This is a genomic window from Variovorax brevis, assembly GCF_030317105.1.
Classification (GTDB): Bacteria; Pseudomonadota; Gammaproteobacteria; order Burkholderiales; family Burkholderiaceae_C; genus Variovorax; species Variovorax brevis.
Genome location: NZ_JASZYG010000029.1, coordinates 1 through 56566, shown reverse-complemented (window position 1 = coordinate 56566; position 56566 = coordinate 1). Strand labels below are relative to the sequence as shown.

The following is a 56566-nucleotide window of genomic DNA, read 5'->3' as shown; positions in this document are numbered from 1 at the left end:
TGCTTATGTGTTCTACGTGCCGCCCAGGACCAAGCGCGTGCGCCAGTGCGACACGGTTCGCACGGAGACGCCCGTTGCTGCTCTCCATGCAGGCCCGTGCAACTGGTCCCCTCAATACACCGAAAACTGGCCCTACCCAAATAAAGCTCAGTTGCCAACAATGGGTCTCTGACAAGAAGCCAATGGGAACTACGGACATGAAATTGCTTGGTAGCTGCCCGAAATGCGGCGAGGCGCTCGCGTCCCCAACGCTGGCCGACGCCGTGCTCGGGCATCAGGAGTGCGACCGCTGCAGCGCCACGTTCGACATGCCAGCCTTCGAGCGACGACTGTGGCTGGTGAACCTGGAGCAGATGCTCAAGCAACACGAGGGACAAATCAAACAACTGAAGAAACCTTCTATGGAGCTTTCCATAGATCATGAAATCACCACAGCGTAGCTGGCATCCAGCAGGCGGCGGTGATCGAGGGTTGCGCCCGTTCTGTGCTGCTCGCCGAGGTCATTGGGGCACGAATTGGCCAGGGCATGGCGCTTGAGCCAGGCCCAAATCATATGAAGGAATCGAATCTTCGCCCATTGCTTTTTGGCGCAGCGAATGAGGAGCCCTGTACGTTCGACCGTCCAGTACTCGTCCACTATGGACAGCTCTATCTCGGTGCGGTGGTGCCCCGTTCATCAGACAAGGACCCGACCGTCGCACACATCCAGAATTTCTCGGTCTCAACGGATGGGCAGGTCCAGCGTCTTCGCGATCTTGGGCTCGGCAGAGTGGTATTGCTCGAATTGGTCAGGCAGATTTGCGGCCTCATCGGAACAGTAACGGCGATCAGCATCTCGTTGACGCACGATCTCGAGGGTAGCGCTGATGGCATGCCATTCATCCCGACACTGGCGGGAATTTCGTTGCTCGAAAGTGTCGGTGCCGAATGTGTTCTCTTGAAGTCGGCGCACGGCGCCAAGGGAGCCGTGCATTTCTCAGTCAACGCGTTCTGGCAATACAACCCGCGCAACATTGCCGCACTCGAGGCGGCCTTGAACACGGAATGGTCCGCTTTTGGCCACCGGGAGGCAGCTGCCGCGGGTTCCGCGCCGTCGCGCAAGGGCATCCTGGCTGGACTTTTCGGTGAGTGGTTCAAATGATCAAGCCTGGCAACATTGCAAAGTACTGGAGTTGAGCCATCGAGCGAAGTCCATGTGGCGTTCGAAGCAGTTGCCGAAAAGCCGCTGCAGCATTCAGGCGCGCGCCACAACTGCTGCGGTGAACGAGCCTTCAGCGGCGGTGGCGAGTCCGCATCGACGGCTGACGCATTAGGAGCCCTAAGCGCGCCTGAACCTGTACTGGGCCAGCTTCGGCGGCGACGTGGTGAGCTTCATCGGGCCGGCAGGATCGCTCGCCATCGAAAGCGGAAGCAGCAACGGCGCGGTCGAAGTGGCGGCAGGCACCACCCTGGGGCTGACGCGCACGAGCAGCCTCTATGGTGAAGTCGGCCACCTCTGGAGCATCGGGGGCGACGCGATCGTCAGGTTCCCAGTGCAAGCCTCCCTTGGCATCAAAGTGCGCTGGTAGCGCGGAGCAACTTCGTGATGGTTCATGACTGGTGATGAGACCTGGGACGCACCTACAGAGGGCGCCGCTATGACGTGTCAATGAGGCCTCAAAGTAAACGGGTCGGAAAAAGTCACTGGGAAGCCAATTTCGACTTCAGACTGACTGCAGCTCTTCGAGGTTTCGAGCCGAAAGGACGGCGGCAGACTCTGATTGCGGCTGTTCTAGTTTTCACAGTGAACGGCGACAGCGACTGAAAGCTGACTTCGACACCATTGCACGGCTGCGACTGGAGTACTTCCGAACTTGACCTTCGGCGGCAGGTTCGATCCGGTGGACAGGCGCCAGCCACGACCACATTGCAGGCTTTGACATACGAGAGCAGCACGTCGTTTCCGAAAGCAACCAACAGCTCGCAGAGCTCCTGAAAGCGCTGCTCTAGCGACGGGACAAGGCCATCGCCAAGCTTTGCCAAGATCGGAACGTCATTGATGAGAGAGATGAGAGCAACGATCCCGCAGAGTGTCCAACGCCGCCGGCAAAGTGAACCGGCATGAGGCTCATGCTTGCCACTCGCGTCAAGCGGTCGCCTCTCTTCCGTCGGCGCACCACGGGAGGCACGGCTCCGCGTTGAGCACCATCAGCCCGGCGCGGTACGCGGTTTGTGCTGCGGTGCGCAGATCGCGGGTCAGCTGGCGCAAGCGCTCAGCCCGCTCTTTGGGCGAGAGATGGACCGACGCGCTCATGAGGCGCTGGGCCACTCCGACAAGCATGATCGATGAGGTCAGGGAGAAGTGGATCGCTGCGCGCTCACGCGCCGACTCGTTGGCTTCGTCGACCTTGCGTCTTGCCACCTCCCTGGCCGCCGCCGGAAGTTCGCCGAGTTCCGTGGGGCCCGCCCATGGCGTGTATTCGTGGTCGCCATAGCGGCAATCGAGGATCAGTTGGAGCTTTTGCAGAGCCCGTTCGAGTTCCAGCATTTCGGTGGTCTTCATCTGGCGCTCGTGAAGGACGGCTGCCCTGTCGGTCTGATGAGCTTCGGTCATGGCCTTATTGTTGGCAATCGCGCACTCACCGAACAGCGTCAGTTGGGAGCCACCGAGACCGGGCCAGATGTGGCAGCGCGCATCGGATCGCAGGCCGAAGCTGCATCGAATGCATTACTCCCCTTCAAACATGGCGTGAGGGCAACATCGGCCTGCACCGTGCGGGCGTCCAGCCGGAAGGTCCGCGGCGTGAAGCCCGTGTAGCGGCGCAACACGCCGCAGAAATGGCCCCGCGTGACAGATTGAAGGGAAACCGACACGATCAAGGCGTCAGGCACGGACTCCTGGAGTTCACGGAGAGTTCGAGACCACGTCTGCCCTGCGCAGTGGCATCGGGGAACCGACCGCCCCCGCGCTTGGCGGCGGGACCAGGGCCTTGGAGCGCGCGGCAGCCGCAACGGCCGCGGCCGCGCCTGACGATTCCCCCGCAGGCGGTCCTGTCAGGCTGCCTGCATTTCGTGCTTCGAGCAGACCTTTCATGGAATCCTGTGCGCGCGACGCCGGAATTTCAAAGGCGGAGCACGGGAGGTCCGAATAGCTGATGCTGCCACGGCCTTCGCAGCGGTAGATCACATGCGCCGAAGCAGTGCCGGCAACGAAACTGAGCATCAGGGTGAGCGCGTATCGCTTCATGTTCTCTGTCCCTCGAAGTCCGGTCGGATGGAAGCTTCAGATGCCCACGTCGGTTCGCGCGACGTCATCTGCGCACCGGGCAGATCGCGGATGCGCCGGCCACACGCTTTCAAACAATCTCGCCACGGTGCGACGTCCGAAGCCCGGTGTATCTGCAGGCCGGACGGACGTCCGCCCACCGCCATCGACGTAGCTGCCCTGCAGCCATCTCGAAGCCGCCCGCAGGGCGATTCGCAGGTCGTCCTCGGCGTCGATGCCGTCAATCACGGTGAAGGGCGTGATCGCATCGCAAAGCCTGAGCGCCCGGCGAAGATCCTCGAATCCCGCTTCGGACTGACGGGCGCATGCGATGAAGCGGCGGTCGAGTTTCACGATGTCGGCAAGAAAATCCTTTGCCCCGAGCATCTCGCAACTGTCCATGTCCGGGCAGCAGATGGCGATGCGGCAACCGCGCTGCTGGAGCGCCTCGCAGAAGTCCCGCACAGCGGCCTGATCCAAGGTGGCCAGCCCTGAGAGTGCCAGGACCAGACGGCGCGCCACGGACGCATCGGATTCCATCATCCACAGCAGGGAGCTCCACCAGTGATCGAGCCTGGCGCTCTGTGCGGACAGCGTGACCGCTGCGCTGGCGGACGGGTGTTGGTTCAGGAATTCGACAGCTTTGCGCACGACCAGGCGATCGAAGACCCGGGTCAAACCAAGGCGCTCGAGGCAAGGAAGGATGGTGGCCGAATCTGAAGCACATCGCTCACCAGGTGCAGCCTGGCTGCGCAGGCTGCCCTCGAAGTAGAAAGCCGTCTCGGGGTCACGCGCGTCGAGAACCGACTCCCAATTGAGCGCCATGCCTTCGTCTGCCAGGGCCGCGCAGGCGTTGACGGCCAAGCGCATGTCGCGGCGGTAGCGCCTGCGCCAGAAATGGTCCACGCGAGTGTGCTGCGCGTGCCAATCACACGGGGCGAGGTCGGCCTCGGCATGGTCCGAGCTCGCTCGACCCGATTGCGGCAACCAGTCCGCGTGCAGTCGCACGAGCACCGACGTGCCTTGCACGCAAACCGGCGCGCCACCCAGGACCGTCAGAAAGGCTTCGATCTGCGCGCTCGGATGACCAGCGTCCTCGATTTTGCGCGCAGCAGTCAACTCCCGGCGCATGCAGAGCAAAAAGCCGTGATGACCCAGACTGATGAGTTCGCTCGCCTCAGCCGACAGGAAGGCATCGCAGATCCGACTCTTGATCTCGTCGCTCACGCTGCGGGCAAACCAGACGCCGTACGCATCGGACAACTGGCCGAAATTGAGGATGGAGATCAATGCGACAGCCCCGGTCGTTTCGAAGCCGCACATCCTTGCGCTTGCGTCGACGCCATTCCATTGATCGGCAAGTGATGATGACATGAGAAAAAATCCTTCCCCATCGCAAATGAACATGCAGACACTTCGAACTGCGCCCCGGAATGGCGTTTACGCCGATTCCCGAGGAGTTCTTGAATGGTGCACCCTGGGTTGCTTCTTGCGAGCACGAGGTCTCGACACGATACGTTGGGGATGTGAGCTGGATTACACCTGCACTCAGTGCATGGGCGAGGCCCCGACGGTCGCGGCCGACGTTGCGACCGAGGGCTGCTTGATGGTGTTCATGTGACGCAGCCCGTCGTCGCAGGGCGTGATGTTGTGCGTCGCGATCGGGAAAGCGATCGCCTCGCGTCCACTGGTCTTCTCCATGATTCGCAGGAGATCCCTGGCAACCGGCAGGATGTATCCCTCCTTCACCGAAGGCCGGAAGGCATGCGACCGATGGTGTTGGATCGGCCCGGTCCGGGCTTCGCAAAGCTCGGGACACGTGTGCGAGCTGCGGCGTCAGAGGAAGATGCTCTCTATCCACACCTTTCCCTGCTCGTTGAGGGCGAATGTCATGGCTTTTTCGAGCGTCAGCTCTTTCTTGCAGATCGCATCCACCATGGGATTGCCAGGGACTTCCTGATTGCCCTGGTTGTAGATCCTTTCTTCGCCGCCCTTGTCCTCGTAGATATACGACACGCAGACGCCGTCGAGATCGGCCAACGGCCGCAGGAACTCGATGAACTGTGACGCGGTGATCTTGTCCGCCTTGATGCGACTCCAGTGCCGATAGAGCCTCGACTTCTCCAGGACCTTTTCGCGTTGCGCGATTTGCTGCTGCACCTCGGAGGACTGCGGCGCAGGCGCCCGATTGCGCAGCACGTCGTCGTTCGCGCTTGCGTTGGGGTCCGACAGGATCAGGGCTGCCCGGTAAGCCGCGCGGCCCGCGATCTTCGAGTCTTCGGCCAGGTCCTTCCAGATGCGTTCTCGCTGCGCGCACGATAGCGGCGAGGTATCGTCGAGCAGCGAATGTGCGATCGCAAGAAGAGATGCCGCCGATGTCAGGCAGAACTTGACTGCCGACTCCGCAGGTTGAGCCTGATAACTCATCTTCTCGGCGCGAACGACCAGATCTTGTTCGTTCGGACTCAGAAGCATGAGATCGGTCTGCGCGGTGAACGGCAATTCATGCTCGGGCTCGAAGATTTCGTGCACGGCCTGTTCAATGGCATGGGCTGCGCGTTCCAGATGATGCTTCGGTACGGATGTCTGTGTCACGGTTGTACTCAGTGTTGTGGAAATCCATGGCCAACGGATCGATCCCCCGTCATCCACACGGGACGCTCATTCGTTGGCTTCGTCCGGGCGCGAATTGCTGCGTAGCCCGGAATCGCCTGCGCAATTCCGGGCTTGAAGGCCCGGCGAGGTTGGTGGAGCTCCGGGATCAGGGGAATGTCTTCAGCGGGCAGCAATCGTGTTGACAGCGGAGTTGCCCACCGCCGTGGCGCTGACCTGGTTGCCCGTCACGCGCAGCGCGCTGCGCGTGACAGCGCTGGTGACGCCGATGCCGTAGCTCACGCTTGTCGCCGTGGCGGTGACGTTGCCTGCATTGACCTGGTAGTTGCTGACCGCCGCGGTAGGGCTGCCGGTGTTCGGCGCAGCCACCGTCACGCCGTTGGTCACGCTGTTGCCATAGGCCGACGCCGCCACGGTGTTGGAGGTCACGCCGATCGAGCCGCCGGTCGAAGCGGCTGCCCCACCGGTCCCGTTGAGCGCGACCGAGTAGCTGGCAGTGCTTGTCGCCGACACATCACCCAGGTTGCTCTGCCAGTTCTGGATTGCTGCCGTCGCCTGCGTGTCGCCGGGTTGGGAAGAACCCGCCGTGCTCGCTGACGACACGCCGTAGCCCCTGCCTGCAGAGACTGCGAGCAGGTTGCTCGCGACATTGCCGCGCGCGAGCGCCGTGGTGCTGTTGCCGTCAATCGTCGCACTGCCCTGGTTCAGCGCCGGGTACGCCACCGGCGGCGCACCCGTGCCGTTCAATGCGAAAGTCGCCGCGGTGGTCGCGCTGGCTGTCGCCGCGCCGATGCTGAATTGTGCGTTGGCGAGTCCGGCGTTGGCGCCCTCCGCGGCCGTGGCGTTCAGCGCGACCGCGTTGTCCGCCCGGTTCAACGATGCCTCGGCGACCGTGCTGTTGCCGGAGATCGTCAAACTGCTGTGGTTCAGTCCCGCAGTGGCCGCCGCCGCGCCGTCCTCGTTGTAGAGCTTGGTAGTTGCGGTGCTATTCACGCTCGAGAACGCGCCCTGCGTGTTGTTCAGCACATGATCTCCCACTGACCCCGCTATCGTCAGGAGCTGGGCATTGGTCACGGGGCCCACGGGGGTCACGTTGGTGCCGGACACGCTGAGCGCATTGCTCGCGTCGTTGGCGACGCCGAGCGCGGTGTTGGCATTGCCGGACAGCGCGACCGACGACCCCGATACGGCGCCCGGCGCATAGAGCTCCATGTCGGAAGCCGCGCTGACCTGAGCGCCGCTCCACTGCTGCGAAACGAGTGCCGACGTTGTCTGCACGTTGCCGCCACTCACGGCAAGGCTGTTCGCCGCGGTATTGGCAACGGCCATGCCCCGCTGCGCGTTGTTCGACACGCTCAGGCTCGAACCCGTGATCGCGGATCCCGGCCGCGCGTCGATCGCGTACCTGCCATAGACGCTCGAGGACAACGGAACCGCGTCGTTGACACCCTGGCTGTTGACCAACGTGTGGTCGGCTTGGGCGCCTCCGCCCAACCCCAGCCCTCCTGCCGATACCGAGGCCACGGTCTGCCCGCTTCCGGCCGCGATCGAGGTGCCCGCGATCGAAACGCTGTTGGAAGCGCTGTTGCCGGTGACCGAAGCGCTGGCGGTATTGCCATTGACCGACAGGGTCGAGCCTGTCACGGCGCCACCCACGGCGAGGGTCACGCCACCCTGATCGGGCACGCGCGCCGTCGCGGGCGCACCGGGGATGGTCGCCGGGAACGGGACCGGTCTGCCTTCAGCGAAGTCGACATAGACGGCGAACGGTATCGTGCCGAGGACCGGCGCCGCCGCCGTCGTGAGGTTGTTGCCGATGAGGCTCCAGCCATTGTTTTCGAGGTAGGTGATCTCGGCTGGCGTCAGGCTGGAGGTCGGGACCGACAGCGTGCCACCGGTCACCGTCTCCCAAAGACCCACACTCGTTCCGATCAGGTCGCTGGCGGTCGCATTGATCCAGAACGGCACGGGCAGCGTCCCCGGGCTGCCCGGCACGGCCGGCAGGCCGATCAGGGCCGTCACGGCGGCGGTGGTCATCTGCGTGTTCTGCAGTGCGCTGCTCGTGGCCACCAGGTTGGCGCTCATGCTCAGCGCGTTGGTGGCGCTGTTGCTGGTGGCAGACGCAACGGACGAGTTGCCATTGGCTTCGAGGCCAGAGTTGGCGACCACGCCGCTGACCTGCGTAGCGATGCTCGCCGCCGCCGGAATCCCGCCGGAGGTGAGTTGCGTCGCCGTCACCGTGCCGGCGCCTGTCTGGACGTTCTGCACGCTGAAGGCGGCATCCGTGATCGACGTGCCCAGGAACGCACCGCCGGCGCCCCCCCGCGGTACCGCCGATGCCACGTTGATCGCATTGCCGGTCACGCTGAGGGTGTTGCCGCTCGCCTGGTTGCCAATGGCCAGGGCCTGGATCTCGTTGCGCGAGTTCGCCACGCTCGAGGCCGTGACAGCACCGTCGATGGCCGCGAGCACAAGCCGACCACCACTGGCGGCAGCCGTGATGTCGGCATCGACCTGTTGCGCATTCGTGACGTTGGCCACCGGCGCGTAGCCCTCGCTGCTCACGCCCGCGCCGAGGCCGAGAGCGATGCCGCTGGCCGCCGCGTTGCCGTAGGCGGCCGCGACAATGGTGTTTTGCTGGATGCCCACCGTGCTGCCCGTCACGTCTGCGCCGAATTGCATGAACTGGCCGACGCTCGCCTGCGGCAGGGTCGGGTCCACCGAGACCGTCGCGCCGACGGCGGCCATCGCTGATTGGCTGCTCAGCACGCCATAGGCGGCCGACACCGTGCCGCCCAGCGTGTTCGAGTCCACCACCGAAGCCACGCCGGAGGAAGCGCCGGTCATGTCCAGGCTGTTGGCCGACACGTTCAGCGTACTGGAGGCCGAGTTGCCGTAGCCGATCGCACGGTGCAGATCACCCGTGAGAGACAGCGTGCTGCCCTGGATCGGGCTGTCGATGACGGCGCCCGAGGACGGGTTGTTCAGCGCCGCGGCGACCGTCGAGGCCGCATCGACGTTCTGCACGCTCGCGATGCCGGCGCCCGCGCCGACCGAGGTGCCCGACAGGCTCAGCGCGTTGACGCCGCTGTTGCTCACGCCGATCGCCTGCTGCGTGTTGCCGGCGACCGAGATGGTACTGCCCGCGATGGCGACGCTTGCGGAAGCAGAAACGCCGATGCCGCCATCGGCAAGCGGGTCCATGGTCGCCGTAACCGGGCTCGCGTAGCTGCTCTGCAGGTTGGCGATCGTGGCGCCGCCGACGGCGGAGACACTGCCGCTCGGCTGATCACCGTTGGTGAGCACGGCATTGCCGCTGCCCATGCCCAGCGTGGCGGCAGCCAAAGAAAGGCTCTGGCCGCTCTCGTTGCCGTAGGCCGTGGCTCCCAGCAGGTTGTTCGCCGTGGTGATCGTGCTCGCGCTGGTCGTGCCGGGATTGTCGACGCCGTTGCCCGTGAAGGCGCCGATCACGTCGTGGCTGTTGGTGGCCGTGACGCCGGAGCCGTAGTTGGCCTGCTGGCTATTCAGTGCCGCAGTGCCCGAGAACGTGGCGGCATCCTTGCCGCTGGCGATCGCGCCGCTGGCCGCGTTGCCGCTGGCCGCGGCCGTCATGCTGTTGCCGGAGACCGTGACCGCCGCACCCGCAGGCGACTGCGCGACCGCAGCGATGCTGCCACCCGAGACCGACGAAGTGAGCGACACATCGACATTGGCCTGGGTGTTGAGGATGGCCAGGTCGGCGTTGACGGCGGCCGCATTGGCGCCGTTCACGGTGCTGGTCGATCCGTTGACGCTCGCGCTGGCCGGACCGGCGAACGACATGCCATCGCCCAGCTGGATGCTGTTGCCAGCGGCCCCGAGCGCGCCCAGCGCCTGGTTGCCGGTGATGGCGCTGGTGATGCTGTTGTTCTGCACCGCCAACGCGCCTTGCAGTGTATTGGCGTTGCCCGCGCTGTCCGTGCCGATGGTCGCCTCGATGGTCGAGCCCGAATTGGTCGCCGTGTGCGTGGTCGGGCCCTGGCCCTGGACCACCTGGAGGTTGGTCACCACCGCCGAGCCGGCGAAGGCCGGCGCGCCGCCGGACTGGATGCCGACGCCGTTGACGGCGCTGTTGCCCTGAAGGGTGGCGGTGATCGCGTTTCCGCTGAGCACCGGCGCGGCGCTCACGGTGTTGGCGCCATCGGAGCTCAGGGTCAGGCCGATGGTGTTGTCCCTGGCCGTGGCATTCGAGCTGGCGCCTGCGGCGCCCTGCTGCGACGTCGCCACGATGCTGCCCTGCTCCAGGCTGGTGAGCGTGGCCCCGCCGTAGCTCAGCGCCGCAGATGCAGGTGTCGCGGAGATGTAGCCATTGGGAACGATCCCGGCGATCGTGGAGCTGGCGCTGTTGAAGGTCGCATCCGCGGAGATGGTGTTGTTCGTCGTGCCCGCGCCACCCGAGCTAAAGCCGTTGAGCATCAGCCCCACGCTGTTCGTACTGGCCGTGCTGAACACGACGCCGACGTTGTTCTGCAGGTTCAGCAAAGCTTCGCCGTCCACGGGCATCGCACCCGTCAAGCCCAGGTCGATCGAGTTCGTACCTGTATTGCCGGTGGCGACGCTCGACAACGAATTCGACGTGACCGAATGGGTCGAGCCGGTCTGCGGGCCATTCACGCTGAGGCCGACATTGCTACCAGAGGCGGTCGCGGCATGGTCCTCGCTGGAGATCTGCGAGTTCTGCACGGACTGATAGCCGGTGGTGGTCACCGACATCACGTTGCCGTCCGAGTCGATGCTGGACTGGGTCGTGGCAATCGACGACGGTGGCATCGGGCTCGCATGCGCGTTGGCAGCCATCAGGGTGCCCAGGACGGTGACAGCGACGCTTACGCCGTTGCGCATGGTTTGCGGGCCCTTGCGGGGCGCGGGTTTGTTGTTGGTCTTCTTCATGGGGGATCTCACCGGGTGAACAAAAGTGGATTGGTGCCGGATTGGCACATTGACAAGGTGAAGCTGGAATGCTGGCTATTGCCTCGCGACTCCCTCCTTCAAGATCTCTTTGGCGGCTGCGCTGCTGCCGCCCTCGACCCGCAGCCTGGCGATCTCCAGGAGACCAGCACCATCGCGATGGATCGAGTTGTCGGTCTTGTCCGGCCTCCAGGTCACGCTGACGGCGCCTGCGGCGATGCCGCGGTCCGCCAGGGCCGAACGCACCAGCCCGATGCGTTGGTCGAGCAGCGCATCCCTCTTGCCGGAGTCCCAGTTCTCGGTGTCACGCGCCAGCAGCACCACCTCGATGGCGGTCTTCGCCGGGGCAGCCGCGATCTGGTCGACCAAGGTCAGCGCGCCGCCGCTCAGGGTCGCGGCACCGAATCCGAACGGAATCGACACGCTGGATCCTCCGGACGCGGGCATGCCCACCGGGTGCAGCGCGTTGACCGCCTCTACGCCCGGCACGGGGACCGTCGCAGCAGCGGCCACCGGATTGGGAACCTTGCGCATTTGCCCGGCGGGCGTCATCGGCAGGCCGTCCGTCGAGCGCATGGCGAGGCATGGCTGCGGATTGACCTTGGTGACGGCACCGACCAGGCGCACCACACCCTCCTCCAGCGCCGCGCGAATGCCCAGCTGCAACGGCTCCTGACCCTTGGTGCCAATGTCGATGTCGAACAGGTTGCTGTTGAAGAAGCGGAAGACGTTGAGGTCGACCTCGTAACCGTTGAATACCTTGGTCAGGCTGACCGTCTTCACCACCATGAGCGTCCTGGTGTCCACGATGCGCAGATCCACCCCGACGGACTGGCTGAAGGTCCGCGCCGACGCGCCGACCTGGTTGACGGCGAGGTGCGCGCCGCCCGAACTGAGGTTGTAGTTGAGCTCCGTGATGCCGCCGACGATGAAGTAATCGGACTTGTTGATCGAGCCGCCGAAGTAAGGCAGCCATGGCACGGTCTGCCCCCCGTTGGGTCCGCCCAGGCGGTGTGCCTGGCCATCGCCGAGCTGGCGCCGATCGGCATAGTTGAGCTCACGCTCGGCCACTACGGGGTCGTAGCGCTCCGCCACCTGGACCACGCCTCCGAGTTTCCCGAGAGCAGAATAGACCATCAACGCACCACCCTGGGTGATGGCATTGCCCTCGTTGATGTTGTACTTGCCGGTGTAGTCCTTGACGTCGCCCACGCCGATCACGAGTGGCGCCTGCTTGCTTGCCGCGATGTGATCGCCGAAGCAGGCGAGCACCGGCTCCATCGGCGTCACGTTCTCACGCACCGCCGGCCCCATGGTGATCATGGGTTCCAACGGCGCCATCTTCTGCTGCGGCAGCATCACGCAACCGCTCATCGCCGCCACCGCCGTCGCCGCGCTCAATGCACGCAGCCGGGCGTTCCGACGTCCCACCCTATCGATTGAAAAAAAACCGAACATCTGCTGCGCCTTCACTTAGTTGAGTACGCCGAAAGCGCAGGCAGAACTGCCCCCCACCTGGGCAGTCTGGTTGCCGGTATTGCTCTGGTTGGAATTCAACGCCTGGGTCGCCGTGCCTTGGACGTTCGAGGTGGTCGAGCCATTGACCGACGACCCCACGCTGCCGGTGTTGGCCTGGCCGGTGCTGGTCGATCCGCTCGTTCCGAAGCCCTGGCTGCTGCTGCCATTGCCCGTCGAACTGGCCCCCGCGCCGCTGATACTGGGCGCATTGGCCAGCGTGCTGTTGGTGCCTTGATTGCCCTGCGCGGTCGCGGTCAGGTTGCAGTTGTACTGGTGCCCGATGTTGGTCGTGTAATTCGGCGCGGCATAGCCGCCGCTTCTCTTTTGCTGGATCATGGCCTGCACCGCCGCTTGAGCCGCCCGGTGCGCCGGAGTCTGGAATTGCCAGGCACCGTTCTCTCCTGCGTTGTTTGCCGACGCGACCAACGCGGCCGTCATCAAAATCGCGCTGATGCCGCCTCGCGCCAGGGTGCGACTTGGATCAAAGCGCGGTCGCCCTGTCTTCGACGGAGCACCCGCTTCGATTTGGCGCTGGGTTGAGTGAATGATCATGGGGCCGCTTCAGGTTGAAGGTGATTGGAAGGAGACGCTTCGAGTGCTTGTCACGAGTTGTGTCAATGGTCCTACGAAGACTCTCTGCAAAGTGCATTGCAACGCCCGCCTCTTCTGCCCGGATGTGGGCCCGCTCACATCTCGATACATCGGACGCACGGGGCCCAGGCGAGTGCACAAGGACCTGGTCGCAAAGCGCGTCTCGCCACGCGAACTGCTTCGAGCCCGACGATCAGGGCACAGCCACCCAGGATGTGGAAGTCACGCTTCAACCCGATGCGCCGGATCAAGGTCTTCGACCGCGCTGCGGTGACGATCGCCGGCGTCGAACTGCTGCACCGAGTTCGCAAGGGTCAGTTCGATCCCGGCCGGCTGCAGATTCGGGGCCAAACTGCGCCCACGATCTGCAATGCCGTACTTTGGGCATCACCTTTCGCGGCCCTCCGGAGACGTCTCTCGGCCACATCGAAACTTTGCACCGGAGCCGCTTGCAGGCCGGTTGTCGTTCACGGTTCATAGGTGATGGTCATCGTCATCGAATCACTGAAGCTGCCGGCTTTCAGCGTGGTCTGTCCGGCTGGCACTCGGCCGTAGACCGTGTGCGTCTGGCTGCTGTTGCCGGAAGGGATGCTGCCGGTCAGGACCCCCCCGCGGATGCCGTCGCCCCAGACCGACCCGTAGGTAGCCTCCGTGAAAACGTTGAAGGCCATCGGTTCGCCGCCATGGGTAGCGTTGTTCAAGTAGCGCACGCCAATGCGGTCGCCCGGCCCGTACGTGCCCGGTCCGAGACTGACCGTATAGCTGCCATTGGTACCAATTGCGGTGCAGACGACGGACACGGTGGCTGTGCTGGTTGCGGCCACCGAATTGAGCTTGCCCGCGCTTGTCACCGGCTGGTAGCCGCCGAAGGCGAGCCCGCTGGAGCTGACCGAGCACGCCCCCGCGGCCAGCGCGTTGCCTGAGGCAGCAGCCAGGCCCAGGGCGAGCAATGTCAAGAAGGCACCGCGTCCGGTGGGCTGAAAGCGCAGTTCTTTCATTGGTTCCCTTCGTCGCAGATCAATGGCCCGATCCTGCCTGGCACGCCGTCCACGCTGATGGGCACCGCCAGTTCGAGCGCGCAGCCCCCGCCAGACCAGCTCACCTGCACGCGTTGTCGTGTCTCCGCCAGATCGGTCAGCCAGACTTCGCCGCGACGCCCGGCGCTGAACTCGAGGCCCACCGGTAGCAAGCGCAGCCGTGTACCCACTGGCACTGGCGTGCCATCGCGCTGACGCAGCACCAGCAGTGCTTGCCGGGTGCGCTTGACCATGAAGTCGACCGCCATGCCGCTTCGGGCAAAAGGCAACACCTCCTGGCTCGTGCTCGCCACCTCGACGTCGAGCGGCAGGTCCACAGGGTCGATCTCGATCAGGTTCTTCTGCCACGGCAGGAGTCCAGGCACGAAGGCCAGGCCCCTGGCGTCGGTGACGGCAATGACCTGATGACTGCGCATGACGGGCACACCCTCGACGCCATCCATCTTTACCACCGCAACGCTGCCCTGCCCGACCGGCCGCGACGCAAACGCCATGCCCTCCAGCCAACCGACGGTGCCGCGTCCGCCGACGCGAGTCGCCACCTGGCCGCGCGAGTCGGCGACAGCGTCGAGCGCCCACTCGGCCTGGCTGGTGTTGTACTGCATGCCAGCCTGCGCGCGCGGGCTTTCTTCGGTGGCGGCCTCCACACGCCAGCCCAGCCCGGGACCTGCCGGCGGATTGCGCGTCGCGGCGAGCGTGCCATTCAGGTCCCCGCTGATGTCGCGCTCGATGCGCGCGGCTGTGTGCACGCCACCCTCCAGCGGCAGACTTACCAACATCGAGGCGCTCCAGTCCTGGCCGTCAAGGCGCTTGTTGACAGACATGCTCAGGCTTGCGCGCTGCCACAAGGGCATGTTGAGGGACAGGCCGAGCAGTTGCATCCGCTCGCCGTCCCAGCGGTTCTGGCTCACATAACTCAAGCCGCCGCTCACCACGCCCCACAGCGGCCCGCCCAGGGTCGCCAGCCAGCGGTCGCGCACACGCTGCAGCCTCACGGCGGGGGCGATCGATTCGCCGAAGGGCGCGAAGTCCCGGCTCGCATGTTCGTACTGCAGCGCACCACCACCAGAGGGCGAGCTGCGCTCGATGCCCGCCTGCATCATCAGGCCGCTTTCCCGCAGGCCCTGCGGGTCGCCGCTTGAGGCTGCCGCTGCCACTCTCCCCACACCCAAGTTGCCCAGCAGGCTGCTCAGCTCAGCGCCCGCTGCGCCTCGATCGCGCTGCAGCTCCAGCCGCATCTCGCCCGTCAACGTGTTCGTCAAGCCTTCGCGCCACGTGCCGGCGCCAAACGGATGGGCATACGCACTGTCGCCGCCATAGCCGGTGCGCAGCCAGCCCGCCTCGAACGAAAAGTCACTCAGCTGCGGCGCCAGCAATCGCGGCGAGGCGTAGTAGCTCTGACTGACCACGGTCTCGCGCCCAAGCAGATCGCGCACGACAAGGCCGACCTCGCCAGCGCCAGTCACGATCGGGACGTTGGGCAGGTCAAATGGGCCGGGCTGCAGCGGCTGGCTTGATCGACGCGCATTGTTCACCAGCACCTCGACGGTCGAAGGCAGCGCGGCCTCACCGGCCAGGGAGATTTGCGGCAGCGTCACGAACCCCGGCTGAGTGCCGAAGTCGCGACCCCAGCGTACGCCACCATAGCGCACGGGCCGGCTCCAGCCGCCCGCGACGCCGATGGTGTCGCCCACCACCACCGTTTCCATCCGGTCGGGCAGGTCGTAGCGCCAGTACGTGTCCAGCCGGGTGGCGGTGGTGCCGACCCGGGCCCCGCTACCGCTCTTGCTGAGCAGCGCAGATGCAACGATGTTGCCGAAGCCGCTGAAGGCCACCGCCTCCAGCATCGCGCCGCCCGAGTTGTCGCCACGGGCATGGTTCATCGAGACGTCGTAGTTGAGCATCGCACCGGGCCGTGGCCGTGGTGGGGGCGTCGTCGCGCTGTCCTGCAGCTCAAGCGTGGAGCCGATGAACGCGCTGGCCGGTGCGCTGATCTCCAGGTTCAGGGTCCGGCGGTCGATGCGATAAGTGGCCCCGGCCAGGCTGCCCAGTGCATAGCCCGGCGTGCCATCGCTGAGCGTGGAGGTCTGATCGAGCTTGGCCAAGCGCGCATCGGCCCACACGTTCGCCGGCAGCAGCAGTGTGCCGTCAGGCCGTAGCTCCGCCCGCGCCACGTCGTTCAAGCGCCTTGCGTTGACGGTCACATCCAGTAGCAGCCATTGCGCCCTTGGCGTGCCGCTCGCCGCAGCACCGGCACGGGACCCGCGACGCGCGCGTGGCACGACTGGCGAGGCGGCGGCTGGCTCGCCCGGCGTCAGGGCGGCGGCGACCGCTGGCGTTGGCGGCTTCAGTATCGGCTCGAGCTGCAGTACCCATGAGTCGGCGACACGACGCAGGCGCGGCTCCACCGCCTCGCTGATTTCGAGTTCGAGCCGTGACCCCGTCGCCGTGCTGTGCAATGCCAGCGCTTTCAACGGACCGATGCCCTCAGGCGGGAGTGGGGGCAGCGCCTTGGTGAGCGTGACAGGAATATCGGGCCACTCGAGCGCGACCCGGTATGGCCCAGGACCCACGGCGCCCGACCGGGTGACGACCGGCTCCATCTGCAAAGGATCTTGCACGCGCAGCTGGACCGCCGGGCCGCGGGCCTCCAACAGACTGACGGCCATTTGCACCGCTTCAGCGGGCGTGGCCCACGCGAGCGAGAGCGCGCCAACCCCTGCGATCCAAAGGGCAACAGTGGAAGCAGCAGACGCATCTTTCAAGAGCCCCGGTTCCCGTCACCGGCCTGCAGCGTCTCGCCATTGCCAATTTCCACCTGCACGGCGCGTAGCGCACCCGTCTGTCCGCTTGCCAGCGGCACGCGCCACTCATGCTCAGCGCCGGCCAGCACATTTGCACCGTCTTTGAGGGCGAGGGCCTGCTGCCAGCCGTCGCCCGTCACCGTCAGTGTCTTGACTTTCAGCCGGCGGTTGCCGGCATTGAGCAAGCGCACGCAGGCTTCACCGGACCGTACCGCCGCTTGAAGCGCACACGGTTTCCAGAGGACTGCATGGAATGGCTTGCCGGAAGGCGCAATCATGATCGGCAGGTTGTGGCTGACCTTGAATGCGATCGAAGCGCGCCCTGTCGCTGCGGCCTGTTCCTCGGTGATATTTTCCAACGCCAGCCGATAGGTCCGCTCAAGGGGCGAAGGCGCGGGCGACCGCAACATCACGCGAATGACCTGGCTTGCATGCGCGGGCACATCGACGATCGCAGGCACCACCAGCAGCGCCTCGGTCGGTTCATAGCGATCGATCCCATCGATCTGCTGCCAGACCAGGGTCTCGGTCTGAAAAGTCATCGCACGATCGCTGCCATTCGTGACGGTGACGGCAATGGCCTTGCGTGGAGAATCGATCTCGAGGACGACCGGCGAAATCATGACGCCGGCCGCCTCCGCCTCCGCCTTCGCCACTGCGGCGCAGCCGACGCCGCAAGCCAGCAAGATTGCCGCCACGAGATAGCGCCGTACTGGCCGCAGGGTGATCACGGCGTATACGTGATCGTCATCGCGACCGTGTCGGCGTAGGTACCCTTCTTCGCGGCCGCCAATTGCGCGCCCGTGATGCGGCCATAGATTGCCTTGTTGGTGGTTGCGGCGCCGGTCCCCGTGTATGCAATCACGCCCGAAGCCCCGTCAAGCACCGTGGTATAGGCGGAACTCGTGTACAACTCGTAGGCGAGCAGGTCCGACCCGGAGATCATCTGGCGAACGCTGCCCGCGGGCTGTGCGCCGAGGCCAGCGCCGATCGTGGCTGAGGCACCATTGGTGCAGGCAATCGAAATGCTGGTGCCCGAGTCGGCGTCGTGGTTACCTTGCGTCACGGTGCCGAGACCGGCATTCACATGCAACGTCAGCGTGCCGAAATCCAGCGTACCGGCACCGATTGCGCAGGCGTTTTCGACCGTGGCGCCGACTGTCAAATTGGCGCTGTCAGTATCCGCCCATGCCCCGTCCGCCATTGCCATCGCACCTGCGGCACCGATGACCAGCGCCAGCTTCTTCAGATTCGTATTCATGTCATTTTCCAATCGCTACCCAGAGCAAGATCGCTCAGTCCCATATCGCTGATGCGGACCATGCCGCTATCACGAACGGACGGATTCTGCGGCTGCACATTTCCCCGCTGAATACGTGCGGCCACGTACGCAACGGCACTTGTTCACGCAACGCGACGCTTCGCGAGCACAGGGCAAAGAGAATCGGAATGCGGGTGGAGCAGACCCTCACCGCGAATGTCGACGCTCGCCTCATTGAACCGATGGTTCTCATTTTTCTTGAGCTTGAAAGCCATCCCGCGCGGCTTCATTGGCCTTCGGCGGCGATCAAGCTGCGACGGATCAGGCCTGCCACGTTGGATGCACCCATCTTCTCCAACACCCGACTTCGATGGATCTCGACGGTGCGAAAGCTGCCGCCCAATTCCTTGGCAATCTCCTTGCTGGACATGCCCAATACCATCCGGTCGTACACCTCGCGCTCGCGCACGGTCAGCGCCGCCAGTCGCCCGGCGTGCGCGATGGCAGCGGATTTTTCCGGCCCGGCGGGAGTGGATACATGGACAGCGAATGCGCGGCGCAAGCGCGCTACGAGATCTGCGGCGTCGAAGGGCTTCTCGACGAAGTCGACGGCGCCGTTGCGCATCGCCGTCACCGCCACTGCAATGTCCGAACTGCCCGCGAGAAACATGATCGGCAGCAACACGCCGCGCTCGCGCAGCAAGGTCTGCAGCTTCAATCCCGACACCTCGGGCATGCGAACATCGAGAAGCAGCACGGCCGGCGACTGCAGGTCGGCATGGGCAAGCAGGTCCTGTGCCGAGGCGAAGGTCTTGAAGCCGAGCTTGGCGGTCGTGAACGTGCGCTGCAGCAGCGCTCGCATGAACTCGTCATCGTCGACGGCCAGAACCATCGCAGGCGGCGCAAGCACGGACAGGCTAGCTTGCGGCATCGGGCTGGCGAGCGTCCAGGAAGTGTTGAAGGAGGTTCATCTCGTGGTCGAAGCGCTTCATCAGCGTGTCGAGGCCGGCCACCTGCTGCGTCTCGGCTTGCTGCTCGAGCTCCGAGCACAGCTTGCCCAGGCGCATCGCACCGATGGCGCGCGCGGAAGACTTCAGCTTGTGGGCACTGTCGGCGACCGAGCGCAGGTCACCGCTTTGCCATCCGCGCCACATGGCCTCGCGGGCCTGCGCCCCGGACGCACGAAAGGCGTCGAGCACCTCTGCCACGCCGAGCGGGTCGTCGCCGATCAAGTCCGTGAGGACGTGCAAGTCCGCCGGTGCTTCGGGGGCCGGGAGGGCGATTGCCGCATCGAGGGCGGCCTTGAGCTCCTCCAGACGCACCGGCTTGCTCAGGTGGGCGTCCATGCCGGCCGAGAGGCAGCGCTGTTTCTCGTCGCCCACGGCGTTGGCGGTCAGCGCGATGATCGGAGTGTGGACACCGGCAGGTTCTTCGCGGCGGATTGCTGCAGTGAGCGCATAGCCGTCCATCACGGGCATGTGCAAGTCGGTGAGCACGAGCGAATAGGAGCCGCTGCGCCAAAGCGCAAGGGCCTGCCGGCCATCGGCAGCGATGTCTGCGGAGAAGCCGATCAATGCCAGTTGCCGCAGGATCACCTTGCGGTTGGTGTCGTTGTCCTCGGCGATCAGCACGCGGCTTGGGGTCGACTCCGATGGCTCGCCTGCGCCCGAGTGATGAGGAGTCTTCGGGGACGGCTCGTCGGCCTGGGCGCTTGCCCGCAGTCGTCCGCAGGCCAGGCCGAGTGCCTTGAACAGGCTGCGACGCGGTAGGGCATTGGCATCGATGCGCAGCAGGTCGGCCGCTTCGATGCGCGGTCGACGGCGTTCACCCCAACCGAACACCATGAAGCGGACCTTGCTGTTGTGATGCGGCGGCACCAGTGCACGCAGCAGGGCCGGATCGTCTGCCGGCTGGTCGGGCAGGATCAACAGCAACTGCTCGCCGGGCGCCCACGCAGCCCCCGCGAGGCTGTCCAGGTCATGAAAGGAGTCGACCACCGCGCCCGCATGGCGAAGCGTCTGGGTGATGTCGCATGCGAGCGGTTGCACGTGGCCGACGATGCGGCAGCGCAGGCCCCTGGCCACCGACCAGAAGTCGTCGGTCTCTGGTGGCTCGTTGGCTGGCGTGGGCAGGCTAAGCCGCACCGTAAAGCGGGATCCCAGGCCCAGCGAGCTGGCCACCGAGATCCTTCCGCCCATCGCTTCGACCAGCATGCTGGAGATGGCCAGGCCCAGCCCAGTGCCCCCGAAGCGGCGCGTGGTTGAAACATCGGCCTGCGAGAACGGCGTGAACAGTTTGGCGAGGGTCGCTTCGTCCATGCCGATACCGTTGTCGGTCACGACGAGGTCGACCGTCACGCCGGCCTTCCCTTTCGACACGAGCACGGCGCGCACCGACACCTGCCCCGCGTCGGCGCGGCCGCTGGTGAACTTGATCGCGTTCTCGACCAGATTGACAAGCACCTGCCGCAACCGCGTCTCGTCGCCCACGACCTGGGAGGGAATGTCGGGATCGACATGCACCGTGAACTGAACGCCGCCCTTGGTCGCCTTGTGGTCGAGCATGCCGCAGACGTTCTCCACCAAGTCGCCCAGAGGCAGGGGCTGCGCCTCCAGCGTCAGCTTGCCGGCCTCGATCTTGGAGAAGTCGAGGATGTTCTCGATGATGCCGAGCAGCGAGAAGCCGGAGTCGCGGATCAGGTCCACGATCTCGATCTGCTCGCCCATCAGGCTGCTGCGGTGAAGCAGGTCGATCATTCCGATGACCCCGTTCATCGGCGTGCGTATCTCATGGCTCATGGCGGCGAGGAAGGCAGACTTGGCGCGGCTGGCCTGTTCGGCACCGTCGCGCGCGAGTTCAAGCTCCGCGGTGCGCGAGCGCACGCGCGCCTCCAGTTCCAGGTTCATTTCGCTGAGCCGGTCCTGGTCCCGCTTGCGTTCGGTGATGTCCTGGGACATCACCACGATGCCGATGACCTCTTTGGCTGCGTTGCTGTACGGAACCTTGTCGGTCTGGACCCAGATGACTTCGCCATCGGGCCTGTGGCTTTTCATGAGCACACCAAGCTTGGGCTGGCCGGAGCGGATGACCTCCAGGTCGTCGGCGCGCATCAGCGCGGCGTCGGGATAGATCTCCTCCGCGGGGCGGCCTTCGATCGCGTCTACGGTCAGGCCGACGGCCTCGGCGGCGCGACGGTTCAGGCGCACGATGACGTCCTGCGTGTCCTTGAACCAGATCATCGCGGGCATCAGGTCGAACAGGATGCGCAACTCCATGCGCTGGCGCTGCAGCTCCCTGTGGCTGCTGGCGATTTCGAGTTCGGTCCTCTTGCGCTCGCTGATGTCGCGCATGACCCCCGACACCGAGGCGACTTGGCCATCGCCCCCCTTGTGTGCGATGAGGACCTGCGACACGGGGATTTCCTTGCCGTTGCGGGTCGTCAGGACGGTCTCGCCGCTCCAGGTGCCCTCCCGCATGGCGGTGAGCACGCCCTCAGCAAGCTCGCCGCTGGGACGCGACACGAAGTCCCAGGCGGAGATATCTGCCAGGTCTTCCGACGGATCCAGCTCGAGCGCCTTGCGGCCGGCCAGGTTGAGGTACTGCAGGCGCCCGTCGGCGCCGCTGATGCATACCAGGTCAGTGGTCGACTCGAGGATCGCCGCCAGGCGCGCGCGTTCCGACTCGGCGCGCTTTTGCAGCGTGACGTCCTGCAGCGCGCCGTGCACGCGCGTGGTCCGGCCGGCAAGGTTGCGTTGCGCTTCTCCGGTGCAACGCGCCCAGATGACGCGTCCGGTGGCCGTGCGCATTTCGAGCTCGACGTCGAACGGCACGCCGTCCTGCGCGCAGGCGTCGAACGCCGCCTTGATCACCCCCTCAGACTGCGGTGCCCATCGCGCAAAGGCCTCTTCAAGGCTGGGCACGGTGTTGGCGGGCACCTCCAGGATCTCGCAGACGCCATCGGACCAGGCGACCCGCCCGCTGGGCAGCTCCACCGCCCAGCCTCCGAGGTGGGCCGTGTGGCCTGCGATGCGCAACAGCGATTCGCTCTCTCGCAGCCGTTGCTCGGCGCTGAGTCTGTCGACGGCGGCCCACGAGCGCTCGGCGGCCTCCTGCAAAGTGAGGAGCTCGCCCTTGGTCCAGTCGCGGGGCCGCGCCTGATGCACGGCGATCATTGCCAGCAAGCGGCCCTGCTTGGTCAGCGGACAGCAGATGATCGCCTCGATCCCTATCGAAGCAAACATCTCCCCACCCTGACCCGATGGCAGTTCGAGGGCGGTGTTGCGAAGCACCAGCGAACGGGCACCATGCAATTGGGCAGCCGTTTGTGCGCCGAAGCTTGACAGGAGGTGGTCGGCTTGCGCGCCTGCACAGCTTGTCACGTGGTCATGAACGACCTCGAAGCGGTCGCCGTCTTCGTGCATTTCTGCGTACGCACAGTGTGCACCGAGCTGTTTGCCAAGCATCCGGCAGGTCGTGGCCAGGATGTGCGTCGGGTCGGTCAGCCCGCGTGTCGCCTGGGTAAGGTCGTCGAGGAAGCGCACGCGCTCCTTGGTCTCGGCCAGCACCTCGTCCGCGCGCATGGATTTGCTGATGTCGCTGTGGATGATCATCACACCATCGACACCGTGCGGCCCGCCGGTGCCGAGTGCAGCCACCGTCATCTGGAACCAGCGCCGCTCGGTGGGAGAATGGCATGGATATTCGAGCGCAAAGTTCCGGGCGTTACCGCTGAGCACGGATCGCACGCCCGCCGCGGCCTCGTGCGCGCAATGGGCGTCGTCGCCCCGCGCCTTATCACAGACTTCCAGGTAGTTGAGGCCGATCCCGTCAGACCCGCTCGCCAGCCCTTCGCTGAACGCGAATTCGCGCCAGCGGCGGTTGACCGACACGATGTTCGCCTCCCGATCAAGGACCGCGACGTTCGCCGGAAGTGCGTCGATCACGTCGGCGAGCAGCGTTGCAAACTGCGGGTCGATTGCCAGCATCTGGTGGGTGAGTGCCACACGGTTCGAGACTGGCTCTTCGGCGCACGCCGATGCCGAGTCCATCAGGCCCGTGCCTGCGTATGGTGCGCCTCCGGGGCCATAGGCTCGCGGACGGCATCGAGGGCATGCTTCAGACGCCTTTCGCTGTCTGCCAGGAGGCTTTCGCTGCGGTAGCGCTCGAGTGCCATCTGAATGGTCGCGTGCAGGCCGCGCTCGGAAAAAGGCTTGAGCAGGTAGCCGTATGCGCCGCTTCCGCGCGCGCGTCCGAGGACTGCGTCCTCGGAATAGGCGGTCAGGAAGACTACAGGGGTGCGCCTCTGACGCACGATGGTTTCCGCGGCCTGGATTCCATCGCCTCCAGGGCCAAGATTGATGTCCATGAGTACCAGGTCGGGCTGCGCGCGTTGCGCCATCTCTACGGCCTGGTCCCGCGTCGAGGCGACTCCGGCCACTTCGTAACCAAGCCGGGCCAGCGTTCGCTGCAACAGCAGCGCGATGACGCTGTCATCGTCGACCACGAGGATGCGGACCTTTTCTCCCGTGCCGCTACCTGTCCCCAAGGGCGGGGTGGCCTGCACGGCGTTCGCAGGCGGGGTGGCGATGGATTCGCCTCGCACGGTACCGGCGCTCGGGTCGAGAAGAATGAGCGAGGCCCGATAGGCCGCGCGGCCCGCAAGCTTGGTGTGGACAGCAAGTTGTTTCCAGGCCCGCTCCTGATCGGACGGCGACATTTCATGCGACGGTTCGGTCAGGGAATGCGCCACGGCAAGCAAGGAGATCGCAGAGCGCAGGCAGAAATTGACCGCTGAATCTGCCGGACGGGCCTGGAAGCTCAAGTCTTCGATGCGTCGGATCTCATCCTGTTCGTCCGGGCTCAGCGCCATCAGGTCCGTCGGAGATCGAAAACTCACCGGTGCCTGTTCACTGAAAATATGGTGCGACGCCAGTTCGATCACGTCGATGGCCCGGGCGAGCAAGTCGCCCGGGTAAGGTGTTGCGGGAATATTGCTCATGAGATGCTCATCGGTCTCGGCTTCAGTGGCGGATTGGCAAGTTGAGGATCTCTGTCGGCAGATCCAGAAAGGCTTTGTGGCATTTGCCTGGATCCCCGTATGCGAGAGCGCACAGAAGAAGAATTCCCTCGTGTATTGATATGACTGTTCGGTCCGTTGTCATCCCACATCGACCCAAGCAGCCGAGACGATTGGCCGCCATCCTCATCAACGATTCAGTGGACCAGAGGAAAAAGGCGAACCGACTGCGCCCGGCCAATTTCGCCTCGTCAAGGGCAGCGTCTTCACGAGCCAGCAGTTGCGGGCTGTGACAGGGATGTTCCTCGCGTGCGGCAATGCGATACCGATCAAACTCAGGCAAATTCTCGGCTGGCGAGGATCAACTGAACAGGTTCAGTTCCGTGGCAATCGAACGGGCCAGATCGCGCAGGCGGATCGATGGCGCAGAGGCTGCAAAGCCCCGAAACTTTACTGAGATGGAACCGGCGCCACCCCAATACGACACTAAGCGGCTCATCAACCGCTTTTCATTGGAGGTCTGCGATGGACATCGACATTCCGGGCATCGACTTGGCCAAGCGCGTGTTTCAGCTTCATGGTGCGGATCGCAGTGGTCGCGCCCTGCATCGCTCCAAGGTCACGCGCGACGGCTTCGTGGAGGCGGTGCGCTCTTTGCGTCCACGGCTGGTGGGCATGGAGGCATGCAGCTCGGCGCACCACTGGGGCCGATGCTTTCGGGCCATGGGCATCGAGGTGAGGCTCATCAGCCCCCAGTACGTCTCGCCGTTCGTAAAGACCAACAAGAACGATCGCAACGATGCACAGGCCATCGTCGAGGCCGCGAGCCGTCCGACGATGGACTTCGTGACTGTGAAGTCGGTGGAGCAGCAAGACATGCAAGCTGTCCATCGCGTTCGCCAACTGTTGGTTCATCAGCGCACCGCACTGATCAACCAGGCCAGGGGCCTGCTGGGTGAACGAGGCGTGACGATGGCAAAGTCACCCGAAGCATTCAAGCGCGCGGCGCCGAAGGTACTGAGCTCTTGCGAAGCGAGGTCACCAGCATCTGCCAGGCAATGGTCCTGGAGCTCACCGAGCAGATCCAGGCGCTGGAAGATCGGATCAAGCACGTCGAGGCCTGGATCAATTCGTTCAGGAAGCGCTCGGCGCTGTGCAAGAGGATCGCCGTCGTCAGCGGCGTCGGGCCGATCACGGCGACTGCGATGGTCGCGGCGGTTGGCGAGGCCAATGAGTTTCGCAACGCCCGACATCTGTCGGCCTGGATTGGCCTGGTGCCACGTCAGTATTCGTCGGGCGGCAAATCGCAGCTCAAGGGCATCAGCAAGCGGGGCGACACCTACCTTCGAACGCTGCTGATTCACGGGGCACGCACCGTGCTGCGCTACGCAGTGGGCAAGACCGATGCCCAGAGCCGGTGGCTGCAGGATCTGATCGCCCGTCGCGGCTACAACCGAGCGGGCGTTGCGCTGGCCAACAAAAGAACGCGCGGGCGCGCGGGTGATCCAGGCGCTGCTGAGCAGCGACGCACCCTACCGCCCGAGCGCCGCGGCGCACTGAGCGAACTCTCGACCTTCGGCAAGCACCTCATTCAGGGAGGGAATCACCCAGCACTGGTTTGCGAAGCTTTCGGAAGTGATGACAAAACTGGTTGGATCAACACCCTCAAGCCTGTCTCTGGTGCCGGCTGTTCCTTCGGGCTCGAGGTCGAGCAACTGCGTCGCTGCACGGAGGGTCCAGTCGTCGACCACCTCAAGCGGCCGACTTGAACGCACCAGGGCCCAATGTCCAGGGCGACCTGAACAAGAACGCCCGAGTACAAAGCCTCCAGGCCTCCAGGCCTCCAGGGCTCATCGAGGGCTGCATCACTGGATATCGGTCGACTATTCTTTTTCCATCATGGGAAGGTCAAGTCCAAACCGAGCAGGCTGCCGAGGCCGAAGGTGAGGAGCGAGAGGACCAGGAGCGCCAGCACGAAGATTGCGGCTACCTTGCCGCCCGCGCGCAGCACCGAGCCCGGCTTCTCGTTCTCCCTCCCCTTCTTGCCTTGGTCGTAATGCCACTTGATGGCAAAGAACATGCCCGTGCCGATCACGAGAACCTTGAACGTCATCAAGACGATGGGGACCCAATCCATGATTTTCAGTATTTCCAGAAGAACTTCAGGTTGAGCGACGCAATGAGGTCAGGGTCTGCCATGGGGGAGTATCCCAGATACCGCTCCTGCGCTACTTCGTTCGCGACGAAGACCCGCAAAAGCGCCGTCCGGGCGGCTAGCGCCCGAGCTCCTTCGCGCTGACCCCCGCGATGCCCCAGTTTTCCTTGGGCACATCGTGCAGCCAGACCCGCACGTTCTCCCTGGGCGTGCCGACCGCTTCGACGATCGCGTGCGTGACCTTCTCGATCAGCGCCCGCTTCTGCTCCTCGCTCCGTCCTTCGATGAGATAGATCTGCGCAAATGGCATGGCCTTCTCCTTCAGGCGAAGCGCATGCCGACGCTGCCCATGCCCTGCACCTTGAGCGTGACCGAATCGCCGGCCTTCACCGCGACCGCCTCGGTGATGCCGCCCGACAGGATCAGCGTGCCGGCCGGTATCTCCTCGCCGCGCGCGCCGAGGTGATTGGCCAGCATCGCGATCGCCGCGGCCGGATGTCCCAGCACCGCCGCGCCGGCGCCGAAGGCCACCGGCTCGCCGTTCTTCTCCAGCACGATGCCAACCGTGCGCAGGTCGACCTCGGCCACCGGCAGCGGGCGCCCGCCGACCACGAAGCGCGAGGCGGAGGTGTTGTCGGCGACCACGCTCTTGAGGTCGAACTTGAAGTCGCGGTAGCGGCTGTCGATGACCTCGATGCCCGGCAGCACGAAGTCGGTCGCAGCGAGCACCGCGCCGATGTGGCAGCCCGGGCCCCTGAGCGGTGCGCGCGTGACGAAGGCGATCTCGGGCTCGACCTTGGGGTGGATCAGCTCGGCGATGCGGCATTCACCGCCTTCGGGCACCGCGTAGTTGTCGGCCATGAAGCCGAACACTGGCGTGGTCACGCCCATCTGCTTCATCTTCGCGTGCGAGGTCAGGCCGGCCTTGAGCCCGATGATGCGATGGCCGCGCGCGATCTTGAGCCGACGGATCTCGTTCTGGATCGCATAGGCGTCGTCCCAGTCCATCTCGGGGTATTCGTCGGTGATCTTCGGCGTGTCCTTCGCGTTGCGTTCGCAGCTCTCCAGGTGCTCGGCGAGGGAAGCGATGGTGTGGAGGTCGAGTTTCATGCGGCCACCTTCTGCATCTCGTTGCGAGCCCGCGCGAGCGTCATCGCGGTGTCCTCGATCATGTCTTCCTGTCCGCCGACCATGCCGCGCCGGCCGAGCTCGACCAGGATCTCGCGCGCCGGCACGCCGTACTTGGCCTCGGCGCGCCTGGCGAACAGCAGGAAGGACGAATACACGCCCGCGTAGCCCAGGGTCAGGGAGTCCCGGTCGACCCGGATGACGTGGTCCATGATCGGCACCACGCGATCTTCGGCCACGTCCTGGATGCGGAACACGTCGACGCCGGTCACGATGCCCATGCGCTCGCACACGGCGACGAACACCTCCATCGGCGTGTTGCCCGCGCCCGCACCGAGCCCCGCGGCCGCGGCGTCGATGCGATTGGCGCCCGCTTCCACCGCGGCAACGGAATTGGCGACGCCCATGGCGAGGTTGTGATGGCCGTGGAAGCCAAGCTCGGTCGAAGGCTTCAAGGCGGCGCGCACCGCGCCGATGCGCGCCTTCACGTCCTCGGGGAGCATGTGGCCGGCGGAATCGGTCACGTAGATGCAGTTGGCGCCATAGCCCTCCATCAGCAGCGCCTGGCTCACCAGCGTCGCGGGACTGGCCATGTGCGCCATCATGAGAAAGCCCACGGTGTCCAGCTCGAGCTTGCGCGCCATCGCGATGTGCTGCTCGGAGACGTCAGCCTCGGTGCAGTGCGTGGCGATGCGTACCGTGTGCACGCCGAGCCCGTGCGCCATGCGCAGGTGTTCGACAGTGCCGATGCCCGGAATCAGCAAGGCCGAGACCTTCGCGTTCTTCATCAGCGGAATCACCGCGCCGAGGTAGTCCTCGTCGCTGTGCGCCGGAAAGCCGTAGTTGACCGAGCTGCCCCCCAGCCCGTCGCCGTGCGTTACCTCGATCAGCGGGACGCCCGCTTCGTCGAGGCCGATGGCGATGTGGCGCATCTGGTCGAGCGTCATGAGATGGCGCTTGGGATGCATGCCGTCGCGCAGCGTCATGTCGTGGAGGGTGATCTTCCTGCCATTGAGAGTCATGGTGCCTCCTATGCCGAAACGGCTTCGAGTTGAATCTGGCCGGCCAGCATCGCCTCGGCGAACAGTTCCGCCGTGCGTGCCGCGGCGGCGGTCATGATGTCGAGGTTGCCCGCGTACCTGGGCAGGTAGTCGCCCAAGCCTTCGATTTCGAGGTAGATCGACACGCGCCTGCCGTCGAACACCGGGCCGTTGACCAGCTTGTAGCCCGGCACGTACTTGCGCACCTCGGCGATCATCCGGTGCACCGACGCGGTGATGGCGGCCTGGTCGGGTTCGTCCTGCGTGAGGCAGTGCACGGTGTCTCGCATGATCAGCGGCGGTTCGGCTGGGTTGACGATGATGATCGCCTTGCCCTTGGCAGCGCCGCCCACCTCTTCCACCGCGGCGGCCGTGGTGCGCGTGAACTCGTCGATGTTCCCGCGCGTACCGGGGCCGACCGAGCGGCTCGACACGGTGGCGACGATCTCGCCGTAGGCCACCGCCTGCACCCGGGACACGGCGGCCACCATCGGGATGGTGGCCTGCCCGCCGCAGGTGACCATGTTGACGTTCATGGGCGCGTTGCGCAGCTGGTCCTTGAGGTTGACCGACGGCACGCAGAACGGGCCGATCGCCGCCGGCGTGAGGTCGATCATCCGCACGCCGAGCGCGTTGAGCTTGCGCGAGTTCTCGGCATGCACGTAGGCGCTGGTGGCGTCGAAGGCGATCCGGACCTCGTCGGCCTCCACGTGCGGCAGCAGGCCGTCGACGCCATCTGCCGTGGTCTTGAGCCCGGTCTCGCGGGCGCGCTGCAGCCCGTCGGATGCGGGGTCGATGCCGACCATCCACAACGGTTCGAGCAACGGGCTGCGCTGCAGCTTGGCCAGCAGGTCGGTGCCGATGTTGCCGGGCCCGATCACGGCGCACTTGATCTTCTTCATGGGTTTGAGTCCTTCAATGAAAGCGGACCGAGCAGCCGCCGAGGCCACCGATCGAAACGCGGAAGTTGTCGCCGGCGGCGGCCGGGAACATGGCGGCCAGCGCACCCGACAGGATGACCTCGCCGGCCTTCAGGCCGATGCCGAGCCGGCCGAGCGTGTTGGCGAGCCAGGCGACGGCATTGACCGGCGAGCCGAGCGCTGCGGCGCCGGCACCGGTGGCGATGATTTCGCCGTTCTTCTCCAGCACCATGCCGCAGGTGCCGAGGTCGATGCGGCGCGGGTCGACCGCGCTGTCGCCGAGCACGAAGACGCCGCAGGAGGCGTTGTCGGCCACGGTGTCGGCGATCCTGATCTTCCAGTCGCGGATGCGCGAATCGACGATCTCGAAGCAGGGCATGACGCATTCGGTGGCCGCCAGCACGTCGGCGTTGCCGATGCCCGGCCCCATCAGGTCGCGCTTCAGGATGAAGGCGATCTCGCCCTCGGCCTTGGGCTGGATCAGCGTCCGGCTGTCGATCGATTCCCCCTCGCCGACGATCATGCCGTCGAGCAGGTAGCCGAAGTCGGGCTGGAAGACGCCGAGCATGTTCATCACGGCGCGCGAGGTGACGCCGATCTTCTTGCCGACGATGCGCTCGCCGCCCTCGAGCCGGCGCGCGATCATGCGCTGCTGCACATGGTAGGCGTCCTCGATGGTGATGCCTTCGTGGCGGCTGGTGAGCGGCTCCACGACCTGGCGGTCGCGCAGCGCGGCATGGAGCTCGTCGCCGAGCTGGTGGATGAGCGGTGTGTCCATGGTGGGCAATGTCGTGTCGTGGAGATGAATCAATCGGCCTCGGCGAGGAAATCGCCGACCAGCCGTGCAAAACGGGCGCCGTGCTCGATCTGCGTCCAGTGGCCGCAGCGTCCGAACACATGCAGCTGGCTGTTTGGAATCCAGTCGGCCAGGGTCAGCGAGGTGGCGAGCGGGATCACCTGGTCTTCGCGGCCGTGGATCACCAGCGTCTCGTGCGGCAGGGCACGAATCGCCGCTTCCGGGCTCGCCATGGCGTCGACCCAACGCTGGCGCGGCGCCGGGAACATCGCGCCGAAGGATTCCTGGAAACCCGGGCGGATGCTGGCCTCGTAGCGCAGCTGCGCGAGCTCGTCCGTGACGAGTGCGCGGTCGTGGGCGAACACGTCCATGATGCGGCGCATGTTCTCGAACGAGGGCGTATAGCCCCATACGGCGTCGAGCCCCGGCGTGATCGTGAAAGGCACGCCGACGCTGCCCATCAGCACGAGCCGGCGCACCCGGTGTGGCGCGTGTATCGCGAGTGCCAGCGACAGCGCGCCGCCGAACGAGTTGCCCACCACGTCGACGCGCTCCAGGTCCAGCGCATCGAGCAGGTCGAGCGCCTGCTGCACCCAGGTGTCCATCGTGTAGGCGAGGCCCGGTGGGCGGTCGGTGTAGCCGAAACCCGTCATGTCCGGCGCGATGACGCGCCGCGCCTGCGCCAGCACCGGCAACGCGAGTCGCCAGTTGGCCCACGCGCTGACGCCGGGGCCCGAGCCATGGATGAAGAGCGTCGGCGCGCCCTGCCCCATATCGTGCACGTTGGTGTCGAAGCCACCGGTGCGCACCCGCCGGCCGATCTCTGGATTGCTCATTGCAGCGGACTCCTCAAAGCTTGACGCAGACATTGCGCAGTTCGGTGTAGAACTCGAGCGAGTGCACCCCGCCCTCCCGGCCGATTCCGGAGGCCTTGGCGCCGCCGAAGGCGGTCCGCAGGTCGCGCAGGAACCAGCTGTTGATCCAGCAGATGCCGACCTCGACCTGCTTCGCCACGCGGTGCGCCCGCCCCAGGTTTTCAGTCCACACCGTGGTCGCGAGGCCGTAGTCGGTCGCGTTGGCCAGCGCGACGGCCTCTTCCTCGGTGTCGAAGGGCGCGATGTGACAGCACGGGCCGAAGATCTCCTCGCGGATGACCGCGGCGCTTTCGGGCAGGCCGGTCCAGATCGTCGGCTGAACCCAGTAGCCTTCGGCCAGTGCGCCGGTCATCTGCGGGACGCCGCCGCCGGTGACCACGGTCGCGCCTTCGTCGTTCGCCTTCTGGTAGTACGAGAGCACCTTCTGCTGATGCTCGCGCGAGATCAGCGGGCCGAGGTTCACGCCGGGTTCTTCGGAGGGTCCGGGCTTCAGCGCCTCGGCCTTGGCCTTCAACGCGGCGACGAAGCGCTCGAAGATCGGCCGCTGCACGTAGACGCGCTCGGTGCCCAGGCACACCTGGCCGCAGTTCTCGAAGGCCGAGCGCGTGATGCCGGCCACCGCCTTGTCGAAGTCGGCGTCGGCGAACACGATGCCCGCGTTCTTGCCGCCGAGCTCGAAGGACACGGGACGCACGCCCTTCGCCGCCGCGGCCATGATGGCCTCGCCGGTGCGCGTCTCGCCCGTGAAGGTGATGCCGTCGACGCCCGGATGCGTCGTCAGGAACTCGCCGGCGGACTGCGGCCCGAAGCCATGCACCACGTTGTAGACCCCTGGCGGGATGCCGACCGCATTCATCACCTCGCCGAGCAGCGTGGCGGTGGCCGGCGTCTCTTCCGAGGGCTTGACCACGACGGTGTTGCCGCAGGCCAGCGCCGGCCCGACCTTCCAGGTCATGAGCAGCAGCGGCAGGTTCCACGGGCAGACCACGCCGATCACGCCCAGCGGCGAGCGGATCGCGTAGTTCAGCGCGTGGCCGCCATCGGGCGTGGCGGTCTCGAAGGTCTCGGTCGGCACGTTCTTCACGATGTCCGCGAAGACCTTGAAGTTGGCGGCGCCGCGCGGGATGTCGACATGCGAGGCCAGCGAATGCGGCTTGCCGGTGTCGGCCATCTCGGCCTGCAGGAAGTCGTCGAAGCGGCGGTTGATCTCGTCGGCCACCGCATGCAGCAATTCGACCCGACGCGCCACGCTCATGCGGCCCCATTCGCCCTGCAGCGCCGCACGGGCCGCGCGCACGGCGGCATCGACGTCGTCGGCACCGGCCTCGTGGACGCGCCCGAGCAGACGGTTGTCGGTCGGCGAGCGGTTGTCGAAGGTCTTCGACGTGGCGACGAACTCGCCGCCGATGAAGTTGAGGTAATGCCTCATGTCCGGCCTTTCAAGTCAGCACCGAGAGGAAGTTCTCGTTGAGCTTTCGGTCGTGATAGAAGATGGCGCGGCCCAGCTCGTCGTCGGTCCAGGTCAGCGGCGGCTTGTCCGGATAGAACACGTAGCCGCCCGAGAAGACCTCGTTGCGATTGCCGCTCGGATCGAAGAAGTAGATCGTCTCGCCGCGCGTGATGCCGTGCCGCGTCGGCCCGATGTCCAGCGAGACGCGCTTCTTGGTGATGATGTCGGCCGCCTTGAGCACCTCGCCCCAGTTGTCGAGCAGGAAGGACACGTGGTGGAACTTGTTCTTCTCCGGGTGGCGGATGAAGGCGATGTCGTGCGGCTTGGTCGAGCAGGTCAGGAAGGCGGCGATGGCCATCCGCTCGGGGCCGGCCACCACGCTCTCGGCCACGTGGAAGCCCAGCACCTCGGTGAAGAGCTTCATCGTGCCGTCCAGGTCGTCGCCGTACAGCAGGCAGTGGTCGAAGCGCGAGGGCGCCATGCCCTTCAGGTCGTCGGGGGAGATCTCGGGGTTCTCGTAGGGCATGCCGTTGCCGACCTTCTCCTTCTCGGCGAAAAGTTCGATCGAGTGGCCGGTCGGTATCGTGAAGCGCAGGCGCTTGCCGGTGCGCAGGTGCTCGCCGGCGGCGATCCACTGAATGTCGGTCGCCAGGCCGCTGGCCTCGAGGTCGACCGCGAGCTTCTCGAGCGTGGCGGGCGAGTCGACCCGGAAGCCCATGAAGTCCATGCCGGCCGTGTCGGCCTCGCGCAGCACCACGCTGTGATGGTCGTGCTCGTCCCAGGCCTTGAAATAGACGCGGCCTTGCGCATCGCGCGCGGTCTCTATCAGGCCCAGAACGTCGCGGTAGTGCTTGATGGACGCTTCCAGGTCGAGCACGCGCAGTTGAATGTGGCCCGGTCGCAGTACGCCAGTGAGTGCCATGGGAGTCTCCTTCGGTGGTTGATGTTCAGGTGGGGGAATGGGTAACGGTGAGATGCCGCTCGATGCAGCGCGCCATCGTGGCGACCGCCCGCAGCTGCAGGTCGCTCTGCGGGTAGGCGCGGCAGGCCAGCACGTAGCCTTCGGCTTCCTCGTCGGCGCTGACGTGGCTGCGGCTCATGCGCTCGCAGCGCGTGCGGCCGGCCTCGATGCGCACCTTGCAGATGCCGCAGCCGCCGCCGCGGCAGCCGGCCGGGATGCCCTTGCGGCCGAGCTGCTCCATGCCGCCGAGCAGCGTCTGGTCGGCGCGGCAGGCATAGCGTTCGCTCGTGTTGCCGATGGCGACCGAGAAGCACGGGATTGCAGTCATCTCAGAGCGCCTTGAAGAGTGGACTGCGCGGCGCTGCATTGGCGGCGTCGGCGGCTGTGAAGAACTTCTCGGTGTAGATGTCGCGCTCGTACAGGCGGCCCTGCATCAGGGTCGCGATGCAGGCCTCGGTCATTGGCGGCGGTCCGCACAGATAGGCCTTGTGGCCGCGGAAGTCGTTCGCGTAGTGCGCCTTGAGTGCCTCGTGGGCGTGGCCACGAGCGCCGGCCCATTCGGCATCCGGCGCGAGGTCCGACAGCACCGGCACGTAGCTGAAGTTCGGATGGCGTTCCGCGAGCGCCTCGAAGAAGTCGCTGAAGTACAGCTCTTCGCGGTTGCGCGCGCCGTGTATCAGCGTGATCGGGAGCACGCAGCCTTCGTTCAGGAGGTCGAGCACCATGGCCTTCGGGCTCGACAGCCCGGACCCGCCGGCAACGAAGATCATCGGCAGCCGCGCCGACTTGCGCACGAAGAAGCGGCCGTTGGGCGCCGTGAATCGCAGCGTCTGCCCGACCTGCAGCTCGTCGTGCAGCCAGCCCGTCGCGCGTCCCTGGGGCACGCGGCGGATGTGCAGCTCGATCAGGTCCTCCTGCGGCGCATTGGCGATCGAGAAAGCCCGCTCGCCCTCGACGCCGGGCACATGCAGCATCAGGTACTGCCCCGCCTGGAACGCGGCGGGCCTGGCCGAGCGCAGCCACAGCCCGCGGATGGTCGGCGTCAGCATGCGCGCCTCGACCAGTTCGGCGTCGAAGTCCTCGAGCGGCAGGAACTGAGCGTCGGGGTCTTCGTCGATCTCGGCCTCGATCACGAGGTCGGCCTGCGCCGTCGCGCAGCAGGCGAGGATCTTTCCTTCGTCACGCTCGAAATCCATCAGCGCGAAGTTCGACGCCTCGCCGTGCTCGCATTCGCCTTCGAGGACCTGCACCTTGCAGGTGCCGCAGACGCCGTGGCCGCAAGCGTGCGGCAGCCACACGCCGGCGCGCAGGCAGGCGTCCAATACCGTCTGGCCGTCGCGGGCGGCGACAGCCTGTCCGAGCGGCTCGATCATGATCTGGAAGCTCATGGCGTTCGTCCTTCGCGGGTTCAGCTGTGCGAGCCCTTGATGCCATTGAGGCCGGGCACCCGGAAGCGGATCACGGACTTGTGGACAAGGCCGTTGTCGGCCAGCGACTTCGCCGGGTCGGGCATGAAGGGCCGGCCCGAGTCGAACCACTGCGCTTGCCCCCAGTCGATCTTCTCGAAGTCGGGATGGCTGCCGTAGACGCCGGGCAGCACCTCGGTGAGGAGCGCGCCGAAGGGCATCGTGGCGGGCAGCAGCAGGCACACGGGCGAGCAGAACAGCAGGTGGTCTTCCCAGCCGATGTAGAGAAGGCGATTGCCGTGGAAGCGGTCTTCGCTGTCAGCGACGGTGCCGGTGTAGTCGGGGGCGAGTGCAACAACAGACATGGGTTTCTCCTGTGTCGGGTTCGGTGGGGGCTTCAGGCGGCCTTTGGCTGCGCAGGCTGCGCCGACAGGTCCTGTCCGGTCCAGCGTTCCCAGTTCGCCTTGTCCGGCGAGGTGTTGAATTCGCCGTTGTCCGCGCCGTCGTTGATGTGGTAGTACTTCAGCACCGCGGCCAGCGGGTCGAAGCCCGGCACCGTCGGGTCGGCACCCTCGGGGAAGCAGTTGCCCTGGTAGATCTGGTGCACCGGCAGCCAGGCCTGCACGTACTTCTCGGGCTCGTTGTCGAAGATGTCCTTGCAGCCGTCGGAGCAGAAGTGATGCTTCATGCCGTGGTAGCTGCTCTCGCGGTAGCAGATCTTGGTCGGGTCGTCGGGCTCGGTGAAGAACATCGGCACCTGGCAGGTCTGGCACAGCATCGGCAAGGTGTTGTTGAACCAGCGCTTGCCCTGCCGCTCCTGTTCGGCGAGCCACTCGAAGCGCGGTCGATACATCGTGTCGAAGGTCTCGGGGTACTTCTGCGACAGCCACTCCATCTCTTCGGGCAGGGGCACCCAGACGTTGAAGTTGGCCGCGTGGCCGTAGTTGTTGAAGGTGGCCCAGGCCTCGTGCGAGAGGCGGCTCTTTTCTTTCGCCGCCACTTCGTGGTACTTGGGCATGCGGATGCCATAACGCGCCAGATCCTGGAACAGCGCGCCGCCGTTCTTCTCGAAGTACATCTCCCAGGCCTCGGACCAGCTCATCACGCGCTTGGGCAGCATGTAATCCATCATCATCGCGACCAGGGTCAGCAGGCGGTAGCCTCGCCAGAACCACTTGTCCACCCACTTCTGGACGATCGGCACGTTGTCCGGGTCCTGCTCCAGGATGAACTTCACGACTTCGAGGCCCAGCGTCATGTGGCGCGACTCGTCGCTCTGGGCCGAGAAGCCGAAGGTCACGGTCGCCATGTCGCCGTTGTAGGCGGCGCCGCTCATGAAGGGCATGAACAGCAGGTTGGTCAGCACGTATTCGAACGAGAACGAGATCGCGGTGACGAACTCGAAGGGCCCGGCGCTCATCGCGTCCTCGAAGTAGCTCTTGGGCACCGAGAGATACCAGACCCGGTCGTGCATGTGCTGCGGATCGTGCAGCCCGTTGAAGAACTTGTTGAAGTGGCTGATGGTGTGGAACTGCGTCTGCGCATGGCGCAGCTCGTCGATCGACTGCATCTGGCAGGCCACGCGGGCGCCGACGCCGCGAAACGATCGCCCGGCCATCGCATAGCCGCGGTGCGCCGCGTATTCGAGCGGCGACACGCCGGACAGGAAGAGCTTCAGGGTGTTCAGGTAGCGCGGGTCGCTGATGTTGAACTGGCCGTTGTTCTGCTGGAAGGCGTCGATGATCGCGTAGAGCTTCTTTTCCTTCTCGCCCTGGAACTTCCAGTAGGCGTCCATCGTGAGGCGGAACGGGTCTTCCCACTTGTCCCAGTCGTGGATCTTGATGCCCTCGAACTTGTCGAAGGGAAAGACATCGTCCATCGACTGGTAGGTGGTGTCCCAGCCGAGGCCGCGGGTCATCATCGCGTAGCGTTCCTTCAGGCCGAGCCGGGCGGCGGGGCGCTTCGTGTTGTCTGTCTGGGTCATGGCGTCTTGTCCTTGAATGCGGTGATGCGGTGCGCTCAGGCGCCCCAATGGAGGATGAATTCGTCGTCGGTCTCTTCGATGCTTCCTGACAGCGAGATCAGGCTCAGGTGGATCTCCTGCAGGTCCCAGCGGTGGCCGAGGCGCTCCTCGACCGAGGCGCGGCGGATCACCAGCCGGCCTGGTGCGTCGACCTTCACCATCGCCGGGTAGTCGATGGCGGTGGCGCCGGGGTTGTCGGCGAGGATGGCCTCGACGATGACGCGCGCGGTCTCGCTGGTCTGCAGCGCGATGAAGACCGGCGGGCGGGCGATGTCTGCGGTGGCGGTGGTCATTCAGGTCTCCTGGGTTGTGATCAAGCGGCGATGCCCAGGCGCGCGGCGCGGGCGTCGAGTTCGGCGGCGACGGACTGCAGCGCATCGGCGCCGCCGCCGCCCAGCGCCAACGCGGACAGCGGACCCAGCGCCTCGACGATCTGCTCGCGCCAGGCCCCATACCACGCGGCCAGCTGCGCCCGGTTGGCAGGTGACTCGTCGGCCGCCGTCTTGACCGTGGCGTCGACCCAGCGCAGGTTCTCGTCGAACCAGTCGTTCTGGAATTCGGTCAGCATCGCCAGGGCGTTGCCGGTGGCGCCGCTGCGCTCGTTCACGTAGCGCCTGTAGACCAGCGGATACAGCAGGCCGTCGAAGACCAGGTTCTGCGCCACGAAGACCTCGAACCAGTCACGCGTGACGAACAGGTTTTCCATCAACCGCCGAACGCCCTGCCAGGCCGGGTGCGTGAGCCAGGCTTCCTTGCCGGCGTCCAGCGCCGCGCCCGAGTTGCCATCGAGCTGCAGGCCGACGCGCGACAGGTACTGCGCGATCCCCAGCCGGTCCATGGCGGCGAAGATGAAGGGCTGCGTCACGGCCGTGCCGTAGCCGTAGCCGCAGCAGTAGCTGTGGTTCATGTTGGCGCCCCATTCGTAGTGGCGCAGCGGCACCAGCACCTGCTGCAGCGACTCGCGCGTGCCGGCGTCGGCCTGCGCCAGCAGCTTGCGCTTGTCGGCGAACTCGAACTGCCGGTCGGCGCCTTCCTGCTGCCGGGCGCGGGTCATCGTGTAGATGCCGTAGTAGTAGTGGCGCGGATCCTTGAAGCTGTACCAGTCGGCCATCGCGATCGCGGTGCGGCGCTTGTCGTAGAGCTCATACCCGGGCGCCCACAGCGGCCTGTAGTGGAAGTTGGCGGTCGGCTGCATGTCCAGCGTGGCTTCCTGGTAGCGCGAGGCCGGCTTGTCGCCGAGCCGCCGCGCGACGTGCGAGAAGGTCTGGCGGATCGGTCGGATGTCGGTGGTCTTGATTTCGACTTGCACGGGATGTCTCCTCGGGTGGGTTCAGGGTCTAGTGATCGATTCCGGGCGCGCCGTAGCGCCACTTCATGCGTTCGAAGTCGAGGCGGGCGCCCTCCTCGGTCGTCAGGTGGCGCACCTCGTGGCGCTCGCAGAATTCGCGGAACTGATCGAACTGCATGACCAGCTCGACCGCCAGTTCGGGGTCGCCGATGGCGAACTCGAACTCGACGAAGCGCGCGTCGCGGGTGCCCGTGACGCGCACGAAGCACGGTTGTCCGGTCATCGCGCTGGCACTGCCGCTGTGCCTGTCTGGCCATGTCGAAAGGGTCACTTGTTCAATCCATCGAATCCGGGTCGGCAACAGCGCCGCCCCGACCAATAAGGGCAACGGGCGTGCCAGCGCCGCTAAGTGATTGATTCGTATGGACCCGGCCGACGACGGGGCCGAGTGATCCGGGTTGTCCCGGATGATGGGTTGATCACTTGCTGCGGTGCAGCTTGATCAAATGGTGAAGCCCGCGGGCGCAGGGGGCGCGCGGCCTCAGGACGCCGGGAGCCCTTCCTTCTTCAAGCGGTAGGCCAGTTGCGGCCGCGTGATGCCCAGGAGCCGGGCCGCCTGCGAAAGATTGCCCTTGGCCCGCTGCATGGCCATCTGCATCAGCCGCTGTTCGAGCGATGCGATGTCGATGTTTTCCTCGAGGACGCGTTCGCACAATGCCTCCAGCGCGCCGGCTTCGGATTGCGTGATCTGGCCGCCGGCGCCGAGTTGGCCCTCGGCCGGCGCGCCCGAGGGCGAGCTCCACAGGTGCGCGGCCTCGATGTCGCCGTGATCGGGCGCCAGCAACACCGCGCGCTCGATCACGTTCTCGAGTTCGCGGATGTTGCCCGGCCATGCGTGCGTCATGACCTCGCGCATCGCCTTGTCGGTCAGGCCGCGCAGCTTCTTGCCGTACAGCGTGCTGTACTTCTCGACGAAGCGGCCGACCAGTTCCGGGATGTCGGCCGTGCGCTCGCGCAGCGGCGGGATGGTGATCGGGAAGGTGTTGAGGCGGTAGTAAAGATCGCTCCTGAACTTGCCGGCCTGCATCGCCTGCGGCAGGTCGACGTTGGTCGCCGCGACGATCCGGACATCCACCCGCGTCGCCTGGTCGGCGCCGAGGCGCTCGATCTCGCCGGTCTGCAGCACGCGCAGCAGCTTCACCTGGGTCGCCAGCGGCAGGTCGCCCGCCTCGTCGAGGAAGAGCGTGCCGCCGTGGGCCCGCTCGAAGCGGCCCGCGCGCGCATGGTGGGCGCCGGTGTAGGCGCCCTTCTCGACTCCGAACAATTCGGCCTCGATCAGCTCCGCCGGGATCGCGGCGCAGTTGACCGCGATGAAGGGCTGCTTGGCGCGCGGGCCATTGTCGTGCAGCCAGCGCGCGAACAGCTCCTTGCCGACCCCCGTCTCGCCAAGCAGCAGGACGGTGATGGCGCTGCGGGCGGCCGTTCGCAGCAGTTCGAACGCCGCGCGAAAGCCCGGCGATACGCCCACCAGGTTCTTGTCGTATTCGCGGCGCGGCTGCAGGGCGCGCAGGTGTTCGAGGCTGAGGTTGAATTCGATCAGCCGCTCGGCGATGTGGTGCTGGCGGAAGTAGTCCAGGTAACGATCGTCCTGCCACTGCTCGGCGACCTGGCCGACGATGCGGCAGCGGCTGTCGCCCATGCTCGTGCACTCGACCTCCTTGAAGACCACCAGCTGGCCCATGAAGGCGCTGGTGTAGCCCGACGCATAGCCGATCTGCGACCAGCATTGCGGATCTTCGCCGTGGCCGAACTCGCTTACATGGGCCTCGCACTCCCAGGAGTTCTCCCAGACGAACTCGCCGAAGAAGTGCTTTTTCTCGAGGTCCATCTCGAGCTTGATCATCTCGACGCTGACGATGCCTTCGATCGAGTGCAGGCGCGGGCCCAGCATGAAGGCATCTTCGGTGCGCAGACCGGTGCGTCGCTCCTTGACGGCCAGCTCGCCGTCGCGCTGGCCCGACGCGAAGCCCATGCGCACCAGCAGGCCGCGCGCGCGCTCGACGCCCAGCGAGTCCAGCAGTTCCTTGCGCAGCTCGGCGAAGGCACGCGCGTGCAGCAGGATCATTCGCTGCTCGTCCAGCCAGATGTGGCCGGAGCCCGCGTTGAAGCGCAGGAGAGAAAGAAGTTCTCCCACGTTGTCTCTCCTTGTATCGAGGCCGGCCGGGTGGCGGCCGCGGCAGACTCACGTCGGGCAGCCGGAGCGCGCCAGCTTCGGCCGCAGGAACTCGGGGTAACCGTACCTCTTGCGCAGGTTAGCACGGTGGCGGGAGAAATCCCGTGCGAATTCGACAAGGCGCCCGGAGCATCGGCCTGGGGCTCTGGCTCGACTTGCTCCAGGCCAGCCAAATCGTGCACCTGCCGCCGCGCCGACCGAAACATGGCAGTACGAAGGCCCGCTCGCGGCATTCATGCCTGAAAGGTGAGCGGCATCACTTCTGCGAAGTGAAGTGCGACCTAAAGTCGTAGGGATAACTACCTAGACGTGCCACTATGGATCCCTGCATTGAAGGAGTTCGCAATGGGTTATCAAGAAGGTTTTTACGAGACTGAGGCTGTCGACGTGAAAGTGTCGGAGGTCCTCGTTGCCACGCCGGACGGTAGCGACTATCTGATCGACCCGGCGGTGCCCGAGGTTCTGAAGGCGCTGCGCACAAGCTTGCATATGGACGTTGCTTTCGTCGCTGAGTTTGTTGACGGTCATCGCGTATATCGGCGTGTTGACGCCGACGACAACGCAAAGGTGATCCATGAAGGTCACGGCGACCCGCTGGAGCGCACTTACTGCAAGAAGGTCGTCGAAGGCCTTTTGCCTGGAATGCTTCAGGACGCTGCGACGCATCCTGTCGCTGCGGCATTGTCGGCTCCGTTCCCGATCGGGGCTTTCCTGAGCGCGCCGATCGTTCTCAACGACGGCAGCGTCTACGGCACCATGTGCTGTTTCAGCTTTGCTTCGAACGAGAACTTGACGGAGCGGGACCTTCATCGCCTGGAAACGGCCAGCAAGTTGATCGGCCGTCGGATCGACGAGTTCCGAAAGCATGAAACGGATCGAGCCATACAGGATTGGAAGCTGGAGCCGATCGAGGTGTTGCATCACTAGCCATGACAGGGGGCATCCTGGAACCCGTCTGATTCACCCAGCCGGATCGTCGCATGATGGCGTGAATAAATCAGAATCCGCGAGATGGGCGTCCACCCTGGACGGGACTTCGTCGATCGATAGGCGCTCTTCGAAGTCCGTCGATGCGAAATCAGAGGGGACATGGATCGAATGCTCATCCCTCCTGACCAATCCCCGATTCTCCAGCTCGCGCATGGTCTTGTTGACCTGCTCGCGGGACAGCCCGGAGTAGGACGCAATGACCGCCTGGGTGATGCGCTTGTCGAAGCCTCCCGCGCCGCCTGGCGCGAGCTGAGTCAGCTCGTGGAGGATGCGCCGGATGAGGCGCTCCGTTGGCGAAGCCGAGATCCGCCGCAGTTGCTCACGCAGCGTAGCAACCCGCTTCACGGCGAGCTCCAGCAGTCCGATGGCCACTTCCGGATACCTGGCGCACAAGGCCCGAAGCTTCGACACCGGCACGAGATACACCGAAGAAGGCAAGGCCGCGATGAGGGTGGCCCCCGGTTGATAGCTGTCCCGCTGGAGGCTTGGACTGAGGAAGAATCTGTCTCGCCCGATGAAGTCGCTGGTGACGCCTTGACTGTCCGTGCCTTGCATGACGACCCGCACGAGACCCGTGGCAACGCAGTAGATGCAATCCGTCCACTCGTCCACGTCCAGCACGACCGCATTGCGGCGGTAAGAGCGCAGTTGGACGAACCGGATGAACTCCGCCCGTTCGGCTGCGGGGACGCTCGCGATAAGAGGATGCAGGTACATCGATATTGTTCAGGTGAGCGGCATGTCATTGTCGGCAGTCAGTCCTCCCCCAGACAGCGTCAGTTCGTGCAAATTCGACCGGGCCAGTTACACCGGAACGCTCGCCGCTCGACAGCCGGGATTCGGCCCCTCAGGAAAAATGGCGACCGCATGTCGCTACGATGGGACGCTCTATCACGCCAAAGGATCCCCCATGAACAAGACAGCGCTGGTTGTCGGCGCCAGCGGCGTGATCGGCACCGCCTTGTCCGAGCACCTGCTCGGTATCGGCTGGCAAGTTCATGGGCTGTCGCGCGGCCGCACGCCCCTGGTGGCGGGCTGCGCCCCCATCACGGCCGAACTGACAGACCCGGCTGCATTGCAGGCGGCGCTTGGCGGACTGCGCATCGACAGCGTGTTCATTGCCGCATGGTCGCGCCAGGCCAACGAACGCGAGAACATCCGCGTGAACGGGGCCATCGTGCGCAATGTGCTGGCGGCGGCAGGACCGTCGCTCGAGGGCGGGCATGTCGGGCTGGTGACCGGACTCAAGCACTACCTGGGTCCTTTCGAGGCCTACGCGACAGGGGTCGTGCCCATGACTCCATTTCGTGAAGACCAGGGCCGCCAGCCCGTCGACAACTTCTACTACGAGCAGGAAGACCGGCTCTTCGAGGCAGCGCAAAGACACGGGTTCTCATGGAGCGTGCATCGGCCGCACACCGTCATCGGCTATGCCATCGGCAATGCCATGAACATGGGCGTGACGCTCGCGATATATGCCAGCCTGTGTCGCGAGTATGGCCAGCCTTTCCTGTTTCCGGGCTCCGCCGCGCAGTGGCACGGCCTGACCGACATGACCGATGCCCGTCTGCTGGCCCGGCATCTCGCCTGGGCTTCGGAAAGCTCCATGGCCAGGGACCAGGATTTCAATGTGGTCAATGGCGATGTCTTTCGCTGGAAGTGGATGTGGCCCCGCCTGGCCGAGTATTTCGCAATCGAACCAGCGCCATACGACGGCACCCCGACGCCCCTGGCCGGCCGTCTGGACGATGCGGCAGGCCAGTGGGAGGCACTCGCGATTCGGCATGGCTTGCGCGAGCCGGACATCGGCAAGCTGGCATCGGGGTGGCATACCGATGCCGACCTCGGAAGGCCCATGGAAGTGCTCGCGGACATGACCAAGAGCCGACGCGCGGGGTTCCTGGACTACCAGAGTACGCTGGATAGCTTCACCGACCTGTTCAGCCGGCTCGAGGCAGAGCACATCGTGCCGCGGCGATCCGGTTGAAGCGCAATCTTCGCTTCGTCCTGTCGGCGCTCAACGCGACGCGCTCCGGGAGCTAAGGCCTACAGGGGCAGCCTTCGTGCGGCGCTCAGACCGGCACCGTGCCGGCCTCCGTCCCCGCTTCCGCTTCCGCCTCTGCTTTCGCCTTCGTCGCATCGGCGGCGCGCCGCTTCGCGCCCGGCGCCGCGCCGTCGGACACCTTGTCGATGCGAAGCGCCTTCCGGACCGGGTCATAGCCGAGCTTCACGCTCTGGCCCGCCGACACTTCGCCCTTGAGCATGGCGGTTGCCAGCCCCGATTCGACCACGGAGCGCAGCTTGCGCTTGAGCATGCGGGCGCCGAACTCGGGGTCGTAGCCGATCTCCGCCAGGTGGTCGACCAGTGCGTCGTCGAACGTGAGATGTACGTCCTGCGCGGCCGCCGTGCGCGCCACACGCTGCAGCTGCAGCCCGACGATGGCATGGATCTCGGGCTTGCCCAGCGCGTGGAAAACCACGACCTCGTCGACCCGGTTCAGGAACTCGGGCCGGAAGTGGTGGCGCAGCAGTTCCATCAGCCGGTCGCGCAGCGCCGGGTACGCGAGAACTTCGCGATCCTTGGCCTTGAGGTTGCGCTGGATCACGTCGGAGCCGAGGTTGCTGGTGGCGATGATGATGGTGTTGGTGAAGTCGATCACCCGTCCCTTGCCGTCGGTGAGGCGCCCTTCGTCGAACAGCTGCAGCAGGATGTTGTGCACCTCGGAATGCGCCTTCTCGATCTCGTCGAGCAGCACCACACTGTAGGGCCGCCGCCGCACGCGCTCGGTCAGCTGGCCGCCTTCCTCGTAGCCCACGTAGCCGGGCGGCGCGCCGATCAGCCGTGCAACCGTATGCCGCTCCGAATACTCGCTCATGTCGATGCGCACCAGCGACTCCTCGCTGCCGAAGACCGTCGCCGCCAGCGCCTTGGCCAATTCGGTCTTGCCGACGCCGGTGGGGCCGAGGAAGAGGAAGGTCGCGGTCGGCTTGCCTGCTTCGCCCAGGCCGGCTCGCGCCAGGCGCACGGCTTCGCTGACCGCGCGCACCGCCTCCTCCTGGCCGACCACGCGTTCCCGCAGCCGGTCTTCGAGCTGGAGCAGCTTCTCGCGGTCCTCGGTCGTCAGCTCGGACACCGGCACGCCGGTCAGCGCCGAGACGATCTGCGCCACGTCCTCCACGCTCACTTCGGAGGAACTGGTGCCACGCCGCTTCTTCCAGGCCGCAGTCGCGTCGGCGAGCTTCTTCTCGTCGGCCTTGATGCGGTCGCCCAGGTCCTTGGCCTTGTCATACTGCCTGGCCGCGCCGGCGCCGTCCTGCTCCTGGCGCAGCTTGCGGACGTTGGCTTCGATGTGCTGCAGTTCCTGCGGGCGCGAGCTGGCATGGATGCGCACCCGCGCCGCACCCTGGTCGATCAGGTCGATCGCCTTGTCAGGCAGGAAGCGCGAGGCGATGTAGCGTGCCGAGAGCCTGGCGGCGGCCTCGATCGCGCCTTCGCTGATCTTCACCTTGTGGTGCGCCTCCAGGCGGTCGCGCAGGCCGCGCAGGATCTCGATCGTGTCCTCGATGCTGGGCTCCGGCACCATCACCGGCTGGAAGCGGCGCTCCAGGGCTGCATCCTTCTCGATGTACTTCTGGTACTCATTGAGCGTGGTCGCGCCGATCAGGTGGAGCTCGCCGCGCGCCAGCGCGGGCTTGAACACGTTGGCGATGTCCAGTCCGCCCTCGCCGCCGCCGGCACCCGCGCCGACGATGGTGTGCAGTTCGTCGATGAAGATGATCAGCTCGTCCTGCCTGTCGATGATCTCGTCGAGCACCTGCTTGACGCGCTCCTCGAATTCGCCGCGGTACTTGGCGCCCGCGACCATGCTGTTGACGTTGAGTTCCATCACCCGCTTGCCGCGCAGTACGTCGGGCACCTGGTCCTGCACGATGCGCTGCGCCAGGCCCTCGACGATCGCGGTCTTGCCGACACCGGGTTCGCCGATCAGCACCGGGTTGTTCTTCTTGCGTCGCGCCAGCACCTCGATCGTCGTCTCGATCTCCTGGGCGCGGCCGATCACCGGGTCGAGCTTGCCCTGCCGGGCCAGTTCGCTCAGGTCGCGGCCGTACTTGTCGAGCGTCGGCGTGCCGCTGCGCTGCTTGAGCTTGCCTTCCTCCGCGCCCTTGCCGACGACCTTGACGACCTTCTGGCGCAGCGACTGCGAATTGAGGCCGAGCTTGCGCAGCAGTTCACCGGCAAAGCCGTCTTCTTCTTCCACCAGGCCGATCAGGATGTGCTCCGGCCCGACATAGCTGTGGCCGAGTTCACGGGACGCGATCATGGCCTGCTCGAGGGCGCTCTTGGCGCGCGGCGAGACGCCGATCCGCGGCGTCTCGCCCTTCTCGACCATGTGCTCGCCGCGGGGCGCGTTCTCGTCGATGTTCGACCGGAGATCCGCCTCCGACAGTTTGTAGTCGCGCAGGATCTCCTGGACGATTTCGTTGTCGAGCAGCGCCAGCAGCAGGTGCTCGGTGTCGACCTCGTCCTTGCGGTACTCCAGCGCCTTCTCGGCTGCAACCTGGAGCCGATCCATCGCCGCTTCGTTCAGGAAGCTGCGCAGGTCCACCGCCTCACGCGAACGCTGGCGTCGCGGCGCGGCGCTGGCATGTGGCCGCGCCTTGTCGCCGCCTGCGCCGCGGTCGCGTGGCGACTCGCCGAACAGCGAGCCGCGATCGCCGAAGAAGCTCTGGAACTCGTCGAACAGACCGCCGCCGAACAAGGACTCGAGCGGCGAGCGCCCCAGGGCGCTGCCCATCGTCTCGGCATAGTGTTCGTCGCATAGTGCGACCTGGCGGGTCTTGCCGCCTTCGCGCAGGGTCAGTTGGGTGGTGGCGGGGCGTCCGCACACGTCGCACTTGGCCATGGCTGCTCCTTGTTCAGGCGGTGTATTCGAACTTCGGCAGGGCCTTCAGCTCGTCCTTGCTCGCCTTGGGCAGCACGGCCTTCGGCGCGATGTGCTCGAACTGGCGCACCGGAATCGCCACCAGGTGCTTGCCCATGCCGAGAAAGCCGCCGACGTTCACGATCGCGGTCGAGAGGTTGCCGTCGGTCGAGAGCACGAGGTCGTCCACCTTGCCGATCTTTTCGCCCTTGTCGTTGTAGACATCCTGGTGAAGCAGCTTCGAGGCGCGGTAGCCGGTGGCGACCAGCTGCGTTTCGGCGATGGTCACGCCGATCGTGGCCTTCGCAGCCACCGGTGCCGGGGCTGCCTTCGTGGCGCCTTCCTTGGGCGCTGCGGGGTCAGGGGCTGCCTGGCCGCCGGCGAGTTGCGTCAGGCCGAGGGCGAGCATTGCACAAGCGATGCTGGTGCGAAGAAGTTTCGTGTCCATGATGTTTCACTCCGTAGCGGTTGAAGAAATTCACTTGATCTCGAGCTTGCGCGAAGCCATGCGCAGCCGGACTCAGAGACCGATCGTGATGCGGTTCTCGACCGCGCTGACGCCGGGCGCCTTCCAGGCCGCGCGCTCCGCTTCCTCGCGCTCGGCCCAGGCGCGCACCCTGCCCTTGAGGGTCACCTTGCCGCCGTCCACCTCGACCGTGATCCGCTCGGCGTCAGTCTGCGCACTGCGTACCAGCGCCTCCTCGACCTTCTTCTTGACGTCAGATGGCTGCGCCTTGGGCTTCACCTCGATCAGGTTGCTGACGCCCTTCACGCCGGCGAGATTGCGCACTACGCGCCCGGCCTGCTCCATCTTGTATTGCCAGTCCACGGTGCCCGTCAGCGTGACCCAGCCCTTGGAGACGCTGACGTCGATCTTTTCCCGCTCCAGCAGAATGTCCCATTGCAGGGCGCGCGCTGCGGAGTCGGCGATCTCGGGGTCGGTGCGCTCGTAGCTGGTACCCAGCCGGACCTCGATGTCGTTGGCCACGGCCCTCACTCCGCGCACGCGATGCGAAGCCTCTTCCGCCGCCCAGCGCTTGGAGTACGAATCGACATAGCCGGTCAGCGTGACGACGCCATCCTTCACCGCCACGCCGATCTCGTTGGATTGCACGCGTGGTTCCCATTTCAGTTCGGTCTGCACCTCGTTCTGAATCTCGACGTCGGTGCGGGCAGCGGTAGCAACAGTCATGGTTGATCCTCTATCTGTTCGTCCAGCGCCCGCAGGGATAAGCGACTTTCATCCGACAACCACACGCGGGCGCAATGGCGCGAAAGTCGGGTGCTTGAAGATTAGGTCGGCAGACCGGCCCGGTCTTGCTCAGACCTGCGCAGCTATGTCGCGGGACTGCGCGTTGATGCCGATGCCCTCGCTTCGGTGACCTTCGCTCGCGATGGCATGGGCTTGAAATGCGACGCGCTGTCCAGCGCCGGACTTCGCCAGCATGCGCAGGAATCCGGAAGACAGCTGCAGCCACTGCGCCTACGCTGACCCGTCGAGAGTCAATCATTGGAGATCAGGAGCGGGCATGCCGAGCCGGCGATTCCCGAACCTGACGAGACGCTCGATTCGCAGCACTGCATGTGCCGAACCCCACTCAAGGAGAAGCCCGATGAAGCGTCTGTTCCTCTTCCTCGCCACCAACCTCGCGGTGATGTTGGTGATGTCGGTCACGCTGCGGCTGCTGGGCGTGGACCGCTTCCTGAATGCTGCTGGGCTGGACTTCGGCGCACTGATGATCTTCTCGCTGGTGATCGGCTTCGGCGGTTCGTTCATCTCGCTGCTGATGTCCAAGCAGATCGCGAAATGGTCCACCGGCGCGCGGATCATCGAGCGGCCGCAGAGCACCGACGAGGCTTGGCTGCGCGACACCGTGCACGCGCTGGCGCGGCGCGCGGGCATCGGCGAACCGGAGGTCGCGCTCTACCCGGGTGCGCCCAACGCCTTCGCGACCGGCGCCTTTCGCGACGCATCGCTCGTGGCCGTGTCGACCGGCCTGATGCAAAGCATGAACCGCGCGGAGATCGAGGCCGTGCTCGGCCACGAGGTGTCCCACGTTGCCAACGGCGACATGGTGACCATGGCCCTGGTCCAAGGCGTGGTCAACACCTTCGTGGTGTTCTTCGCGCGCGTGGTCGGCTACCTGGTCGACACGGTTGTGTTTCGCCGCGACGATGACGAGAACGCCGCCGGCGGCGGGATCGGCTACTACGCGACGGTGTTCGCCTGCGAGATCGTGTTTGGCATCGCGGCTTCGCTGATCGTGGCGTGGTTCTCGCGCCACCGCGAGTTCCGCGCCGACGCGGGTTCGGCACGGCTCCTGGGAACACCGACGCCGATGATCAGCGCGCTGGGCCGTCTGGGCGGCATCGAAGCCGGTGAGTTGCCGCAGTCGCTGCGGACGCTCGGCTTCGCCGGCCTGCCGTCGTGGATGCATCTGTTCGCGAGCCATCCGCCGCTGGAGCAGCGCATCGCGGCACTGCAGGTGGGGCATGGAAGCCCCATCCCGTGGGCGAACTGAGGCTTCGACCATGGCCTTCAACGATTTCATGGCCCCGACGTCGCCGGCGGGGCCGGCGCTGGTGACGATCTACGGACGGCTGGGCAATGCCGCCGCTTGGGCCATACGCGACTTCCTGCACCGCAGCGACGTGCCCTTCGAGTGGGTCCCTCTGCCGAGCGACGACGGCGCACACAACAAAGCGCAGGTCGACCACTTGCACGATGCGCGCCTGCCGGTCTGCATGTTCCCCGACGGCACCCGCATGGAATGCCCGACGATCCGTCAGATCACCGAGAAGCTCGGCTGGTTCAAGAATCCGTCGCGCTCCGAATACGACCTGGCCATCTACGGCGCCGGGCCGGCCGGCCTGAGCGCCGCGGTTTACGCCGGGGCCGACGGCCTGTCGACCGTTCTTGTCGAGCGCCTGGCCGTCGGTGGCCAGGCCGGCAGCAGTTCGAGGATCGAGAACTACCTGGGATTTCCGCAGGGCATCAGCGGCATGGAGCTCGCGGAGCACGCCCGCGAGCAGGCGTGCAAGTTCGGCGTCGAGATCCTGCTCGCCCGCGAAGGCGTGCGCGCAGAACTGAAGCCCGGACGCGGCGTTGGCGTGCTCGAGGACGGCACTCGGATCGTCGCGCGCGCCACGATCTGTGCCACCGGCGTGGCCTACCGGCGGCTCGGACTGCCCAACGAGGAGCAATTGATGGGCTCGGGCCTTTACTACGGCGCTGGCGCCAGCGAGGCGCCACTGGCGCGCGGCCAGCATGTGTTCATCGTCGGCGGCGGCAACTCGGCCGGCCAGGCGGCGATGCATTTCGCGCCACACGCGAGCCGCGTCAGCATGGTGATCCGGGACGCATCGCTGAAGGGCACCCTGTCGCGCTACCTGATCGACCGCATTGCCGCCAGTGCCAACATCGAGGTCCTTGCGAACACGGAGGTGAGTGCGCTGCACGGCGATGGCGCGCTGCAAGAGATCTCGTTGCGCGACCTCGCCACCGGCACCGAACGGCGCGTTGCGACGCAATGGCTCTTCGTGTGCATCGGCGGCGAGCCGCAAACCCATTGGGCGGAATCGATCGGCATGGAGCGCGACGAGGCAGGCTACATCCTCACCGGCCCCGATCTTCTGCAAGGTGGCCGGCGCCAGCCGCAGTGGCCGCTGGACCGCGAGCCGTACTTTCTCGAGACCAGCATTCCAGGCGTCTTTGCGGCCGGCGATGTGCGGCACAGCGCGGTGCGCCGCGTGGCGTCGGCGGTGGGTGAAGGCGCCATGGCGGTGGCCTTCGTGCACCGCCATCTTGACATCAGCTCAATGTCGCCTGCTTCACATCCATAACCTGCGCTCTCAAGGGGACCCTGATGAAGACACTTTCCCTCATCGTCGCGCTCGCCGCGTGCGCGCAGACCGGTACCCGGACCTCATCCAGGGACACTGACCCTGCGCCCGCCATCCACGCGATGTACGAACGCAACGGGGCGGGCTGCCGCCGCGACGCCGGATCCGAGGATCAGCGCGCCTGCATGCTGGATGCGGCGCGCGGCCGCCACGAGGTCAAGCGCGAGGCCCTGCAGCAGCAGCGGTCGCGGACACAGCTCGGCAAGCCCGTCGCGGCAGCGCACCAGGAGCCATGACATGGAGGGCTATCAATCCATTCTGGTCCACATGGACGCCTCGCCGTGCTGCGCGGAGCGGCTCGCGATGGCGCGCAGGATCGCGCCGGCCCACGGCACGGCGCGCCTCGTCGCGCTGCTGGCCATCGAGCCGCGCTTGCTGCCCTTGCCGCTGCGCGTTGATGTCGAAGCGCTGGCCGCGCCGAACGTGCCCACGTTCGACCCCGAGCATCGCGAGTTCGCCCGTACACTGTTTGACGAGGCCCTGGCCTCCGGAGATCCGGCGATGACCTGGGCCGAGGTGCCGGGCGATCCGCCCGTCTGGGGCACGGCGCAGGCCTCGCTCTATGTCGATCTGATGGTGCTGGGCCAGCATGACCCCGAAGAGCCGCGAACGCGGGACGTGCCGAGGGACTTCGTCGAATCGGTCGTGATGGAAAGCAGCAAGCCGGCCTTGGTGATTCCCTATGTCGGGCGTTATCCGGCCGTGAGCCAGAACGTGCTGATCGCATGGAAGCCCACGCGCGAATGCGCCCGCGCCGTTGCCGGCGCGCTGCCGTTGATACGGCGCGCCAAACGCGTGCACGTGGTGTCCTGGGGACCGGACAACTACGGCCCGGCGGAGACCACCTTCGGCATTGTGCCGCGCGCTGCGCTGCCATGGCGTCCAAGCTTCCGCGAATCGCTACCCCGACGAGCCGAGTGAGCTGGGCGAGCTGCTGCTGTCCCACGCCGCGGATCAAGCCAGCGACCTGCTGGTGATGGGCTGCTACGGTCACCACCGCATCCACGAACTGCTGCTCGGCGGCGTGACGCGGACCGTGCTGCGTTCGATGACGCTGCCGGTGCTCATGGCGCATTGAAAGAAGGGAGTCCACATGCCAGCAGTGATCCATGCAGGCGAACGCGATTTCGAATCGACGCTCGCCGCGCAGCAGAATCCGGTGCTGGTCGATTTTTCGGCCTCCTGGTGCGGACCGTGCAAGGCCATGGCGCCGGCGCTCGAGTCCTTCGCGCAGCGCCGGCATCAGGAACTGGCCGTCGTCAAGGTCGACATCGACGAGGCGCCGTCCATCGCGGCGAAGTATGCGATCCGTTCGGTGCCCACGCTGATGCTGTTCCGCCAGGGCCAGCAGCTCGCCATGCAGCCGGGGATGAGGAGCGAGTCGCAGCTCGCCGACTTCGTGGACCGGCACCTGCCGCGCAGGCCTGCCGTGGTAGTGCAACAGGACCCGGGTCGCCCGCAGATCGACCTGGACTGGTGACGAGCCTGCTGCGCTGGAGGCGGGCCGTCAGGACGCTCCCTTGCGCGCACGGAGTTCGGCGATGAACTCTTCCGCAGGCGTGAAGAAGGGGTTCTCGTGCAGCACGCCGCCGAGGATGGTGACGGGGTGTGTGCGCAGGACGTCTGCCATCAGCGCCGCACCGGTCTTCGAAAGGTCGTACATGCACACCACGGTATCGCGCCCTTCCGGCACGACGTCGTTGAGGCGGGCTTCGTACTCGAGGAAGTCTTCCACGCCCGGCCAGTCTTCGCCAGCCCATTCGGCGTGTCCGGTGATCCGCGAGATCGGGGTCTGCGAATCACCCGAGATATGCTGCTGCACGAAGCTGAGCATGCGGGTCACGTCGAAGTGCCCGTCACGCAGGTACATGTCGAACACCGAGTGGACCTGGAGCTTCCCCTCGCGCTCCTGCTGCGCGACGTCGATGCCGGCCGCATAGAGCTGCCGCAGGTGTTCGTCGCGAAGTGAAGAGTCAACGATCTGGCAGGCCCGATCGCCTCGCTCGAGCCCCTCCTTGATGAAGGGCATCATGATGCGGTTTTCCTCCTCGGCGGTGCGGAAGAAGGCGCAGATGTGGCGGTACTTGCCCAGTGTCGACCCTGCGATTTCCATGGCGACCTGTTCGCCCTGACCTGAGGACGAGGCCAAGAGGCCGGTGAAGCTTGAATGCATCATATTTCGTCCAGGTTTTTTCCAACACTGCCAACGTACGCCAGCTGCGGCGTCGGCGCGAACGGTCGCGCGCGCATCGCCGAAATCTTTTAGCACGTTTCTTAAAAGAAAGTGCAATTACTGTGTCGATCCGTGCCACTCTCTCGCTGGTTGCCTTGAGTCGCAGACCATGGATGAAACCGTCACTGAAATCCGCCGCCTTCAGGACTGCATCAGCGGACTGATGAGTTTGCTCGCTTTGCCGTCCCTGTGGGACAGCCGCGATCCGATGTCCATCCTGCGAACATTGCTCGAAATGCTGGCGCGCATGCTGTCCCTGGACCTGGCCTACGCGCGGCTGGACGACGGCGAGGCGGCGCCGATGGTCGAGCTGGCACGCAGCGAGCATCTGCCCGACATTGCACTACGCGCGGAACAGGTCGGCGCAGTCATCGAACCGTGGCTCCTGGCACAGCACCCCGGCGTGCCCTATGTCGTTCAGAATCCATTCCAGCAAGGCGAATTCCGTGTCACGCACCTTTGGCTCGGGGCCAGGAAGGAGGTCGGTGTGCTGCTGGCCGCCTCCCGGCGCCCCGGATTTCCGAGCGCCACCGAAACGCTGCTGCTGCGGGTGGCCGCAAACCAGGCGGTCGTCGAACTGCAGCGGGCACAGCTGGCTGCCACACGGCAGCGCGCCGAGGCCGCGGAACGGCTCAACGACGAGATCAAGGCGCACAACGCCTACCTGCGCCAGGAAACCGAGCAACCCTGGGGCGAGATCGTCGGTCGCAGCAAGTCGCTCGCACAGGCACTGACGCTGGTGGAGCGCGTTGCGCCGACCAATGCATGCGTCCTCCTCCAGGGCGAGACCGGGACCGGCAAGGAGCTGATCGCGCGTGCCATCCATCGGCTCAGCCGCCGCAGGCAATACCCCTTTGTGCGGCTCAACTGCGCGGCCATCCCCACTGGTCTGATCGAAGCCGAGCTGTTCGGCCATGAGAAAGGCGCCTTCACCGGCGCCGTGGGCAAGCGCATCGGGCGCTTCGAACTGGCCGACAAGGGCACCATCTTCCTCGACGAGGTCGGAGAGATTCCGCTTGAACTGCAGGCCAAGCTGTTGCGCGTGCTGCAGGAGCACGAGTTCGAACGCCTGGGAAGCACCCACACGCAGAAGACCGACGTGCGTCTGATCGCGGCGTCCAATCGCGACCTGGCGCAGATGGTCGCCGCCCGCACCTTTCGCGACGATCTCTATTACCGACTGAAGGTATTCCCGATCGTGACGCCACCGTTGCGCCATCGCGTGGACGACATCCCCGTGCTGGCCCAGCACTTCCTGCAGGTTCACGCGCGCGCCAACAACCGGTCGATCGCGGCCATCGCCCCCGAAAGCCTGGCGGCGCTCGGCCGCTATTCCTGGCCGGGCAACGTCCGTGAGCTGTCGAACTTCATCGAGCGCTGCGTGATCCTCACGCAAGGCGCGACGCTGGAGGTTCCGGTTGGCGAATTGAAGCCTCGCCCCGATGCGGAAGATGCCTCGGACGAAAGTCTCGAACGCATGGAGCGCCAGCATATCCTGCGGGCCCTTGAAGAATGCAACTGGGTCATCGCCGGCCCCGCCGGTGCGGCCGCCAAGCTGGGCATGAAGCGCACCTCGCTGCAATACAAGATGCAGAAGCTCGGCATCGCGCGCCATTGAGCGCGCTGCCGGAATGCCGGCAGCGGTGACGGCATTCCGGCAGCCGCGCGTCGAATCAAGCGCGTCGCGAGCGTGGCCCTGCTCGCCCAAACCCTTGTCACGCCTCAAGATTCTGCAAGGCGGCGCGTCATTCGCCCTCGCTCGCGACATCGGCACGTCCCTTGCGAGATGAACAGCATGCCTGCCGGTCGGCAGCGCAAGAAACAGATGCAAGAAGGCGGGTCCCATGCTGACAGGAAACGAATCCGGAATCGACGGCTTGCTGAGCTTCAATTTGCCAATGCGGCCGTATCCGCCGTCTCCGCGAACCACGTGCGAACCGGTCATGCGCATTGCGCATCTGGGTGAAGCGGACCTCGGCAGCGTGCGCAAACGCAATTCCCTCGACATCCTCGTGCCGAAGGAAACCGCGAACCTGTTCACCACCCATCGCATGGAGGCCGCGCGCGACCGAACCGCGTACGTCCGCGCGCCGCTGGTCGCTGTTGTTCCGCCGGCGCTTCCCCATTCGCTCGCAGACCGGCCCGGCGCCAACACGCTCATCCTCAGCATCGAAGAGCCTTTTTTCAGCGAGACGGCCCGTACCGCGCTGGGCAGCGACGAATTCAGCTTCGTCGAACCCCATGCAGCGCCCGATTCGCTGATCCGCGAAGTCGCCGACGCTGTCGATCGGGAATTCCCGAGCCACCAGCTGGCGGCGAGCTTCCTGAACGCGATGGCCGCCCTGCTGGCTGCGCACGTCGCCAGGAACTACGTGGCCGCGGGGCCGGCACAGGCCACGTCCACCGGCGGATTGGCGGCCCACAAGATGCGCTGCGTCCGCACCTTCGTTGCCGAGCATCTTGGCGAGACGATCCGCGTCGAACAGCTGGCCGCGCAAGTGCATCTGAGCCCCTTTCATTTCGCGCGGATGTTCAAGCAATCGACGGAACAGTCGCCCCACCTGTACATCCTCCTGCAGCGCATCCAGCGCGCCAAGGAACTGCTGGCGGGCACCGACTCGCCGATCATCGAAGTGGCCGCTGATGTGGGCTTTCGCACGCAAGGCCACTTCACCGGCGTCTTTCATCGCTACACCGGGTACACGCCGAAGGTCTTCCGCATGAGCGCGCGCGAGGCGTCGAGCCGGCCCATTGATTCATCAGGAGGCGACCATGACCGATGAGACATCCCTGCACAACGCCGTCGCGTTCGAACTGCGCTTCCAGTCGCTGTACCAACTGGGCCGGGCGCTCGCGTTTCCCTGTGATTGCGATGGCCATGTTGACCTCGATCATTGCAGCGAACGTGCGAGGAACAACTACCTGTTCGCAAGGGCAATGATGGGGCGAGAGTACGGGTGGCCCCGGGTCACGCCCTGCCCGGGCAGGGCCGGTGCAAGCGATGACAACAGTGGCAAGGGCAGCGAGCCCTCGTCCTGACCGCCCGAAGCTCGTTGAGCCGGCCAAAAGCTCGTGACGGCCTTTATCGCAGTGCCCCGGCAATGCTCATTGCAAGATGGGAGAGTACGGCCGGCCTTCGCACTGGCAGTCGCGCAGGGCCTCCTTGGCGTGCAGGGCGACCAGGCCGTAGAAGGTCAGCCCGGGCCGAAGTGTCACCGGTATGAGCATGGGAACATCCATGTGAGCCCGATCGGGCGGTGCGCCAAGGGTGAGTTTGATCATGCGTTCCGATTGTTCGAAGTCCGGACTGCGCCGAACAGGGTCAGTCGGTGCCCGTTCGACCGGGCCAGTCCGCCGGCGGCCCACCGCTCCCCAGAACTGGACTGCCCCAATGCGTTGGAACTGAGCCTGTGCAGCCGGTGCCTGGTCGACAACACTGCTTTCATTTGCGATTCGTTGCCGGGCGCTCCCGATCCGGCGTTGAAAGATTAAAAATGAAAAACCCTGAAGTGATGGACATGGCGGCCGCCCACCATTTGATAGAAGTCATGCTCGACCAGTGCAAGAGCGACGATGCATTCGAATCGAATGTGAACGTTCAGAAACGCAGGGCGATCCAGAAGAGTCTCGAATCATCGAAGATGCTCATGGGGATTGCGCATCAACTGATGGTCCAGCCCGAATCCATGACGCTCAGGGACAGCGCAGAGCGTTCGAAGACGTTGCTCAACCAGATCAAGATCGCGGCGCGCACGGCTTACGAAGCCGGATTCGTGTTGACGGGAAGTGACTGATATGAGTGCGATGAAAAGCGAGCCGAACCGTGCAGCGACTTCGTTTGCACGAATGGAGGAAGCGCTGCAATACGCAGCCAGCGCATTGAAAGCCGGCCGTTGCGTCACGGTATGGCCTGTCGACGCAGCGGGCTACAGATTGCAAGCATGGGATTTCGAGGAACAGGTCGACGACGAGCTCTACGCGCCCACGGCGCCACTTGAACTCGAGATCCCGGCCAATCGACGGGGATCTTCCTGAAGCTAGGTGATAGCGGCGAGCCGCGATCTCGTTTGCTTCTCCTCACCCAAGCTGCGCAGGCACAGGCTCAGGCCGCCGCCTGCCTGGCGCGCACGAGGTGGCGGTAGCGCAGGTTGAGCAGCACGTAGCAGATCATGGTCGCCGTGATGCCCACCAGCATGGCGCCGAGCCCGAGCG

54 protein-coding genes and 1 pseudogene are annotated in these 56566 nt (G+C 65.5%); 17 read left to right on the top strand and 38 right to left on the bottom strand.

What is annotated here, in order from left to right; translation table 11 throughout:
* The first annotated feature begins 197 nt into the window (after nt 1-197).
* From QTI66_RS36415 to QTI66_RS36400, 3 genes are all read left to right on the top strand, one after another.
* The gene (locus QTI66_RS36415; protein ID WP_286564455.1) at nt 198-440 is read left to right on the top strand and encodes a hypothetical protein; all 243 of its coding nucleotides are present in this window, start codon (nt 198-200) and stop codon (nt 438-440) included.
* A gap of 113 nt (nt 441-553) precedes the next feature.
* Entirely contained in the window at nt 554-1141 is a 588-nt protein-coding gene (locus QTI66_RS36405; protein WP_286565244.1) for a hypothetical protein, read from the top strand.
* Nucleotides 1142-1361: 220 nt separating this feature from the next.
* Nucleotides 1362-1568 carry a hypothetical protein gene (locus QTI66_RS36400; RefSeq protein WP_286565243.1) on the top strand — a complete coding sequence of 69 codons (207 nt, stop codon included), beginning with the start codon at nt 1362-1364 and terminating at the stop codon, nt 1566-1568.
* 557 nt (nt 1569-2125) lie between these two features.
* Here the strand turns inward: QTI66_RS36400 and QTI66_RS36395 are convergent.
* The 15 genes from QTI66_RS36395 to QTI66_RS36325 form a co-directional block, all read right to left on the bottom strand.
* On the bottom strand, nt 2126-2542 hold the full coding sequence (locus tag QTI66_RS36395; protein WP_286565242.1) for a hypothetical protein: 417 nt from the start codon (nt 2540-2542) through the stop codon (nt 2126-2128).
* An 89-nt stretch (nt 2543-2631) separates the two neighbouring features.
* On the bottom strand, nt 2632-2871 hold the full coding sequence (locus QTI66_RS36390; protein ID WP_286565241.1) for a hypothetical protein: 240 nt from the start codon (nt 2869-2871) through the stop codon (nt 2632-2634).
* Between the two features lie 391 nt (nt 2872-3262).
* A complete protein-coding gene (locus QTI66_RS36385; protein WP_286565240.1) occupies nt 3263-4651 on the bottom strand; it encodes an EAL domain-containing protein in 1389 nt (462 codons plus the stop codon).
* Nucleotides 4652-4792: 141 nt separating this feature from the next.
* On the bottom strand, nt 4793-5029 hold the full coding sequence (locus QTI66_RS36380) for a DUF1177 family protein (protein ID WP_286565247.1): 237 nt from the start codon (nt 5027-5029) through the stop codon (nt 4793-4795).
* A 51-nt stretch (nt 5030-5080) separates the two neighbouring features.
* Nucleotides 5081-5896 (bottom strand): hypothetical protein, encoded by an 816-nt coding sequence (locus QTI66_RS36375; RefSeq protein WP_286565239.1) that lies wholly within the window; start codon nt 5894-5896, stop codon nt 5081-5083.
* Nucleotides 5897-6019: 123 nt separating this feature from the next.
* Nucleotides 6020-10786, bottom strand: coding sequence for a beta strand repeat-containing protein (locus QTI66_RS36370; RefSeq protein WP_286565238.1), 4767 nt, complete (start codon nt 10784-10786; stop codon nt 6020-6022).
* 75 nt (nt 10787-10861) lie between these two features.
* Nucleotides 10862-12277: a CsgG/HfaB family protein gene (locus QTI66_RS36365; RefSeq protein WP_286565237.1), complete on the bottom strand. Its 1416-nt coding sequence runs from the start codon at nt 12275-12277 to the stop codon at nt 10862-10864.
* The gene (locus QTI66_RS36360) at nt 12278-12760 is read right to left on the bottom strand and encodes a hypothetical protein (RefSeq protein WP_286565236.1); all 483 of its coding nucleotides are present in this window, start codon (nt 12758-12760) and stop codon (nt 12278-12280) included.
* Between the two features lie 620 nt (nt 12761-13380).
* Complete coding sequence (locus tag QTI66_RS36355; protein WP_286565235.1) at nt 13381-13911, bottom strand: Csu type fimbrial protein; 531 nt, start codon at nt 13909-13911, stop codon at nt 13381-13383.
* The gene (locus QTI66_RS36350) at nt 13908-16619 is read right to left on the bottom strand and encodes a fimbria/pilus outer membrane usher protein (protein ID WP_286565234.1); all 2712 of its coding nucleotides are present in this window, start codon (nt 16617-16619) and stop codon (nt 13908-13910) included. Before QTI66_RS36350 ends, QTI66_RS36355 begins: the two co-directional genes overlap by 4 nt.
* A 92-nt stretch (nt 16620-16711) precedes the next feature.
* Nucleotides 16712-17485 carry a fimbrial biogenesis chaperone gene (locus QTI66_RS36345; RefSeq protein ID WP_286565233.1) on the bottom strand — a complete coding sequence of 258 codons (774 nt, stop codon included), beginning with the start codon at nt 17483-17485 and terminating at the stop codon, nt 16712-16714.
* Entirely contained in the window at nt 17482-18015 is a 534-nt protein-coding gene (locus QTI66_RS36340) for a Csu type fimbrial protein (RefSeq protein WP_286565232.1), read from the bottom strand. Before QTI66_RS36340 ends, QTI66_RS36345 begins: the two co-directional genes overlap by 4 nt.
* Before the next feature lie 286 nt (nt 18016-18301).
* On the bottom strand, nt 18302-18946 hold the full coding sequence (locus QTI66_RS36335; protein ID WP_286565231.1) for a response regulator transcription factor: 645 nt from the start codon (nt 18944-18946) through the stop codon (nt 18302-18304).
* Nucleotides 18933-23063 carry a PAS domain S-box protein gene (locus QTI66_RS36330; RefSeq protein ID WP_286565230.1) on the bottom strand — a complete coding sequence of 1377 codons (4131 nt, stop codon included), beginning with the start codon at nt 23061-23063 and terminating at the stop codon, nt 18933-18935. The genes QTI66_RS36335 and QTI66_RS36330 overlap by 14 nt, the downstream gene beginning before the upstream one ends.
* Nucleotides 23063-24013, bottom strand: a complete 951-nt coding sequence (locus QTI66_RS36325) for a response regulator (protein ID WP_286565229.1) — start codon at nt 24011-24013, stop codon at nt 23063-23065. The genes QTI66_RS36330 and QTI66_RS36325 overlap by 1 nt, the downstream gene beginning before the upstream one ends.
* 543 nt (nt 24014-24556) lie before the next feature.
* On the opposite strand from QTI66_RS36325, the pseudogene QTI66_RS36320 reads away from it, so the two are divergent.
* A pseudogene (locus tag QTI66_RS36320) lies at nt 24557-25591 on the top strand (IS110 family RNA-guided transposase).
* A gap of 337 nt (nt 25592-25928) precedes the next feature.
* Here QTI66_RS36320 and QTI66_RS36315 read toward each other — a convergent pair.
* From QTI66_RS36315 to QTI66_RS36235, 17 genes are all read right to left on the bottom strand, one after another.
* Nucleotides 25929-26144, bottom strand: a complete 216-nt coding sequence (locus QTI66_RS36315) for a hypothetical protein (protein ID WP_286565246.1) — start codon at nt 26142-26144, stop codon at nt 25929-25931.
* 160 nt (nt 26145-26304) lie between these two features.
* Nucleotides 26305-26496: a 2-hydroxymuconate tautomerase gene (gene thmT / locus QTI66_RS36310; protein ID WP_286565228.1), complete on the bottom strand. Its 192-nt coding sequence runs from the start codon at nt 26494-26496 to the stop codon at nt 26305-26307.
* An 11-nt stretch (nt 26497-26507) separates the two neighbouring features.
* The gene (dmpH, locus tag QTI66_RS36305; protein WP_286565227.1) at nt 26508-27296 is read right to left on the bottom strand and encodes a 2-oxo-3-hexenedioate decarboxylase; all 789 of its coding nucleotides are present in this window, start codon (nt 27294-27296) and stop codon (nt 26508-26510) included.
* Entirely contained in the window at nt 27293-28336 is a 1044-nt protein-coding gene (dmpG, locus tag QTI66_RS36300; RefSeq protein ID WP_286565226.1) for a 4-hydroxy-2-oxovalerate aldolase, read from the bottom strand. The genes dmpH and dmpG overlap by 4 nt, the downstream gene beginning before the upstream one ends.
* 8 nt (nt 28337-28344) lie before the next feature.
* Complete coding sequence (locus tag QTI66_RS36295; protein ID WP_286565225.1) at nt 28345-29256, bottom strand: acetaldehyde dehydrogenase (acetylating); 912 nt, start codon at nt 29254-29256, stop codon at nt 28345-28347.
* Between the two features lie 13 nt (nt 29257-29269).
* The gene (dmpE, locus tag QTI66_RS36290) at nt 29270-30052 is read right to left on the bottom strand and encodes a 2-oxopent-4-enoate hydratase (protein ID WP_286565224.1); all 783 of its coding nucleotides are present in this window, start codon (nt 30050-30052) and stop codon (nt 29270-29272) included.
* Between the two features lie 29 nt (nt 30053-30081).
* The gene (locus tag QTI66_RS36285) at nt 30082-30939 is read right to left on the bottom strand and encodes an alpha/beta fold hydrolase (protein ID WP_444815091.1); all 858 of its coding nucleotides are present in this window, start codon (nt 30937-30939) and stop codon (nt 30082-30084) included.
* Nucleotides 30920-32374 (bottom strand): 2-hydroxymuconic semialdehyde dehydrogenase, encoded by a 1455-nt coding sequence (locus QTI66_RS36280; RefSeq protein WP_286565222.1) that lies wholly within the window; start codon nt 32372-32374, stop codon nt 30920-30922. The genes QTI66_RS36285 and QTI66_RS36280 overlap by 20 nt, the downstream gene beginning before the upstream one ends.
* Nucleotides 32375-32384: 10 nt before the next feature.
* Complete coding sequence (locus QTI66_RS36275) at nt 32385-33317, bottom strand: catechol 2,3-dioxygenase (RefSeq protein ID WP_286565221.1); 933 nt, start codon at nt 33315-33317, stop codon at nt 32385-32387.
* Between the two features lie 25 nt (nt 33318-33342).
* Entirely contained in the window at nt 33343-33684 is a 342-nt protein-coding gene (locus QTI66_RS36270; protein ID WP_286565220.1) for a 2Fe-2S iron-sulfur cluster binding domain-containing protein, read from the bottom strand.
* A gap of 1 nt (nt 33685) precedes the next feature.
* Entirely contained in the window at nt 33686-34744 is a 1059-nt protein-coding gene (locus QTI66_RS36265) for an NADH:ubiquinone reductase (Na(+)-transporting) subunit F (protein WP_286565219.1), read from the bottom strand.
* 20 nt (nt 34745-34764) lie between these two features.
* Nucleotides 34765-35127 carry a phenol hydroxylase subunit P4 gene (locus QTI66_RS36260; RefSeq protein ID WP_286565218.1) on the bottom strand — a complete coding sequence of 121 codons (363 nt, stop codon included), beginning with the start codon at nt 35125-35127 and terminating at the stop codon, nt 34765-34767.
* Between the two features lie 32 nt (nt 35128-35159).
* On the bottom strand, nt 35160-36746 hold the full coding sequence (locus tag QTI66_RS36255; protein WP_286565217.1) for an aromatic/alkene/methane monooxygenase hydroxylase/oxygenase subunit alpha: 1587 nt from the start codon (nt 36744-36746) through the stop codon (nt 35160-35162).
* 35 nt (nt 36747-36781) lie between these two features.
* Nucleotides 36782-37078, bottom strand: coding sequence for an MmoB/DmpM family protein (locus tag QTI66_RS36250; protein WP_286565216.1), 297 nt, complete (start codon nt 37076-37078; stop codon nt 36782-36784).
* Nucleotides 37079-37098: 20 nt separating this feature from the next.
* Nucleotides 37099-38094 carry an aromatic/alkene monooxygenase hydroxylase subunit beta gene (locus tag QTI66_RS36245; RefSeq protein WP_286565215.1) on the bottom strand — a complete coding sequence of 332 codons (996 nt, stop codon included), beginning with the start codon at nt 38092-38094 and terminating at the stop codon, nt 37099-37101.
* Nucleotides 38095-38122: 28 nt separating this feature from the next.
* Nucleotides 38123-38404, bottom strand: a complete 282-nt coding sequence (locus tag QTI66_RS36240; RefSeq protein ID WP_286565214.1) for a phenol hydroxylase subunit — start codon at nt 38402-38404, stop codon at nt 38123-38125.
* Between the two features lie 210 nt (nt 38405-38614).
* Entirely contained in the window at nt 38615-40267 is a 1653-nt protein-coding gene (locus tag QTI66_RS36235; RefSeq protein WP_286565213.1) for a sigma-54-dependent Fis family transcriptional regulator, read from the bottom strand.
* A gap of 384 nt (nt 40268-40651) precedes the next feature.
* On the opposite strand from QTI66_RS36235, the gene QTI66_RS36230 reads away from it, so the two are divergent.
* Nucleotides 40652-41233 carry a GAF domain-containing protein gene (locus QTI66_RS36230; RefSeq protein ID WP_286565212.1) on the top strand — a complete coding sequence of 194 codons (582 nt, stop codon included), beginning with the start codon at nt 40652-40654 and terminating at the stop codon, nt 41231-41233.
* A gap of 33 nt (nt 41234-41266) precedes the next feature.
* On the opposite strand, the gene QTI66_RS36225 is transcribed toward QTI66_RS36230, so the two are convergent.
* Nucleotides 41267-42013: a Crp/Fnr family transcriptional regulator gene (locus QTI66_RS36225; RefSeq protein WP_286565211.1), complete on the bottom strand. Its 747-nt coding sequence runs from the start codon at nt 42011-42013 to the stop codon at nt 41267-41269.
* 193 nt (nt 42014-42206) lie between these two features.
* Between QTI66_RS36225 and QTI66_RS36220 the strand changes: the two genes are divergently transcribed.
* Nucleotides 42207-43283 (top strand): SDR family oxidoreductase, encoded by a 1077-nt coding sequence (locus QTI66_RS36220; protein ID WP_286565210.1) that lies wholly within the window; start codon nt 42207-42209, stop codon nt 43281-43283.
* 85 nt (nt 43284-43368) lie between these two features.
* On the opposite strand, the gene QTI66_RS36215 is transcribed toward QTI66_RS36220, so the two are convergent.
* From QTI66_RS36215 to QTI66_RS36205, 3 genes are all read right to left on the bottom strand, one after another.
* On the bottom strand, nt 43369-46200 hold the full coding sequence (locus QTI66_RS36215) for an ATP-dependent Clp protease ATP-binding subunit (protein ID WP_286565209.1): 2832 nt from the start codon (nt 46198-46200) through the stop codon (nt 43369-43371).
* 13 nt (nt 46201-46213) lie between these two features.
* Nucleotides 46214-46666 carry a PRC-barrel domain-containing protein gene (locus QTI66_RS36210; protein ID WP_286565208.1) on the bottom strand — a complete coding sequence of 151 codons (453 nt, stop codon included), beginning with the start codon at nt 46664-46666 and terminating at the stop codon, nt 46214-46216.
* Between the two features lie 72 nt (nt 46667-46738).
* On the bottom strand, nt 46739-47410 hold the full coding sequence (locus tag QTI66_RS36205) for a BON domain-containing protein (RefSeq protein ID WP_286565207.1): 672 nt from the start codon (nt 47408-47410) through the stop codon (nt 46739-46741).
* A gap of 421 nt (nt 47411-47831) precedes the next feature.
* Here QTI66_RS36205 and htpX point away from each other — a divergent pair, with 421 nt between their 5' ends.
* Genes htpX through trxA form a run of 6 tightly spaced genes read left to right on the top strand, consistent with a single transcriptional unit; the run spans nt 47832 to nt 51601 of the window.
* On the top strand, nt 47832-48740 hold the full coding sequence (gene htpX, locus QTI66_RS36200) for a protease HtpX (RefSeq protein WP_286565206.1): 909 nt from the start codon (nt 47832-47834) through the stop codon (nt 48738-48740).
* A 10-nt stretch (nt 48741-48750) separates the two neighbouring features.
* Nucleotides 48751-50061 (top strand): NAD(P)/FAD-dependent oxidoreductase, encoded by a 1311-nt coding sequence (locus QTI66_RS36195; RefSeq protein ID WP_286565205.1) that lies wholly within the window; start codon nt 48751-48753, stop codon nt 50059-50061.
* Between the two features lie 23 nt (nt 50062-50084).
* The gene (locus tag QTI66_RS36190; protein ID WP_286565204.1) at nt 50085-50357 is read left to right on the top strand and encodes a hypothetical protein; all 273 of its coding nucleotides are present in this window, start codon (nt 50085-50087) and stop codon (nt 50355-50357) included.
* A 1-nt stretch (nt 50358) separates the two neighbouring features.
* Entirely contained in the window at nt 50359-51042 is a 684-nt protein-coding gene (locus tag QTI66_RS36185; RefSeq protein WP_286565203.1) for an adenine nucleotide alpha hydrolase family protein, read from the top strand.
* The gene (locus QTI66_RS36180; RefSeq protein ID WP_286565202.1) at nt 50975-51199 is read left to right on the top strand and encodes a universal stress protein; all 225 of its coding nucleotides are present in this window, start codon (nt 50975-50977) and stop codon (nt 51197-51199) included. Before QTI66_RS36185 ends, QTI66_RS36180 begins: the two co-directional genes overlap by 68 nt.
* Before the next feature lie 15 nt (nt 51200-51214).
* Nucleotides 51215-51601 carry a thioredoxin gene (trxA, locus tag QTI66_RS36175; protein WP_286565201.1) on the top strand — a complete coding sequence of 129 codons (387 nt, stop codon included), beginning with the start codon at nt 51215-51217 and terminating at the stop codon, nt 51599-51601.
* A 27-nt stretch (nt 51602-51628) separates the two neighbouring features.
* Here trxA and QTI66_RS36170 read toward each other — a convergent pair whose 3' ends face one another.
* A complete protein-coding gene (locus QTI66_RS36170) occupies nt 51629-52411 on the bottom strand; it encodes an MEDS domain-containing protein (protein WP_286565200.1) in 783 nt (260 codons plus the stop codon).
* Between the two features lie 52 nt (nt 52412-52463).
* Here QTI66_RS36170 and QTI66_RS36165 point away from each other — a divergent pair, with 52 nt between their 5' ends.
* The 3 genes from QTI66_RS36165 (at nt 52464) to QTI66_RS36155 (ending at nt 55393) form a co-directional block, all read left to right on the top strand.
* Nucleotides 52464-53972 (top strand): sigma-54 interaction domain-containing protein, encoded by a 1509-nt coding sequence (locus tag QTI66_RS36165; protein ID WP_286565199.1) that lies wholly within the window; start codon nt 52464-52466, stop codon nt 53970-53972.
* Between the two features lie 226 nt (nt 53973-54198).
* On the top strand, nt 54199-55137 hold the full coding sequence (locus QTI66_RS36160; protein WP_286565198.1) for a helix-turn-helix transcriptional regulator: 939 nt from the start codon (nt 54199-54201) through the stop codon (nt 55135-55137).
* On the top strand, nt 55127-55393 hold the full coding sequence (locus QTI66_RS36155; protein ID WP_286565197.1) for a hypothetical protein: 267 nt from the start codon (nt 55127-55129) through the stop codon (nt 55391-55393). Before QTI66_RS36160 ends, QTI66_RS36155 begins: the two co-directional genes overlap by 11 nt.
* Nucleotides 55394-55459: 66 nt before the next feature.
* Here QTI66_RS36155 and QTI66_RS36150 read toward each other — a convergent pair whose 3' ends face one another.
* The gene (locus QTI66_RS36150) at nt 55460-55636 is read right to left on the bottom strand and encodes a hypothetical protein (RefSeq protein ID WP_286565196.1); all 177 of its coding nucleotides are present in this window, start codon (nt 55634-55636) and stop codon (nt 55460-55462) included.
* Nucleotides 55637-55872: 236 nt separating this feature from the next.
* On the opposite strand from QTI66_RS36150, the gene QTI66_RS36145 reads away from it, so the two are divergent.
* Nucleotides 55873-56148, top strand: a complete 276-nt coding sequence (locus QTI66_RS36145; protein WP_286565195.1) for a hypothetical protein — start codon at nt 55873-55875, stop codon at nt 56146-56148.
* 1 nt (nt 56149) lies between these two features.
* Nucleotides 56150-56389, top strand: a complete 240-nt coding sequence (locus QTI66_RS36140; protein WP_286565194.1) for a hypothetical protein — start codon at nt 56150-56152, stop codon at nt 56387-56389.
* Nucleotides 56390-56566: the final 177 nt, after the last annotated feature.

What these genes read in the sequence shown, in the direction of transcription:
- QTI66_RS36415 (WP_286564455.1), top strand. Translation starts at nt 198, where the DNA reads ATGAAATTGCTTGGTAGCTGCCCGAAATGCGGCGAGGCGCTCGCGTCC.
- QTI66_RS36405 (WP_286565244.1), top strand. Translation starts at nt 554, where the DNA reads ATGAAGGAATCGAATCTTCGCCCATTGCTTTTTGGCGCAGCGAATGAG.
- QTI66_RS36395 (WP_286565242.1), bottom strand. Translation starts at nt 2,542, where the DNA reads ATGAAGACCACCGAAATGCTGGAACTCGAACGGGCTCTGCAAAAGCTC.
- QTI66_RS36385 (WP_286565240.1), bottom strand. Translation starts at nt 4,651, where the DNA reads ATGTTCATTTGCGATGGGGAAGGATTTTTTCTCATGTCATCATCACTT.
- QTI66_RS36370 (WP_286565238.1), bottom strand. Translation starts at nt 10,786, where the DNA reads ATGAAGAAGACCAACAACAAACCCGCGCCCCGCAAGGGCCCGCAAACC.
- QTI66_RS36360 (WP_286565236.1), bottom strand. Translation starts at nt 12,760, where the DNA reads ATGACGGCCGCGTTGGTCGCGTCGGCAAACAACGCAGGAGAGAACGGT.
- QTI66_RS36355 (WP_286565235.1), bottom strand. Translation starts at nt 13,911, where the DNA reads ATGAAAGAACTGCGCTTTCAGCCCACCGGACGCGGTGCCTTCTTGACA.
- QTI66_RS36350 (WP_286565234.1), bottom strand. Translation starts at nt 16,619, where the DNA reads ATGGCCGTCAGTCTGTTGGAGGCCCGCGGCCCGGCGGTCCAGCTGCGC.
- QTI66_RS36340 (WP_286565232.1), bottom strand. Translation starts at nt 18,015, where the DNA reads ATGAATACGAATCTGAAGAAGCTGGCGCTGGTCATCGGTGCCGCAGGT.
- QTI66_RS36335 (WP_286565231.1), bottom strand. Translation starts at nt 18,946, where the DNA reads ATGCCGCAAGCTAGCCTGTCCGTGCTTGCGCCGCCTGCGATGGTTCTG.
- QTI66_RS36330 (WP_286565230.1), bottom strand. Translation starts at nt 23,063, where the DNA reads ATGGACTCGGCATCGGCGTGCGCCGAAGAGCCAGTCTCGAACCGTGTG.
- QTI66_RS36325 (WP_286565229.1), bottom strand. Translation starts at nt 24,013, where the DNA reads ATGAGCAATATTCCCGCAACACCTTACCCGGGCGACTTGCTCGCCCGG.
- QTI66_RS36315 (WP_286565246.1), bottom strand. Translation starts at nt 26,144, where the DNA reads ATGACGTTCAAGGTTCTCGTGATCGGCACGGGCATGTTCTTTGCCATC.
- thmT (WP_286565228.1), bottom strand. Translation starts at nt 26,496, where the DNA reads ATGCCATTTGCGCAGATCTATCTCATCGAAGGACGGAGCGAGGAGCAG.
- dmpH (WP_286565227.1), bottom strand. Translation starts at nt 27,296, where the DNA reads ATGAAACTCGACCTCCACACCATCGCTTCCCTCGCCGAGCACCTGGAG.
- dmpG (WP_286565226.1), bottom strand. Translation starts at nt 28,336, where the DNA reads ATGACTCTCAATGGCAGGAAGATCACCCTCCACGACATGACGCTGCGC.
- QTI66_RS36295 (WP_286565225.1), bottom strand. Translation starts at nt 29,256, where the DNA reads ATGAAGAAGATCAAGTGCGCCGTGATCGGGCCCGGCAACATCGGCACC.
- dmpE (WP_286565224.1), bottom strand. Translation starts at nt 30,052, where the DNA reads ATGGACACACCGCTCATCCACCAGCTCGGCGACGAGCTCCATGCCGCG.
- QTI66_RS36285 (WP_444815091.1), bottom strand. Translation starts at nt 30,939, where the DNA reads ATGTCTGCGTCAAGCTTTGAGGAGTCCGCTGCAATGAGCAATCCAGAG.
- QTI66_RS36280 (WP_286565222.1), bottom strand. Translation starts at nt 32,374, where the DNA reads ATGAGGCATTACCTCAACTTCATCGGCGGCGAGTTCGTCGCCACGTCG.
- QTI66_RS36275 (WP_286565221.1), bottom strand. Translation starts at nt 33,317, where the DNA reads ATGGCACTCACTGGCGTACTGCGACCGGGCCACATTCAACTGCGCGTG.
- QTI66_RS36270 (WP_286565220.1), bottom strand. Translation starts at nt 33,684, where the DNA reads ATGACTGCAATCCCGTGCTTCTCGGTCGCCATCGGCAACACGAGCGAA.
- QTI66_RS36265 (WP_286565219.1), bottom strand. Translation starts at nt 34,744, where the DNA reads ATGAGCTTCCAGATCATGATCGAGCCGCTCGGACAGGCTGTCGCCGCC.
- QTI66_RS36260 (WP_286565218.1), bottom strand. Translation starts at nt 35,127, where the DNA reads ATGTCTGTTGTTGCACTCGCCCCCGACTACACCGGCACCGTCGCTGAC.
- QTI66_RS36255 (WP_286565217.1), bottom strand. Translation starts at nt 36,746, where the DNA reads ATGACCCAGACAGACAACACGAAGCGCCCCGCCGCCCGGCTCGGCCTG.
- QTI66_RS36250 (WP_286565216.1), bottom strand. Translation starts at nt 37,078, where the DNA reads ATGACCACCGCCACCGCAGACATCGCCCGCCCGCCGGTCTTCATCGCG.
- QTI66_RS36230 (WP_286565212.1), top strand. Translation starts at nt 40,652, where the DNA reads ATGGGTTATCAAGAAGGTTTTTACGAGACTGAGGCTGTCGACGTGAAA.
- QTI66_RS36225 (WP_286565211.1), bottom strand. Translation starts at nt 42,013, where the DNA reads ATGTACCTGCATCCTCTTATCGCGAGCGTCCCCGCAGCCGAACGGGCG.
- QTI66_RS36220 (WP_286565210.1), top strand. Translation starts at nt 42,207, where the DNA reads ATGAACAAGACAGCGCTGGTTGTCGGCGCCAGCGGCGTGATCGGCACC.
- QTI66_RS36215 (WP_286565209.1), bottom strand. Translation starts at nt 46,200, where the DNA reads ATGGCCAAGTGCGACGTGTGCGGACGCCCCGCCACCACCCAACTGACC.
- QTI66_RS36210 (WP_286565208.1), bottom strand. Translation starts at nt 46,666, where the DNA reads ATGGACACGAAACTTCTTCGCACCAGCATCGCTTGTGCAATGCTCGCC.
- QTI66_RS36205 (WP_286565207.1), bottom strand. Translation starts at nt 47,410, where the DNA reads ATGACTGTTGCTACCGCTGCCCGCACCGACGTCGAGATTCAGAACGAG.
- htpX (WP_286565206.1), top strand. Translation starts at nt 47,832, where the DNA reads ATGAAGCGTCTGTTCCTCTTCCTCGCCACCAACCTCGCGGTGATGTTG.
- QTI66_RS36195 (WP_286565205.1), top strand. Translation starts at nt 48,751, where the DNA reads ATGGCCTTCAACGATTTCATGGCCCCGACGTCGCCGGCGGGGCCGGCG.
- QTI66_RS36190 (WP_286565204.1), top strand. Translation starts at nt 50,085, where the DNA reads ATGAAGACACTTTCCCTCATCGTCGCGCTCGCCGCGTGCGCGCAGACC.
- QTI66_RS36185 (WP_286565203.1), top strand. Translation starts at nt 50,359, where the DNA reads ATGGAGGGCTATCAATCCATTCTGGTCCACATGGACGCCTCGCCGTGC.
- trxA (WP_286565201.1), top strand. Translation starts at nt 51,215, where the DNA reads ATGCCAGCAGTGATCCATGCAGGCGAACGCGATTTCGAATCGACGCTC.
- QTI66_RS36165 (WP_286565199.1), top strand. Translation starts at nt 52,464, where the DNA reads ATGGATGAAACCGTCACTGAAATCCGCCGCCTTCAGGACTGCATCAGC.
- QTI66_RS36160 (WP_286565198.1), top strand. Translation starts at nt 54,199, where the DNA reads ATGCTGACAGGAAACGAATCCGGAATCGACGGCTTGCTGAGCTTCAAT.
- QTI66_RS36155 (WP_286565197.1), top strand. Translation starts at nt 55,127, where the DNA reads ATGACCGATGAGACATCCCTGCACAACGCCGTCGCGTTCGAACTGCGC.
- QTI66_RS36150 (WP_286565196.1), bottom strand. Translation starts at nt 55,636, where the DNA reads ATGATCAAACTCACCCTTGGCGCACCGCCCGATCGGGCTCACATGGAT.
- QTI66_RS36145 (WP_286565195.1), top strand. Translation starts at nt 55,873, where the DNA reads ATGGCGGCCGCCCACCATTTGATAGAAGTCATGCTCGACCAGTGCAAG.
- QTI66_RS36140 (WP_286565194.1), top strand. Translation starts at nt 56,150, where the DNA reads ATGAGTGCGATGAAAAGCGAGCCGAACCGTGCAGCGACTTCGTTTGCA.